Annotated in this window: 58 protein-coding genes and 1 pseudogene (1 of these 59 only partly in view); 19 read left to right on the plus strand and 40 right to left on the minus strand. The window is 64.0% G+C overall.

The window, feature by feature from the left end:
* Window positions 1-377: 377 nt before the first annotated feature.
* On the minus strand, window positions 378-1025 hold the full coding sequence (locus tag VA599_RS20840; RefSeq protein WP_104947628.1) for an HAD family hydrolase: 648 nt from the start codon (window positions 1023-1025) through the stop codon (window positions 378-380).
* A gap of 44 nt (window positions 1026-1069) precedes the next feature.
* A complete protein-coding gene (ilvA, locus tag VA599_RS20845; protein ID WP_104947629.1) occupies window positions 1070-2599 on the minus strand; it encodes a threonine ammonia-lyase, biosynthetic in 1530 nt (509 codons plus the stop codon).
* 203 nt (window positions 2600-2802) lie between these two features.
* On the opposite strand from ilvA, the gene VA599_RS20850 reads away from it, so the two are divergent.
* The 4 genes from VA599_RS20850 to lipA all read left to right on the plus strand — a co-directional run bounded on the left by VA599_RS20850 (window position 2803) and on the right by lipA (window position 5889).
* Window positions 2803-3948: a D-alanyl-D-alanine carboxypeptidase family protein gene (locus tag VA599_RS20850; protein ID WP_021477526.1), complete on the plus strand. Its 1146-nt coding sequence runs from the start codon at window positions 2803-2805 to the stop codon at window positions 3946-3948.
* Between the two features lie 86 nt (window positions 3949-4034).
* Window positions 4035-4304 (plus strand): YbeD family protein, encoded by a 270-nt coding sequence (locus VA599_RS20855; RefSeq protein WP_021477525.1) that lies wholly within the window; start codon window positions 4035-4037, stop codon window positions 4302-4304.
* Between the two features lie 17 nt (window positions 4305-4321).
* A complete protein-coding gene (gene lipB, locus VA599_RS20860; protein WP_104947630.1) occupies window positions 4322-4945 on the plus strand; it encodes a lipoyl(octanoyl) transferase LipB in 624 nt (207 codons plus the stop codon).
* Window positions 4942-5889, plus strand: a complete 948-nt coding sequence (gene lipA / locus VA599_RS20865) for a lipoyl synthase (RefSeq protein WP_346790420.1) — start codon at window positions 4942-4944, stop codon at window positions 5887-5889. The genes lipB and lipA overlap by 4 nt, the downstream gene beginning before the upstream one ends.
* 71 nt (window positions 5890-5960) lie before the next feature.
* On the opposite strand, the gene VA599_RS20870 is transcribed toward lipA, so the two are convergent.
* Entirely contained in the window at window positions 5961-6668 is a 708-nt protein-coding gene (locus VA599_RS20870; RefSeq protein WP_346790421.1) for a hypothetical protein, read from the minus strand.
* Between the two features lie 700 nt (window positions 6669-7368).
* Here VA599_RS20870 and VA599_RS20875 point away from each other — a divergent pair.
* From VA599_RS20875 to VA599_RS20895, 5 genes are all read left to right on the plus strand, one after another.
* The gene (locus VA599_RS20875; protein WP_021477520.1) at window positions 7369-7746 is read left to right on the plus strand and encodes a hypothetical protein; all 378 of its coding nucleotides are present in this window, start codon (window positions 7369-7371) and stop codon (window positions 7744-7746) included.
* Between the two features lie 235 nt (window positions 7747-7981).
* On the plus strand, window positions 7982-8323 hold the full coding sequence (locus tag VA599_RS20880; protein WP_346790423.1) for a hypothetical protein: 342 nt from the start codon (window positions 7982-7984) through the stop codon (window positions 8321-8323).
* Between the two features lie 302 nt (window positions 8324-8625).
* Window positions 8626-11370 (plus strand): magnesium-translocating P-type ATPase, encoded by a 2745-nt coding sequence (gene mgtA / locus VA599_RS20885; RefSeq protein WP_346790425.1) that lies wholly within the window; start codon window positions 8626-8628, stop codon window positions 11368-11370.
* A 323-nt stretch (window positions 11371-11693) separates the two neighbouring features.
* The gene (locus tag VA599_RS20890) at window positions 11694-13607 is read left to right on the plus strand and encodes a thiamine pyrophosphate-binding protein (RefSeq protein ID WP_346790427.1); all 1914 of its coding nucleotides are present in this window, start codon (window positions 11694-11696) and stop codon (window positions 13605-13607) included.
* A 31-nt stretch (window positions 13608-13638) separates the two neighbouring features.
* Window positions 13639-15258: a flavin monoamine oxidase family protein gene (locus VA599_RS20895; protein WP_346790429.1), complete on the plus strand. Its 1620-nt coding sequence runs from the start codon at window positions 13639-13641 to the stop codon at window positions 15256-15258.
* Window positions 15259-15305: 47 nt separating this feature from the next.
* Here VA599_RS20895 and VA599_RS20900 read toward each other — a convergent pair whose 3' ends face one another.
* From VA599_RS20900 to htpX, 7 genes and pseudogenes are all read right to left on the minus strand, one after another.
* Window positions 15306-15461 (minus strand): LbetaH domain-containing protein, encoded by a 156-nt coding sequence (locus tag VA599_RS20900; protein ID WP_346790430.1) that lies wholly within the window; start codon window positions 15459-15461, stop codon window positions 15306-15308.
* Window positions 15462-15561: 100 nt separating this feature from the next.
* Window positions 15562-15915: pseudogene (locus tag VA599_RS24215) on the minus strand (LbetaH domain-containing protein); the annotation flags it as partial.
* Between the two features lie 156 nt (window positions 15916-16071).
* On the minus strand, window positions 16072-17148 hold the full coding sequence (locus VA599_RS20910) for a porin (RefSeq protein WP_346790433.1): 1077 nt from the start codon (window positions 17146-17148) through the stop codon (window positions 16072-16074).
* Window positions 17149-17597: 449 nt separating this feature from the next.
* The gene (locus tag VA599_RS20915) at window positions 17598-19052 is read right to left on the minus strand and encodes an ATP-binding protein (RefSeq protein WP_346790434.1); all 1455 of its coding nucleotides are present in this window, start codon (window positions 19050-19052) and stop codon (window positions 17598-17600) included.
* Window positions 19049-19762, minus strand: coding sequence for a response regulator (locus VA599_RS20920; protein ID WP_021477512.1), 714 nt, complete (start codon window positions 19760-19762; stop codon window positions 19049-19051). Before VA599_RS20920 ends, VA599_RS20915 begins: the two co-directional genes overlap by 4 nt.
* 114 nt (window positions 19763-19876) lie before the next feature.
* Complete coding sequence (locus VA599_RS20925) at window positions 19877-20872, minus strand: TerC family protein (RefSeq protein ID WP_429838944.1); 996 nt, start codon at window positions 20870-20872, stop codon at window positions 19877-19879.
* Window positions 20873-20929: 57 nt separating this feature from the next.
* A complete protein-coding gene (gene htpX, locus VA599_RS20930; RefSeq protein ID WP_346790437.1) occupies window positions 20930-21811 on the minus strand; it encodes a protease HtpX in 882 nt (293 codons plus the stop codon).
* Between the two features lie 131 nt (window positions 21812-21942).
* Between htpX and nhaR the strand changes: the two genes are divergently transcribed.
* The 7 genes from nhaR to VA599_RS20965 all read left to right on the plus strand — a co-directional run bounded on the left by nhaR (window position 21943) and on the right by VA599_RS20965 (window position 29031).
* The gene (gene nhaR, locus VA599_RS20935) at window positions 21943-22824 is read left to right on the plus strand and encodes a transcriptional activator NhaR (RefSeq protein WP_346790439.1); all 882 of its coding nucleotides are present in this window, start codon (window positions 21943-21945) and stop codon (window positions 22822-22824) included.
* 138 nt (window positions 22825-22962) lie between these two features.
* Window positions 22963-23520, plus strand: a complete 558-nt coding sequence (locus VA599_RS20940) for a GspH/FimT family pseudopilin (RefSeq protein ID WP_346790440.1) — start codon at window positions 22963-22965, stop codon at window positions 23518-23520.
* On the plus strand, window positions 23511-24047 hold the full coding sequence (pilV, locus tag VA599_RS20945; RefSeq protein WP_158677693.1) for a type IV pilus modification protein PilV: 537 nt from the start codon (window positions 23511-23513) through the stop codon (window positions 24045-24047). Before VA599_RS20940 ends, pilV begins: the two co-directional genes overlap by 10 nt.
* Complete coding sequence (locus VA599_RS20950; RefSeq protein ID WP_104947641.1) at window positions 24044-24733, plus strand: PilW family protein; 690 nt, start codon at window positions 24044-24046, stop codon at window positions 24731-24733. The genes pilV and VA599_RS20950 overlap by 4 nt, the downstream gene beginning before the upstream one ends.
* Window positions 24730-25290, plus strand: a complete 561-nt coding sequence (locus VA599_RS20955) for a pilus assembly PilX family protein (protein ID WP_346790442.1) — start codon at window positions 24730-24732, stop codon at window positions 25288-25290. Before VA599_RS20950 ends, VA599_RS20955 begins: the two co-directional genes overlap by 4 nt.
* A gap of 2 nt (window positions 25291-25292) precedes the next feature.
* Window positions 25293-28577: a pilus assembly protein gene (locus VA599_RS20960; protein WP_346790443.1), complete on the plus strand. Its 3285-nt coding sequence runs from the start codon at window positions 25293-25295 to the stop codon at window positions 28575-28577.
* A gap of 19 nt (window positions 28578-28596) precedes the next feature.
* Window positions 28597-29031 (plus strand): type IV pilin protein, encoded by a 435-nt coding sequence (locus VA599_RS20965; RefSeq protein WP_104947644.1) that lies wholly within the window; start codon window positions 28597-28599, stop codon window positions 29029-29031.
* 61 nt (window positions 29032-29092) lie between these two features.
* On the opposite strand, the gene VA599_RS20970 is transcribed toward VA599_RS20965, so the two are convergent.
* The 25 genes from VA599_RS20970 to VA599_RS21090 all read right to left on the minus strand — a co-directional run bounded on the left by VA599_RS20970 (window position 29093) and on the right by VA599_RS21090 (window position 49790).
* Window positions 29093-29353, minus strand: a complete 261-nt coding sequence (locus tag VA599_RS20970; RefSeq protein WP_021477502.1) for an acyl-CoA-binding protein — start codon at window positions 29351-29353, stop codon at window positions 29093-29095.
* A gap of 101 nt (window positions 29354-29454) precedes the next feature.
* A complete protein-coding gene (locus tag VA599_RS20975; protein WP_346790444.1) occupies window positions 29455-30030 on the minus strand; it encodes a hypothetical protein in 576 nt (191 codons plus the stop codon).
* Window positions 30031-30090: 60 nt separating this feature from the next.
* Window positions 30091-30810 carry a DsbC family protein gene (locus VA599_RS20980; RefSeq protein ID WP_231151699.1) on the minus strand — a complete coding sequence of 240 codons (720 nt, stop codon included), beginning with the start codon at window positions 30808-30810 and terminating at the stop codon, window positions 30091-30093.
* 32 nt (window positions 30811-30842) lie between these two features.
* The gene (locus VA599_RS20985) at window positions 30843-31994 is read right to left on the minus strand and encodes a UbiH/UbiF family hydroxylase (protein WP_346790445.1); all 1152 of its coding nucleotides are present in this window, start codon (window positions 31992-31994) and stop codon (window positions 30843-30845) included.
* Window positions 31995-31997: 3 nt separating this feature from the next.
* A complete protein-coding gene (locus VA599_RS20990; protein ID WP_346790446.1) occupies window positions 31998-33155 on the minus strand; it encodes an FAD-dependent oxidoreductase in 1158 nt (385 codons plus the stop codon).
* Window positions 33156-33172: 17 nt separating this feature from the next.
* Window positions 33173-34468, minus strand: coding sequence for an aminopeptidase P N-terminal domain-containing protein (locus VA599_RS20995; protein ID WP_346790447.1), 1296 nt, complete (start codon window positions 34466-34468; stop codon window positions 33173-33175).
* Window positions 34469-34601: 133 nt separating this feature from the next.
* Complete coding sequence (locus tag VA599_RS21000) at window positions 34602-35327, minus strand: YebC/PmpR family DNA-binding transcriptional regulator (protein ID WP_021477496.1); 726 nt, start codon at window positions 35325-35327, stop codon at window positions 34602-34604.
* A 103-nt stretch (window positions 35328-35430) separates the two neighbouring features.
* The gene (gene fliR, locus VA599_RS21005; RefSeq protein ID WP_021477495.1) at window positions 35431-36207 is read right to left on the minus strand and encodes a flagellar biosynthetic protein FliR; all 777 of its coding nucleotides are present in this window, start codon (window positions 36205-36207) and stop codon (window positions 35431-35433) included.
* Window positions 36207-36476: a flagellar biosynthesis protein FliQ gene (fliQ, locus tag VA599_RS21010; protein ID WP_021477494.1), complete on the minus strand. Its 270-nt coding sequence runs from the start codon at window positions 36474-36476 to the stop codon at window positions 36207-36209. Before fliQ ends, fliR begins: the two co-directional genes overlap by 1 nt.
* Window positions 36473-36967, minus strand: a complete 495-nt coding sequence (locus tag VA599_RS21015) for a GNAT family N-acetyltransferase (protein ID WP_031296486.1) — start codon at window positions 36965-36967, stop codon at window positions 36473-36475. Before VA599_RS21015 ends, fliQ begins: the two co-directional genes overlap by 4 nt.
* 5 nt (window positions 36968-36972) lie before the next feature.
* Window positions 36973-37725 (minus strand): flagellar type III secretion system pore protein FliP, encoded by a 753-nt coding sequence (fliP, locus tag VA599_RS21020; RefSeq protein ID WP_104948155.1) that lies wholly within the window; start codon window positions 37723-37725, stop codon window positions 36973-36975.
* Complete coding sequence (gene fliO / locus VA599_RS21025; RefSeq protein WP_152526935.1) at window positions 37725-38192, minus strand: flagellar biosynthetic protein FliO; 468 nt, start codon at window positions 38190-38192, stop codon at window positions 37725-37727. The genes fliP and fliO overlap by 1 nt, the downstream gene beginning before the upstream one ends.
* A 5-nt stretch (window positions 38193-38197) precedes the next feature.
* Entirely contained in the window at window positions 38198-38641 is a 444-nt protein-coding gene (gene fliN / locus VA599_RS21030; protein WP_021477490.1) for a flagellar motor switch protein FliN, read from the minus strand.
* Window positions 38638-39642 (minus strand): flagellar motor switch protein FliM, encoded by a 1005-nt coding sequence (gene fliM / locus VA599_RS21035; RefSeq protein WP_021477489.1) that lies wholly within the window; start codon window positions 39640-39642, stop codon window positions 38638-38640. The genes fliN and fliM overlap by 4 nt, the downstream gene beginning before the upstream one ends.
* Before the next feature lie 7 nt (window positions 39643-39649).
* Window positions 39650-40168 (minus strand): flagellar basal body-associated FliL family protein, encoded by a 519-nt coding sequence (locus VA599_RS21040; RefSeq protein WP_021477488.1) that lies wholly within the window; start codon window positions 40166-40168, stop codon window positions 39650-39652.
* Window positions 40169-40275: 107 nt separating this feature from the next.
* Entirely contained in the window at window positions 40276-41238 is a 963-nt protein-coding gene (locus VA599_RS21045; protein ID WP_346790448.1) for a flagellar hook-length control protein FliK, read from the minus strand.
* 54 nt (window positions 41239-41292) lie between these two features.
* Entirely contained in the window at window positions 41293-41745 is a 453-nt protein-coding gene (gene fliJ, locus VA599_RS21050; RefSeq protein ID WP_021477486.1) for a flagellar export protein FliJ, read from the minus strand.
* Window positions 41746-41754: 9 nt separating this feature from the next.
* On the minus strand, window positions 41755-43152 hold the full coding sequence (fliI, locus tag VA599_RS21055) for a flagellar protein export ATPase FliI (protein WP_346790449.1): 1398 nt from the start codon (window positions 43150-43152) through the stop codon (window positions 41755-41757).
* A complete protein-coding gene (locus VA599_RS21060; protein ID WP_031296482.1) occupies window positions 43133-44008 on the minus strand; it encodes a FliH/SctL family protein in 876 nt (291 codons plus the stop codon). The genes fliI and VA599_RS21060 overlap by 20 nt, the downstream gene beginning before the upstream one ends.
* Window positions 43989-44987 (minus strand): flagellar motor switch protein FliG, encoded by a 999-nt coding sequence (gene fliG / locus VA599_RS21065; RefSeq protein ID WP_021477483.1) that lies wholly within the window; start codon window positions 44985-44987, stop codon window positions 43989-43991. The genes VA599_RS21060 and fliG overlap by 20 nt, the downstream gene beginning before the upstream one ends.
* Window positions 44980-46722, minus strand: a complete 1743-nt coding sequence (fliF, locus tag VA599_RS21070) for a flagellar basal-body MS-ring/collar protein FliF (RefSeq protein WP_346790450.1) — start codon at window positions 46720-46722, stop codon at window positions 44980-44982. Before fliF ends, fliG begins: the two co-directional genes overlap by 8 nt.
* A 51-nt stretch (window positions 46723-46773) precedes the next feature.
* The gene (gene fliE / locus VA599_RS21075) at window positions 46774-47097 is read right to left on the minus strand and encodes a flagellar hook-basal body complex protein FliE (RefSeq protein ID WP_021477700.1); all 324 of its coding nucleotides are present in this window, start codon (window positions 47095-47097) and stop codon (window positions 46774-46776) included.
* A gap of 2 nt (window positions 47098-47099) precedes the next feature.
* Complete coding sequence (locus VA599_RS21080) at window positions 47100-48476, minus strand: sigma-54-dependent transcriptional regulator (protein ID WP_346790452.1); 1377 nt, start codon at window positions 48474-48476, stop codon at window positions 47100-47102.
* 24 nt (window positions 48477-48500) lie between these two features.
* Window positions 48501-49196, minus strand: a complete 696-nt coding sequence (locus VA599_RS21085) for a chemotaxis protein CheB (protein WP_031296543.1) — start codon at window positions 49194-49196, stop codon at window positions 48501-48503.
* Between the two features lie 111 nt (window positions 49197-49307).
* Window positions 49308-49790 (minus strand): low molecular weight protein-tyrosine-phosphatase, encoded by a 483-nt coding sequence (locus VA599_RS21090; RefSeq protein WP_346790454.1) that lies wholly within the window; start codon window positions 49788-49790, stop codon window positions 49308-49310.
* 107 nt (window positions 49791-49897) lie between these two features.
* Here VA599_RS21090 and VA599_RS21095 point away from each other — a divergent pair, with 107 nt between their 5' ends.
* Window positions 49898-50092: a hypothetical protein gene (locus VA599_RS21095; protein ID WP_346790456.1), complete on the plus strand. Its 195-nt coding sequence runs from the start codon at window positions 49898-49900 to the stop codon at window positions 50090-50092.
* 45 nt (window positions 50093-50137) lie between these two features.
* Here VA599_RS21095 and VA599_RS21100 read toward each other — a convergent pair whose 3' ends face one another.
* The gene (locus tag VA599_RS21100) at window positions 50138-50353 is read right to left on the minus strand and encodes a hypothetical protein (RefSeq protein WP_346790458.1); all 216 of its coding nucleotides are present in this window, start codon (window positions 50351-50353) and stop codon (window positions 50138-50140) included.
* On the opposite strand from VA599_RS21100, the gene VA599_RS21105 reads away from it, so the two are divergent.
* The gene (locus VA599_RS21105) at window positions 50352-50693 is read left to right on the plus strand and encodes a hypothetical protein (protein WP_021477696.1); all 342 of its coding nucleotides are present in this window, start codon (window positions 50352-50354) and stop codon (window positions 50691-50693) included. The two genes, VA599_RS21100 and VA599_RS21105, sit on opposite strands and share 2 nt — an antisense overlap.
* Window positions 50694-50786: 93 nt before the next feature.
* Here VA599_RS21105 and VA599_RS21110 read toward each other — a convergent pair whose 3' ends face one another.
* Window positions 50787-51698, minus strand: coding sequence for a LysR family transcriptional regulator (locus tag VA599_RS21110; RefSeq protein ID WP_346790460.1), 912 nt, complete (start codon window positions 51696-51698; stop codon window positions 50787-50789).
* A 93-nt stretch (window positions 51699-51791) separates the two neighbouring features.
* Here VA599_RS21110 and VA599_RS21115 point away from each other — a divergent pair, with 93 nt between their 5' ends.
* A complete protein-coding gene (locus VA599_RS21115; protein ID WP_346790462.1) occupies window positions 51792-52763 on the plus strand; it encodes a bile acid:sodium symporter family protein in 972 nt (323 codons plus the stop codon).
* Between the two features lie 44 nt (window positions 52764-52807).
* On the opposite strand, the gene VA599_RS21120 is transcribed toward VA599_RS21115, so the two are convergent.
* The 3 genes in view from VA599_RS21120 to VA599_RS21130 are tightly spaced (each overlapping or abutting the next) and all read right to left on the minus strand, a layout consistent with a single transcriptional unit that may run on beyond the window.
* A complete protein-coding gene (locus tag VA599_RS21120; RefSeq protein ID WP_166441163.1) occupies window positions 52808-53551 on the minus strand; it encodes an aspartate/glutamate racemase family protein in 744 nt (247 codons plus the stop codon).
* Window positions 53551-54693, minus strand: a complete 1143-nt coding sequence (locus VA599_RS21125) for an S-methyl thiohydantoin desulfurase family protein (RefSeq protein ID WP_346790464.1) — start codon at window positions 54691-54693, stop codon at window positions 53551-53553. The genes VA599_RS21120 and VA599_RS21125 overlap by 1 nt, the downstream gene beginning before the upstream one ends.
* Window positions 54683-55800, minus strand: partial view of a sigma 54-interacting transcriptional regulator gene (locus tag VA599_RS21130; RefSeq protein ID WP_346790466.1) — the end only. The gene runs 1210 nt beyond the window's last position; only the last 1118 of its 2328 coding nucleotides appear in the window; its start codon lies beyond the right edge, outside the window — the gene reads right to left on this strand; the stop codon is at window positions 54683-54685. Before VA599_RS21130 ends, VA599_RS21125 begins: the two co-directional genes overlap by 11 nt.

Consider the following 55800-nt stretch of genomic DNA (forward strand, 5'->3'; position numbering starts at 1 on the left):
TGCAGTGCAAGTGTTCGGCTTTCGCCAAGCACTTACACCTATCGGTTATTCGTTCTGTTAAAGAGCAGTGCTGGCCGATTCGTCGTCACGCCGGAACCGTTTCGTTTCCGCTGTTTCGTTCGCTGCGTCAGCTGAGGAGGCGAACTATACGCCCAGACCCCACACCCGTCAACACCTTTTGCGAGAAAAAGCAGGAAAATTCATCCCCAAACCGCCAAATCGCAGACAAGCCCATGATCCGATAGAAGATATGAACAAAGGGTATTTGAACCTGCCCGTAAAAAAGCGCATGCCGGCCCGTTTGCCACCGCGCCGGCGCACCGCAAAACAAACAGGCCGGCGTTGCCGCCGGCCTGTCTCAATGCTCTTCTCGTCCGTTATAGATAGCCAAGCAGTTGCAATGGATGATCGATGTTGATATCCGCGCCCCACTGCGCCGGCCTGTCCTGCTCGGAGAAATAGCCCCAGTTGACCAGCACCGTCTTCATTCCAACGTTGCGGCCAGCCTGGATGTCGCGCTCGGCATCGCCAACATACATGCAATGTTCAGGCGCGATGCCGATCTGGCCGGTCGCATGCAGCATCGGCTTCGGATCGGGCTTGGCCACACCTACGGTATCGCCGCTGACAATCACCGCCGGCGGGATGGCGAAAGGCAGCCACGGAACCAAGCGGTCAGTGAAGCGCATCGACTTGTTGGTGATGATGCCCCAAGCCAAGCCGCGCTGGTCCAGCTCGGCGATCAGCTCATTCACGCCATCGAACAGAGTAGTCTCGCCGGCGAGATTGGCGTCATACAGATCCATGAAACGCACCCGCAGCGCCTCCATCCGGTCGGCATCGAGATCGGCACCGAAGCCGAGCTGAACCAGACCGCGCGCACCATGGCTGGCGACGGGACGGACAAGCTCATAAGACAGGGGGGCGAGCCCCTCCTCCGCCAGCAGGCAGTTCAACGCCGCACCCAGGTCGCGTGCGGTGTCGGCCAGCGTGCCGTCCAAATCGAACAATACTGCCTTGATCATGATTCCTGCTTCACCGGATTGAGAGTGAGACCGACATTGCACCATCAACGGATAGTCTTGCCAAGGAACAATCGATACGCCGGATTTTCGGTTTCCTCTATATAAGGATATCCGAGCGTGTCGAGGAATTGCTGGAAGGCTTGCGCATCGCCGGACGGCACCTGGATGCCGACCAATACTCGGCCATAATCCGCGCCATGGTTGCGGTAATGGAACAGACTGATATTCCAGTCGGTGCGCATCGCCTCCAGGAACCGCATCAGCGCGCCGGGGCGGTCCGGGAATTCGAAGCGCAGCACCCGCTCGTCCTTCAACTGCGGCGCATGCCCGCCGACCAAGTGGCGGATATGCAGCTTGGCCAGCTCGTTGTCGGTCAGGTCGATGCCACCCAGCTCCGCCTCGCGCAGGTCGCCGATCAACCTTTCCACATCGTCCCGGCCGGCGATCTGCACGCCGACGAAGACATGCGCGACGCTGGGATCAGCGAAGCGGTAGTTGAACTCGGTGATATTGCGCCCGCCTATCACCGAACAGAAGCGCTTGAAGCTGCCCGGCTTTTCCGGAATGGTGACGGCGATGATGGCTTCGCGCCGCTCGCCCAGCTCCGAGCGCTCCGACACATGGCGCAGGCGGTCGAAATTCATATTGGCGCCGCAGGAGATCGCCACCAGCGACTGCCCCTCGCAGCCTTCGCGCTCGATATAGGCCTTGACGCCGGCCACCGCCAGCGCGCCGGCCGGCTCGACGATGGAGCGGGTGTCCTCGAAAATGTCCTTGATCGCCGCGCAGATGGCGTCGGAATCGACCAGGATGATTTCATCCAGCAGCTCGCGGCAGATGCGGAAGGTTTCCTCGCCCACCAGCTTGACCGCCACGCCATCGGCGAACAAGCCCACGTCTTTCAACTCTACCCGCTCGCCCTTCTCTATGGACTGGCGCATCGCGTCGGAGTCCACCGGCTGCACGCCGATGATCTTGATCTCAGGCTTCAGCCGCTTGATGAAGCTGGCCACGCCGGCCGCCAGGCCGCCGCCGCCGATGGCGACGAACACCGCGTTCAGGTCATCCGGATGCTGGCGCAGGATTTCCATGCCCACCGTGCCTTGGCCGGCGATCACGTCCGGATCGTCGAATGGCGGGATATAGGTGCGGCCGCTCTCATCGGCCAGCTTGACCGCATGCTGGAAAGCCTCGTTGAACGAATCGCCCGACAACACCACCTGGCCGCCGCGCTGCTTCACCGCGTCTATCTTGATCTGCGGCGTGGTCACCGGCATCACGATCACCGCCTCGCAACCCAGCTTGCTGGCCGATAGCGCCACGCCTTGGGCATGGTTGCCGGCGCTGGCGGTGATCACGCCGCGCGCGCGCTGCTCGGGCGTCAACTTGGCCATCTTGTTGTAAGCGCCGCGCAGCTTGAACGAGAACACCGGCTGCAGGTCCTCGCGCTTGAGCAGAATGTTGTTGCGGTAACGACGCGACAGATTGGGGGCCAGCTCCAGCGGCGTCTCCACCGCCACGTCGTACACCCGCGAAGTGAGGATGCGTTCCAGATAGTCTTGCTTGTTGCTCATGGCGATGCCTTGTCCCTGATAGTTTCTTGTATTTGAACTGTCAGAGTATCAGGAACTCCAAACCAGCGGGAGACCTGTCCGGTAGAATTTGCTGCATTGCAATATGCAACATGTCGGACAGGCTTTTTCCGGCTGCGCAGGTAGCCCGAGTGTGTATAATCAACGGCTACTGTTTGTTACCCCTAGCAAGCCCCCTCCAGAAAATGAAAAAATTCACCACTGCCCTGGTGGCCGCCGCGCTGGCGCTGCCCTCGTTTGGCTTTGCCAATACCGCATTCGTGCCGCCGACGCCGGAAATCGCCGGCAAGGCCTATTACCTGCTCGACTACAACAGCCAGCAGGTGCTCGCCGCCCGCGATCCGGACGCCCGCGTCGAGCCGGCCTCGCTGACCAAGCTGATGACCGCCTACCTGACTTTCAAGGCGCTGAAGGAAAAGCGCCTGTCGCTGGAACAGACGCTGACCGTGTCTCAGCGCGGCTGGAAGACCGAAGGCTCGCGGATGTTCCTGGACCCGAAAGTCCCGGCCAAAGTGGACGACCTGATCAAGGGAATGATCGTCCAGTCCGGCAACGACGCCTGCGTGACGCTGGCCGAAGCCATCGCCGGCAGCGAAGACGTGTTCGGCCAGCTGATGACCCAGCAGGCGCAAAAGCTGGGCATGAAGAACACCCAGTTCAAGAACGCCACCGGCCTGCCTCATGACGGCCATTACACCACGGTGCACGATCTGGGCATCCTGGCCGCCGCGCTGATCCGCGACTATCCCGAGTTCTACCCGATCTACTCGATGAAGTCGTTCACCTACAACAACATCAAGCAGCCGAACCGCAACCTGCTGCTGTACCGCGACCCCAACGTTGACGGCATGAAGACCGGCTACACCGACAGCGCCGGCTACAATATGGTTACCTCCAGCCACCGCGACGGCCGCCGCGTGATCTCCGTCGTCGTCGGCACCGCCAGCCCCGAAGCACGCGCGGTGGAAAGCTCCAAACTGCTGAACTACGGCTTGCAATTCTTCGACACGCCCAAACTTTATGCTGCGAATACCCGCGTCTCGGACGTTTCCGTGTACAAGGGCAGCGAAAAGGCGGTGTCCGTAGGCTTCAGCGGCGACGTGTTCGCCACCGTGGCCAAAGGACAGGCCGCCAAGCTGAAGGCCGACATGACCACCATGCAACCGCTGATCGCGCCGATCAAGGCCGGCCAGGTGGTGGGCAAGCTGACCGTCACCCTTGACGGGAAGCCGCTGCTGGAGCGCCCGGTGGTAGCATTGAAAGCCGTGGAAGAAGGCGGCTTCTTCAGCCGGCTGTGGGACAGCCTGAAGCTGATGCTCGGCTGGAAGTAAGCCGCGGTATAATAGTATTCAGTAGTACGCAGCGCCGCGGCTCGTCCGCGGCCTGCCATTTTGTAATCGCATCAGAGTAGCCAGACATGTCCGACGAAAAACAGGAACTGATGGAATTCCCCTGTCGCTTTCCGCTCAAGATCATGGGCGAGCGGCATGATGAATTCGTCACCACCATCACCGAAGTGGTTCGCATCAACGCCCCCGATCTCGCCGAGATCGACGTGGTGCTGCGCGAAAGCTCCGGCGGCCGCTTCTATGCGCTGACCGTCACCGTCACCGCCACCTCGCGCCAGCAGCTCGACAGCATCTATCTGTCGCTGACCGGCCACCCGATGGTAAAAATGGTCCTCTAAAAACACCGGGAGTTCAGGTGCCTCGCATCATCAAACATCTGGGCCGGGTCGATTACGAGCCGACCTGGCGCGCCATGCAGGCCTTCACCGACAGCCGCGCCGCCGAGACCCGCGACGAGCTGTGGGTGGTGGAGCATCCGCCGGTATTCACCCAGGGCCTCGCCGGCAAGCCGGAACATCTGCTGCAGCAGAACGACGTCCCGGTGGTGAAGACCGACCGCGGCGGCCAGATCACCTATCACGGCCCCGGCCAGCTGGTGGTCTACCTGCTGGTGGACTTCAAGCGCATGCGCGTCGGCGTGCGCGACCTGGTGCGCCACATCGAACAGGCCATCATCGACATGCTGGCCGAACAGGGCATCGTCGCCAATGGAGACGTGGACGCGCCCGGCGTCTATGTGGACGGCGCCAAGATCGCCTCGCTGGGCCTGCGCATCAAGAACGGCGCCACCTACCACGGCCTGAGCCTGAATGTGGACATGGACCTGACCCCGTTTAGCTGGATCAACCCTTGCGGCTACGCCAACCTCAAGGTGACCCAAATGAAGAATCTGGGCGTGAACCTCACGGTCGCCGAAGCCGCCGACAAGCTGCTGCCGCACCTGGAACGCCACCTGAGCATAAGCAAGGAGACCGCATGAAGCCGGACAACCAGGCCGGGGTGAAGCACAAGGGCGCGGCCAAGACCGCCCGCATCCCGATCAAGATCGTGCCGCTGGACGAAAAGCTGAAAAAGCCGGAATGGATCCGCGCCAAGCTGCCCAACGGCCAGCGCTTCCACGAGATCAAACAGATCCTGCGCGAACAGAAGCTGCACACCGTCTGCGAAGAAGCCACCTGCCCGAACATCGGCGAGTGCTTCAGCAAGGGCACCGCCACCTTCATGATCATGGGCGACATCTGCACCCGCCGCTGTCCGTTCTGCGACGTCGGCCACGGCCGCCCCAATCCTCTGGACCCGAACGAGCCCAAGCACCTGGCCGAGAGCGTGGCCGCGATGCGGCTGAAATACGTGGTGGTCACCTCGGTGGACCGCGACGACCTGCGCGACGGCGGCGCACAACATTTCGCCGACTGCATCGGCGCGGTGCGCGAAATGTCGCCGAACACGCAGATCGAAACACTGGTGCCGGATTTCCGCGGCCGCCTGGACATCGCCGTCGACATCCTGACCCAGACGCCGCCGGACGTGATGAACCACAACCTGGAAACCGTGCCGCGCCTGTACAAGCAAGCCCGCCCGGGCGCCGACTACGCGCACTCGCTGCAGCTCCTCAAGGACTATAAGGCGAAGAATCCGAACGTGCGCACCAAATCCGGCCTGATGGTGGGCCTGGGCGAGACCGACGAGGAAATCCTGGAAGTGATGCGCGACATGCGCGCCCACAACGTGGACATGCTGACCATCGGCCAATATCTGCAGCCGTCCGACGGCCACCTGCCGGTGCTGCGCTACGTGCATCCGGACGTGTTCAAGATGTTCGAGGAACAAGCCTACGAAATGGGCTTCGTCCACGCCGCGGTTGGCGCGATGGTTCGCTCCAGTTACCACGCGGATGAACAGGCGCACGAAGCGGGCGTGTAATACACCCGGCGACCTCAAGCAAGAACGGCATCCGCGCCCAGCCCGGATGCCGTTTTCACATCTCCCCCTTCTCATTCCGTGGGCTTTTCTATCACCAGCACGCTGGGGGCCCAAGCATAGCGGGTAGCATCGTCATATTGCCACTGATAAGTTTTGGGCTGTACCAGTCTAACGGACAAACCATGGCACTTCACCAACTCCCCTGCCTTATCCCGCAATTTATCGCACTTAGACTCAAACCAACCCACCGAAGACCCATATGACGCCCACTCTTTTTCATCCACACCCATCCAAAACCCCAAGCAACCAAACTCCAGCGCCCCTCCGCTCTCCATGCTCAGCAGTAAGGCATCACGCAAACGGCGCACGTCCTTGGCCAGTCGCCCCCCCGGCCCTGTCTGATAATTCTTCACCTCTACAAGCACCCTTGGCACCCCACTCTGATCAGCTTCGGGCGCAACCCATAGTACGATATCCGCCCGCCCCCTTTCTCTGAGAGTGGCCGGAGGACTGCCTCTGAAACACACATCAGCGCATTCCAACGTTTCTCGCACATTGGCCTCCAGCGTAACGTAGCAACCTTCGTCCAGCTCTGCCAGCTCCCGCGCGATGGCGCAAGTCAGCAAGTACTCCGGCGCTCCGTGGAGCCCCTCATCCCCCGTCCAGCGCAAGTACTCCCGATACGCCTTTCGGATACCAGAGCAGATCGCCCCCTCCACTTCGCTCTTCGAAACTCTCAACGCCGTCATGTCACGCCTCTCCAAAATGATGGTCAGCATAAAAACTGCCTCCACCCATGCAAGATAGATCAATGGATCATGCAAAATGAAAGTCCGGCGCATCTTGCGGTTGAAATCCCCCCACCCAGAAGTTTCTATTTATGAAGCGATGGCAAATCCGCCACGCCGATTCCATCAAATAACAATCAGGTTTGATTTAATAACGGTTTTCGCTTATAGTTGGCTTGTTATTAATTTTGCAAAGGCAAACCGTGGACAACGACGGTTCTAGTCGATCTTCGATCGCAGTATAAGCCTTGCAGGATTTCAGCAGACCGAACACTCTTCCTCTGCCGCATCCTGCAAGCAGGATGTGGCGTCCAGATCCGGCGGCAAGCCGGCTCCCAAGCCGCAATACGACACACCGCGCCTCATGATGGATACTGTCCGGCCTTGATTGGCCGCATCCTCAACCGAGCCAGCGTCGCCGCGGCCAGCCCCCATCGACAGATCACGCGTCAGACGGATTGTTTGCGCATGCTTTCGTTTCGCAAAGGAGATTCCATGCCGGAAGAGCCAGAACCGCGAGCGAATGCGTCGCACGCCTGCCGGACAGGCTGACCTTCCCTCGGGTGGGAATAAGCAGACCAGCAGCTGCGCGATATTCGCTCGTTCAATATCGGAGTACATCCGCGACTACGGTTTATGCAACCGGAACGGGATGTTTATTACCTGTTGAAATAATAATGGGGGACTCAATATGCACGCCCTGAAATTGACCCAGCTGCTGAAATTCTTCACCCGCAATAATCAAACTGCCGCATCCGCCGATTTCCGTCTGAATATCGTTTGCGATAAAGACGTGATCACCACGCTGCGCAAACGCCTGTTTTGGGAAATGCACGATCTGGGCCTGCGCGCCTCTCAGGTCACCATCGCGCCGGAAGGCTCCGATAGCCACTGCAAGCTGTCGGTAGTGCTGAACTGCCCGCTGCAGCAACGCCAGATTCTGGACGACATGGCGCTGCGCCTGAGCCAATTGCCGGAAATCCACCGCGTACACTGGGGCCGCCGCGCGCAAGCCGCCCGTCCGCAGACGCGCGGTCTGTTCGGCCACGGCCGCGCCAGAATCGCCTGACAATCGTCTCATCCGCCACGCCACTTTATAAATAAAGCGAGGAACATACCGACATGCCCGAAGAGCCCGAGCCGCAAACAGCAAGCCTTCGCCGCCGGTAATCCCCTGTCGTAAGCATCGGGGAGTGCCGCCGCGGCATGACCCGATCCGTTTCGCGTCCCAAAGCAGGACGCGGACATCCGTCGCCGCGCGCGATGGCCGGCTCGCCCGGCCGCCGCGCGGCCAGGAGCTTACGATGATGCAAAATCCCTTCCTGAATCCGCGCCAGCAACAGCGCTACCAATTGTCGATCGCCTGCCCGGCCATGTCGCTGGGCGCGGCCCGCCGCGAACTGCGCGGCCAGGCGCTGAAACATGGCCTGCGCATCCTGCAATGGCGGGAACAGCCGCAGCCCCCCGCCCGCGGCGCCATCCTGGCCGCCGCGCCTTGGCTGATCAGCGCGGACTTCCGTTCCGACTCCACCGCCTGCATGCATTTCCTGCAGGGCATCGCCCAGCGGCTGACCACGCTGCCGCTGACCCAGGTGAAGCTGGAATGCCTGTCGCTGCCGCCCACCGCCAACCGCGCGCTGGCCTGACGCCGTCTTCCGAAATCATGCGCCGCGCCTTCGCGCCCGGCGTCCAAGCAGCACAGGAGACGGCATGACATAGCGCCCCCCATAACCTTTTGAGATGCCACCCGCTGGGGCGTTCGCATAGAGCCCCCCAACGGGCGGCAATGTTCTCTCGCTTTTCGAGCTGACACATTGTCGGCGCTGATGCACGAGAGCCTGCTCACTATCCTTTCCGACATCGGCCGTTTCAAGGCGCGCGGAAGGCGAAATCGCGGGCACGCTCGAATGGCAGGGCTGGTCGTGCCCGCAGCGCCAGGAGATTTACCATGACCAAGAACCTCACCCCCCGCAAACGGAACCGGGGCTTCATCGCCGCTCCGGGCAAAACCGGCGACCAAATCGCCTTCCGCCTGGCCCACGAAGCCTTGCTGCCGCAGGAAGAAACCTTCAAGCGGCTACGCAGCCAGCCGGAAGGCCTGACCTCCGCCGAAGCCGCTCAGCGGCTGGAGCAATACGGCCGCAACGAAGTGGCCCACGACAAGCCGCCGCATGCGCTGATCCAGCTGCTGCTGGCATTCAAGAACCCGTTCGTGATGGTGCTGATCGCGCTGGCCGCGATCAGCTACGTGATGGACATCGCGATGGCGGCGCCAGACGATCAGGACTGGACCAAGGTCATCATCCTGGCCAGCATGATCGGCGTCAGCGGCCTGCTGCGCTTCTGGCAAGAATACCGCTCGGCCAAGGCGGCGGAAAAACTGAAATCGCTGGTGCGCAACACCGCCACCGTCCAGCGCCGCCCGACTTCGCCGACCGTGCCGCTGCGCATGGAAGTGCCGATGACCGAATTGGTGGTCGGCGACATCGTCCACCTGCAAGCCGGCGACATGGTGCCCGCCGATGTGCGGCTGCTGGAATCCCGCGACCTGTTCATCAGCCAGGCGGTGCTGACCGGCGAGGCGCTGCCGGTGGAGAAGTACGACACCTTAGGCTCCGTGGCCGCCAAATCCGCCGATGGCCAGACCGACGGCGACGCCGGCTTGCTTGACCTCTCCAACGCCTGCTTCATGGGCACCAACGTGGTGTCCGGCACCGCCCGCGCGGTGGTGGTGGCCACCGGCACCGATACCTATTTCGGCTCGCTGGCGCGCAACGTGGTCAGCCACAAGCGCATCGAGACCAGCTTCGACAAGGGCGTCAACAGCGTGTCCTGGCTGTTGATCCGCTTCATGCTGGTAATGGTGCCCATCGTCTTCATGATCAACGGCGTCACCAAGGGCGACTGGATGTCCGCCCTCACCTTCGCGCTGGCGGTGGCCGTGGGCCTGACGCCGGAAATGCTGCCGATGATCGTGTCCGCCAACCTGGCCAAGGGCGCGGTGGCGATGGCGCGGCGCAAGGTAGTGGTGAAGCGGCTGAACTCGGTGCAGAACTTCGGCGCGATGGATGTGCTATGCACCGACAAGACCGGCACCCTGACCCAGGACAAGATCATCCTGGAGCACCATTACGACGTCTACGGCGACAAGGACGAAACCACGCTGCAGCTGGCCTGGCTCAACAGCTTCCACCAGAGCGGCATGAAGAACCTGATGGACATCGCCATCGTCGAACGCGCCGACGAGCTGGGCGAACGCGTCAAGCTGCGCCATTACAGCAAGGTGGACGAGCTGCCGTTCGATTTCGAGCGCCGCCGGCTGTCGGTGATCCTGCAGGAGCAGAATGGCCAGCAGCTGATGGTGTCCAAGGGCGCGGTGGAAGAGATGCTGGCTGTCTGCAGCCACATCCAGGACGGCGACGACGTGCGCGTGCTTAACACCGAAGAACGCGCCCGCCTGCTGCGCCTGAGCCAGGAATTCAACGCCGAAGGCTACCGCGTGCTGGTGGTGGCCACCCGCCACATCCCATCCGACGAGCGCAAGAACGCTTACCAGACCGCCGACGAAAAGGGCCTGGTGGCGCGCGGCTTCCTGACCTTCCTTGATCCGCCTAAGGATTCGGCCGCGCCGGCGATCAAGGCGCTGAACGAGTACGGCGTCACCGTCAAAGTTTTGACCGGCGACAATCCCATCGTCACCGCCAAGGTCTGCCGCGACGTCGGCCTCAATCCGGGCAAGCCGCTGCTGGGCCCCGAGATCGAGGCGATGGATGATGTGGCGCTGTGCGCAGCGGTCAAGCGCACCACCATCTTCGCCAAGCTGACGCCGCTGCAGAAATCGCGGGTGGTGAAGGCGCTGCAAGCCAATGGCCACACCGTGGGCTTCCTCGGTGACGGCATCAACGACGCGCCGGCGCTGCGCGACGCCGACGTCGGCATCTCGGTGGACAGCGGCGCCGACATCGCCAAGGAAACCGCCGACATCATCCTGCTGGAAAAGAGCCTGATGGTGCTGGAGGAAGGCGTGATCAAGGGCCGCGAAACCTTCGGCAACATCCTCAAGTACCTGAACATGACCGCCAGCTCCAACTTCGGCAACGTGTTCTCGGTTCTGGTGGCCTCGGCCTGGCTGCCGTGGGAGCCGATGCTGGCGATGCAGCTGTTGCTGCAGAACCTGATCTACGACCTGTCGCAGATGTTCCTGCCCTGGGACAAGATGGACCCGGACTTCCTGAAAAAGCCGCGCAAGTGGGAAGCCGGCAACATCAAACGCTTCATGCTATGGCTGGGGCCGACATCCTCGGTGTTCGACATCACCACCTACATCCTGCTGTGGACAGTGTTCGGCGCAGGCGCGGCCTACCACATGCACGGCGGCGACGGCGGCCAGTTGATCATGAACACCGGCTGGTTCATGGAAGGCCTGATCTCGCAGACGCTGGTGGTGCACATGTTGCGCACCCGCAAGATTCCGTTCCTGCAAAGCACGGCGTCGCTGCCGGTACTGCTGTCCACCAGCGCGGCCATCGCCATCGCCTGCTATCTGCCGTTCTCGCCGATCGCGTCCTCGCTAGGCTTCATCCAGCTGGACACCAGCTACTTCTGGTGGCTGCTGCTGACCATGGCCGGCTATCTGGCGCTGACGCAGACGGTGAAAACCATCTACATCAAGCGCTACGGACAGTGGTTCTAAGCGCCTGAAACCGCGGCGACGCGGAAGCATGCCCGAAGGCCGGTCATTGACCGGCCTTTTCCATATCGCCAACTCGCCTATAGTTCAGCAACATCCAAGCCGCCAGGATTTTTGTGCAAAACCTGCACTTTTAGACAGCTAGTATTCGTACCTAATCGCTCCCGCCTCTTCTTCCCGCCTCATAAAAATCACGGCCCCTCCCTCATGCCGGCCGCCTCCCGCAAGCTGTGGAAATTAATCTGGCAAGGCTTCGTCCATATCCATCCGCTCCGGGCTGAATTACCACAAACAGTATCCATTCCAATAACCAGATGGAGAAAATCATGAGCATGGACGATGCAGGCGGCCAGAAGCGCTGGGCGCGCGATTACGTGTTCGACATCCTGAGCCAGCTGGGCATACACCGCATTTTCGGCGTGCCCGGCACCAACGAGATTCCCATCATCGACGGCACCTCCTACCCGGAAAACGAGGTGGAGTACATTGAGTGCCTGCATGAAAACATCGCCATCGGTGCGGCGATGGGTTCGGCGCGGATGACGGGCAAGCCCGGTGTGCTGGTGGTGCACGTGACGCCCGGCATCGCCCACGCCATCGGCAATCTGTTCAACGCCTGGCGCTCGCAGGCGCCGCTGGTGATCCTGTGCTGCCAGCAACAGAACGAGCTGGTCACCCAGGAGCCTCTGCTGGCCTCCAATCTGGTGGACTTGGCCCGTCAATACACCAAGTGGGCGCATGAGGTCCGCACCGAGCAGGAATTTCCAATGGTGCTGCAGCGTGCGTTCAAGGAGGCGATGGCGCCGCCCAACGGCCCGGTATTCGTCGCCATTCCCTGGGAATTCACCATGCGCCGCATCGGCGACGACGATCGCATCAAGGGCGTGACGAAGATCTCGCCGCACTTCACCGCCGATCGCCAAGCAATAACGCAGGCGGCGCAGCTGCTGCGCGAGGCCAAGAACCCCATCATCGTCACCGGAGACGCCGCCGGCTACGCCGAAGCCTGGCCGGAACTGCAGCGGATGGCGGAGCTGCTGGGCGCGCCGGTGCTGCAGCAAACCTTCAGCAGCCTGGCCAACTTCCCCAACAACGATTACCACTGGCAGGGCGAGCTGCCCGGCAGCCAATCCGGCGTGCAGCAAGTGTTCGCCGGCCATGACGTCGCCTTCCTGTGCGGCTTCAGCAACCAGGCGCAGATCACGGTCTACAAGTACAGCGACGGCCCGCTGATTCCGCCCTCCGTCACCCAGGTCTACCTCAGCAACCACACCTGGGACATCGGCAAGAACTACTACGGCGAGGCCGCGCTGTTCGGCGACCTGAAAGCCACGCTGCCGCTGATCAACCAGTTGATCGGCGACCAGCCCTCGGCCGCGGCCGTTGCCCGCAACGCCAAGCTGAAAGAGCTGGCCGCCCAGCGCAAGGTCGCCTGGGACGCCTATCTGCGCGAAGCGATGCATCAGAACGAGATCTGGGCGGTGGTGATCGCAGACGCGCTGCGCAAGGAAATCGGCGAGCGCCAGTTGGAGAAGCAGTTCGTTTACGTGCACGAGGCGGTGTCCGATCCGGCGCCGTTCCAGTACCTGCTGCCATTCACCGACCAGGCGGCGGCGCCGATCAGCTATTACTGCGTCGGCGGCGGCTCGCTGGGCTGGTCGATGCCGGCCACGTTGGGCATCAAGCTGGAGCCGGACGGCTGCCAGGGCATCGACACCCGCTTCGTCGTCGCCGCCACCGGCGACGGCTCCTCGCTGTTCTACCCGCAAACCTGGTGGACCGCGCAACACCGCCAGTTGGGCGTGCTCTACATCATCACCAACAACCACGAATACCACACGCTGCAGATGGGCCTGCAGCAAGTGGAGTCGATATACGGCGATGCGCCGGGCTACGAATGGACCGCCAAGACGCAAGACCCGGAATACCTGCGCATCCATCGTCCCAAGCCGGATTTCGTCACCCTGGCCAAGGCCTTCGGCGGCATGGAGGGCGAAATCGTCCGCCATCCGGAGGACGTGCGCGCGGCAGTCAGGCGCGGCATTGACCACGCGCTGGGCGGCCACGCCTACGTGCTGGACATGCACACCGTCGGCCTGGAACAAACCCCGCCCACGCCGGAAGAAGCCAATGCCCGCTACGAAAAACAGCCCCGGCTGGACTGCTTCCACTTCGGCGCGGACGCGCTGAGGCGCAGCGACGACACAGGCCTGCCGGGCAATGTGCCGGTGATCTTCTGAACGCAATCCACCCAGAGAAGGAAACAGCACCATGGCTGAAGAAAATTTCGACATCGCCATCGTCGGCGGCGGCGTATCCGGCGTCTATTGCGCCTGGCGGCTGAAACAAACCAACCCCGGGCAGAAGATCGCCGTATTCGAAGCCAGCGACCACATCGGCGGGCGGCTGCTGTCGGTGCGCCCGCCCGACATTCCCGACATGGTGGCGGAGCTGGGCGGCATGCGCATCCTGCCCGCGGTGCAGCCGCTGGTGACGAAATTGATCACCGAATTGAATCAGGAGCTGCCGGCCGACGAACAGATTTCGCTATATAAATTTCCAGTGGACGAGCCCCAGAACATCGCCTTCCTGCGCGGCGTCTACCTGCGCCTGGCCGACTTCACCAACGATCCGGACATCGTCCCCTACCAACTGAATTTCATCGACCACGGCCAAAGCGCCGGCGAGGTGATCGTCAACGCGATCGAACAGATCGTGCCCGGCATCACCAACTCGAACCTGAACGAGGAACAGCGCCGCGAAATGGCGCAAAGCGCCGAATTCGGCGGCGTGCCGCTGTACAAGCAAGGCTTCTGGAACGTGCTGCTGCGGGTCATCACCGGCGAGGCTTACCACTACGCCGAAGATGTCGGCGGCTACGACTCCACGCTGTGCAACTGGAACGCGGCGGACGCGATTCCATGGTATCTGTCCGACTTCGGGGTCAGTCCGGAATACATGGGCTTCAGCAACGGCTTCCAGCAGGTGCCGCTGTCGCTGGCCCAGCTGTTTGAAAAATCCGGCGGCGATGTCAGGCTGGCATCCCACATCTCCCACATCACGCTACAGGGAGACGGCTTCGCCTTCCAGGTCAACGGCAGCGCGGCGACGGCCAAAAAGCTGATCCTGGCGATGCCCCGCCGCTCGCTGGAACTGCTGACCGCCACCAGCCCGGCGCTGCAGGACGCCAAAACCCAGGCGCTGATCTCCACCGTCACGCCGCGGCCGCTGTTCAAACTGTTCACCACCTATGACAGCCCCTGGTGGCGCAACACCGGCTACTCCTCCACCAACGCCAAGGGCGAACCGGTCTACGTCGCGGTGCAGGCCGGCCGCTCGGTCACCGACCTGCCGGTGCGGCAAACCTACTATTGGCCGAAGAGCGATGGCACCGCCGCCACCGAAGGCCATGCGATGCTGCTGGCCAGCTACGACGACGGCGACAATACCGGTTTCTGGGACGGGCTGCGCGCCAAGCGCCGCCAGCCCAGAGCGCTCGGCAGGGATGTGGCGCAGTTGGCCGATCCCTTCATCGGCGTGGACGACAATGTGCAGCGCGACGAGCTGGAATGGCACCAGTACAAGGCGCCGCGGATGATGACCGAGGAAGTGACCCGCCAGCTGACCGTGATGCACAGCCTGAACTACACCCCCAAGGTGCGCAACGCCGCCTACCGCGACTGGGGCGACGATCCGTTCGGCGGCGGCTGGAACAGCTGGAACATCGGAGTGAAGAGCTGGGAAGTGAAGCATGCCGTGGTGCAGCCGACCGACCTGCCGCTGTACATCTGCGGCGAGGCCTATTCCGACGCTCAGGGCTGGGTGGAGGGCGCGCTGCAGACCGCCGGCTATCTGTTGGCGAAACTCGGCGTCGCGCCCTTCCCGCAGTGATCTACGCTTAGACAACGGACCGTCCGGCCAAGCCGGCGGTCCGTTTTTCAAATCCGGTCCTGATCCACCAATCCCAGACGCGGCACCACGGCGCCCTCTCCCAGCACCGTCCCTGGCGACAATACCGCGTTGGCCGCCACCCGCACGCCATCGCCCAGCAAGGCGCCCAGCTTTTCCAGGCAGCAACACCTTGCCGGCCACATGCAGGCGTATCGTCTTGTCGCCTCGCTCGTTCCAGTGATTGGCCAGGATGCTCCCGGCTTCCAGGTTGACGTCGGCGCCCAGCACCGAATCGCCGACAAAATTGAAATGGGCGAGCCGGCTGCCCGGCCCGATGATGGAAGTCTTGATCTCACAGCCCGGCCCGACCGTCGCGCCGGGACACAAAACTACACCGCCGCGCAAATAGGCGTGGGCGGCCACCCGGCAGCCCGGGCCTATCCAGACCGGCCCCTTCAGGATCGCCCCCGCCTCCAGTGTCGCGCCGCGATGAACCATCGCCTCGCCATCCAACACCCATTCATCGGGATTGACGGCCGCGCGCAGCGCAGCCAACGCATCAGGCAAGTCTCCCAGCCATCGCCAGGGCTCGTCGGCGGCATCAAGCCAGGGCAAAGCCTGAACCACGGAATGAAACAAACGGTGAAATTCCGGCATCGGGCGCTCCTCAGGGCAAAGAAACTATTTGACGCGCGCAAGCGCAGGCCGGCAAGCACCCAAAACAAAACTGCCGTCCCCTAGCGGGAACGGCAGTTTGCATTGTCGCGCAGATGTCAGCCCATCGGCGCGTCCTGTTCCAATCCGTTGCCGGTATTAGAAGGAGTGAACCATGTTCAGGCCCACACCGCGCAGCTTGTTGCCGGCGGTGGCGGTATCGCTGCCATTGGTGAAGATGGCTTGATCAGCCTTCACTTCGCCATATTGCAGGCCAACGGTGGTGCGCTTGGACATTTGATAGTCCACGCCGACCAGGAACTGCTTGTAGCCGCTGTTCGGTTCGGAATTGCCATCAACCTTGACGTTGGTGCCTTGCGCGTAAGTCAGCTTCGGCGTGAATGCGCCCAGGGTGTAGGCGGCAGTCAGCGCGTATTCCTGCGACTTGTACTTGCTGCCATCCAGGGCCGGAGCATTGTCGCCCAGGAAGTAGCTCAGCGGAGTCACGGAGCTGTCGCCACGGTCGTTGCGGTAGCCGAAGGCAACCAGCAGGTTGTTGGCGTTGTAGCCAGCTTCCAGACGATGGCTGTCATTGGACTGGGTACGCACGCCGGCGATGGTCACCGGAGTCTGGTGGATGTACTGGTACTTGCCGAAGAAGCCGCTGTTCTCGTAGGACAGGCCCAGGTTGTACAGCTCGCGCGAGCTATCGCTCGGCGCGGTGGCGAAGGAAGCGGTCTTATCTTCCTTGGTGCCGTACAGGAACGCGCCCTGGAAGCCATTGTAGTTGGCGGTGTCAAAACGGATGGCGTTCTTCACGCGGACATCGTCACGGGTAAAAGCGTTCAGTTGCAGCGCATCGCTGGAGCTTTCCCACGGGTTCACGACGCTCATATTGGAGTCGCTGAAGGTGGAGATGTTGCCCAGGCGAACCTTGCCGTAGCCGGTATCCAGGCCGACGAAGGATTCGCGGCTGGCGAACGTGCCGTACTTCTGACGGTTGGAACCGTCGATGTCGAAGCCGCTCTCAACCTGCCAGATGGCCTTCAGGCCATTGCCCAGGTCTTCGCTGCCTTTGAAGCCGATACGGGAGCCCATGTCATCGACGTTGGTCTTGTTGATACCAGCGGCATCAACATTTTCCACGCCGGCCTTCAGTTGGCCGTAGATGGTGACATCAGCGAATGCGGCAGCCGGCAGAGTGGCAACCGCCAGGGCGATCAGAGTTTTTTTCATGGTGAACAATCCTTGTGGCTTGTCTTAGAAAGCGATTGAATACTAATTCCACAGATGGATATATGCAAGTGAACACTTCGGTACTATGTTGTAAAAACACATCACAAGCGGCAAAAATACAACACTAGTTACAAGCCCAGAAATCTTGTCCAAACTTAACAAATTTATGTATTTTTATTGCTTAACGAACATTAACAAAGCCATTAACGCCGAAACAATGTTCAATATCGAAAAAAAAGGCCCACATGTGTGGGCCTTACATAAGGATAGACTTGACCTGAGCCTGCTCGAACCTAAGGAATGCAGACATCAACCAGACTCAATTTAGAGTGTACTCGCTTTCGTTTTTCCAATCAATTTCTTTCCCGGCGCACTTTGTCAAACATTGTTAAGCCATTCCACATGCTTTGCGAGCGCGGCCATGCCGCGATGTCCCGCAGGCCCTCGGCTCAGCCATCTGCGGACGCTTCGCGCTGCGCGGGGAAGTGCAGCTCGGCGCACAAGCCGCCCAGCGGGTGATTGAACAGGAAAATGTCGCCGTGATGCTCGCGCGCGATGGCCCGGGCAATCGCCAGCCCCAGTCCGCTGCCGCCGGTATGCTTGGCTCGGGAGTGCTCCAGCCTCACATAGGGCTCGAATACCCGCTCGAGATCGTCCTCGGCGATGCCTGGGCCATGATCCCGCACCATGATTTCCACGCGGCCGGCACGCTCGCGCAACGACACCTCCACAACGCCGCCGCCATAACGGCGGGCATTCTCCAACAGGTTGGCGATGCAGCGGCGCAAGGCCTGCGGCCGGGCGTACAAGGGCTTCACCGTTTCCGTCCTGCACGCCACTTCGGCGCCCAACGCCTCCACGTCCTCGACCACGCCCTCCAGCAAGGCGCCGACATTGAGCAGCACCGCGCTTTCATTGCCCTGCCCCATCCGCAGATAGGCCAGCGTGTCGCCTATCAGCTGATCCATCTCGACCAGGTCGCGCTCTATCGCCTGGCGCGCGCTTCCCTCCTCCAGCTGCTCCAGCCTCAGCCGGACGCGGGTGATCGGCAGGCGAAGATCGTGCGACACGCCTGCCAGCATCTGGCTGCGCGTCTGCAGATAACGCTGCAGCTCCTGTTGCATGCGGTTGAAGGCCCGGGAAGCGTTGACCACCTCCTGGGTGCCGGTTTCAGGCAAGGGCGGCTGGTTGAGGTTGGCCGCCAGCCCGGTCGCGGCCTGGGAAAACAGCGCTAGCGGCCGCGTCAGGCGGCGCACTGCCCAGGCGGAGGCCATGGCCACCACCAGCGCCACCAGCAGCAGCCAGGCGGTCACCCGCCACGGCGTTTCCGCCGCGCTGGATATCTGGCCGATGCGGAAGGTCACCACGGTGCCGTCCTTCAGCTGCGCCTGCACCGTGGCCATCTGGATCTTGAACTCCGGCCCGCCTTCGCCCAGTTTGTTGGGAAAGGCCTGCACCCAGAACTGCTTGCCCGGCGTGAACACGTGCTGGCCCGGCTCAACGAAGGGGCGCAGCAAATCTTCCGCGGCATCGGGAGAGTCGTCGCGGAAGGACAGCACCTGCAGGCGGAACGGAGAGCCAAGATCGTCCTGGATCAATTCGCGCAGCTTGCCGGCTTCCGGCAGATTGGTCTTGCCCCCGACCCGCCAGGGCTGGTCGAGCAACACCTGGGCGTTGGGCGAAGTCAGCGCGCCGGCCAGCTTGGGCCGGCTGGCGGCGGCGGTTTCGTCCAGCAAATTGATCATGTCCGCCAGGTGCTGCGCCACGTACTCGGCGCGCAAGGTGCGGCTGAGCCGCTCGCGGTCGGTCAGCACCAGCGCGATGCCGATCACGTTGGCCAACAGCACGCTGGTCAGCAGCGTCAGCAACAGCTGGCCATACAGGGTGCGAGGCAAGCGCCTCATCTCACCGGCACCACCTCGCAAGCCAGCATGTAGCCGCCGCTGCGGATGGTCTTGATCAGCAGCGGTTCGCGGGCGTCATCGCCCAGGCGGCGGCGCAAGCGGCCTATCATCACGTCGACGGTGCGGTCGAAGGGACCGGCTTCCTTGCCGTTCATCGCCTCCATCAGCTGGTCGCGCGACATCACGCGCTGCGAATTCTCGGCCAGCGCCTGCATCAGCTTGAATTCGCCGCCGGACAGCGGCGTCACCACGCCGCCGCCGTCGACCAGATGCTGGGCGCCCAGCTCCAGCCGCCAGTCGCCGAACTGCAGCGCGCGCAGCGCGCTGTTGTTGCGGCGCTCTTCCACCCGGCGCAGGATGCTGCGCACGCGGGCCAGCAATTCGCGCGGGTTGAACGGCTTGGGCAGGTAATCGTCGGCGCCCATTTCCAGACCGATGATGCGGTCCAGTTCGTCGCCCCGCGCCGTCAGCATCAGGATCGGCATATTGGAGCGGGAGCGCAGGTCGCGGCACAGTTTCAGGCCATCCTCGCCCGGCAACATCAGATCCAGGATCAGGATGTCGAACGACTGCTCGGCCAAGGCGCGGTTCATCGCCTCGCCATCGCCCACCGCCGAGACAACCATGTCCTGGCGGCTCAGGTAATCGCTAAGCAGATCGCGCAGATCCGGATCGTCATCGACAATAAGCACGCGGGAAGCTTGAGACATCGGCAGTTCCTAAGGTATCGGGAGTTAATCACGAAGGTGTCGCCTGCAAGCGCGACAACAGCGCGGGCGCCGTGTTTGGGCGCCCGCGCTCTCAGGGTTGGAGTGACGAAGGTTTCAATTGGTTCCGCTGTGCGGTTCCTGCCGGGTTCGATGCCAGGAATAGCCGATGCCGCCGGCCAGCAGGGACACCGTCGCCAGCAGCGACCAGGCGGTGGGCAGCTTGAACGCCACCAGGCCCGCGTCGTGCAGGTAGACCAGCCCCACCTTGACGCCGATCAGCACCAGCACCAGCGCCAGCGCGTACTTCAGATAATGGAAACGGTGCACCATGGCCGCCAGCGCGAAATACAGCGCGCGCAGGCCCAGAATCGCGAAGATGTTGGAGGTGTAGACCAGGAACGGATCCTGCGTCACCGCGAAAATGGCCGGGATGCTGTCCACCGCGAACACCAGGTCGGCCGACTCCACCAGAATCAGCGTCAGCAGCAGCGGCGTCGCCCACCAGCCCTTGCCCAGGCCGTGGCGCTCGCCGCGCACCAGGAAGGCGTTGCCGTGCAGCTCCGGCGTCAGCCGCATCCGGCGGCGCAGCCACTGGTAAAACTTCTGCTCAGCGAGCGGCGTGGCTTCCTCGTCGCCGGAGAACAGCATTTTCAGGCCAGCCCACAGCAGGAAAACGCCGAACAGCAGCAGCACCCACTGGAACTCGGCCACCAGCGCGGCGCCGGCACCTATCATCAGCGCCCGCAGCAGGATCGCGCCCAGGATGCCCCAGAACAGCACCCGGTGCTGAAGCGCTCGCGGCACCGCCATGCTGCCGAATATCAGCGAGATCACAAACACATTATCCAGCGACAGCGACTTCTCCAGCAGATAGCCGGTGAAATACTGCACGCCGGCGTCGGCGCCGCGATACCACCACACCCAGCCGCCGAAGGCCAGGCCGATGCCGATATAGAACGCCGACAGCTTCAGGCTGTCGCGCACGCCGATCTCGCGGCCGTCCTTCTGCAGGATGCCGAGGTCGAACGCCAGCAGCGCCAGCACGCCGGCCAGGAAAGCCAGCCAGATCCACAGCGGGTAGCCCAGCGCGGGGGCGGTCAGAAAATCGATCACTTCAACACTCCATTCAATCCGTCAATGCGGGCGGACAGACGCCGCCCGCGAGGGTCAACCGCGGCCTTCCAGCGCGGCGATGCGTTCTTCCATGCTCGGATGGGTGGCGAACAGGCCCAGCAGGCCGCGGCCGCCGGCGATGCCTGAGGCGGCCATGCTCTTGGGCAGGCCGTCGGCTTCGATTCCGCCCAGGCGGCGCAGCGCGTTGGCCATCGGCCGCGGCGAACCCAGCAGCTCGGCGGCGCCGGCGTCGGCGCGGAATTCGCGCTGGCGCGAGAAATACATCACCACCATGGAAGCCAGGATGCCGAACACGATCTCGCACACGATCACTGTGACGAAGTAGCCGATGCCGGTGCCGGCGGAGCTGTTCTCCTCGTCACGCTTCAGCCAGCTATCCACCAGATAGCCGACCACCCGCGCCAGGAAGAAGACAAAGGTGTTTACCACGCCCTGGATCAGCGTCAGCGTCACCATGTCGCCGTTGCGGATGTGGGCGATCTCGTGCGCCAGCACCGCCTCCACCCCTTCTTCATTCATATTGGCCAGCAGGCCGGTGGACACCGCCACCAGCGAATTGGAACGGCTGGGGCCGGTGGCGAAAGCATTGGGCTCGCCCTCGTACACCGCCACCTCAGGCATGGGCAAGCCGGCGCGATCGGCCAGCTTGCGCACGGTGTTCAACAGCCAGGCCTCGGTCTGGCCTGTCGGCTGCGTGATCACCCGCGCGCCAGTGCTCCACTTGGCCATGGTCTTGGACAGCGCCAGCGAAATGAAAGCGCCGCCGAAACCCAGCACTGCCGAGAACATCAGCAGCATGCCCAGATTCAACCCACCGGATGTGACGAAGCGGTCCAGCCCCAGAAGGCGCACGCTCACGCTCAACACCAGCATCACGGCGATGTTGGTCACAATCAGCAAAATCACCCGTTTCATTGTTTAGTCTCCCGAAAAGCATTCAATCGTCGGCCAGAGCGAAGCTCTGGCCACACTGCAGTGTATGCGAGAAAATACATCGAAAAAATAAAGTAAAATCTGAATATAAGTATGGTTTTTTCGAATAGAAAATGGACAAGCTCAACTACAAGCATCTGCATTACTTCTGGGCCGTCGCCCGCACCGGCAGCGTCACCCGCGCCGCCGAGCAGCTGGGCATCAGCATGCAAACCGTCAGCGGCCAGATTTCGCGGCTGGAGCAGCAGCTGGGACGATCCTTGTTCCGCCAGCAAGGGCGCGGGCTGGAGTTGACCGAAGCCGGACGCGTGGCCCAAGGCTACGCCGACCGCATCTTCCTGCTGGGAGAGGAAATGGAAGAGGCGCTGGCCGACCCGCTGCTAGACCAGACGCTCAGGCTGGCGGCCGGCATTTCCGATGTCGTGCCCAAAGGCATCGCCAGCCGCCTGCTGCGCCCGGCATTGCAAACCGGCGACCGACTCCGGCTCAGCTGCGGCGAAGGGGACTTCGACGAATTGATAGGCGAACTAGGCCGGCATCGGCTGGATCTGGTGCTGGCAGACCGGCCGGTGGCCAGCAGCGAGCAGCAACAGTTTCAATCCTGGCCGCTGCTGCGCTGCCCGGTGCAGCTGCTGGCCGCGCCGGCGCTGCACGCCAGCCGCCAGGAGAACTTTCCCGCCAGCCTGGAGCAGGCGCCGCTGTTACTGCCCAGCCGGGACAATGTGCTGCGCCGGCAACTGGAACACTGGTTCGAAGCGAATGGCTTGCGCCCGAATGTCGTCGGCGAATTCGACGATCATGCGTTGATGGAGACATTCGCCCGCCAGGGACTGGGGCTGCTGCCCGCGCCAGTCTCTCCTGATGGAACAGCCGACCACCCCGGCCTGCTGCCCTTGGGCGCGCTGGACGGCGTATGGGAGCACTACTACGTCACCGCCAGCCGCCGCAAGCTGCAACACCCCGCCCTGCAAGCCATTCTGCAAGCCTGGAGCTGAGTATCTGTGCCATGCAGGCGACAGGCGGGCGCGACAGGCAGACCGACGGCATCGATGGTGATTCCACCTACGATAGTCTTAGTCGATAATGATTCGACGCATTCGTCGGCTCAACCGCCGGCCAACAGATCGAGCATCATGGACAAGCAACAAGCTTTCACCCTGCCTGAGTTATTGATCGTCATGGCTTTGCTGGCCATCGTTCTCGCATTCGCGGTGCCGGCCTATCAAAGCACCGTGTCAGCCAATGCCGTCATGTCCGAGAGCAACAATCTGTACGGCGACATCCTGTCCGCCCGCAACGAGGCGCTCAAACGCGGCCAGACCGTGCTGGTCTGCCCTTCCGCCGACGGCGCCAACTGCAACGCCAGCGCGCCCGGCAACACCAGTTGGGCCGGCGGGTGGATCGTGCTGCAGGCGGTCAACGGGAACTGCACCGACACCAGCGGCACCGTGCTGCGCAGGCAGCAGGCCTTCTCCAGCGGCGACAGCGCCAGCTCCAACAACAGCGCCTATCCTTATCTATGCTTCAACCGCATGGGTTATGCGCCGTCCAGCAACGATGGCATGATCACGTTCAATACCTCCGGCAACCAGGCCAGCAGCCGGCGCTGCGTGGCGCTGGCCGCGGTGGGCCATCCTCAGGTGCTGACCAGCGGCCAGACCGACAGCACGGGACAATACACATGTCCATGAAACCACCCGGCCAAAACGGTTTCAGCATGCTGGAAGTGCTGGTGGCGCTGATCGTGATCTCGCTTGGCCTGCTCGGCATCGCCGGCATGCAGGCCGCCGCGATCAACAGCACCAGCATCGCCCGCAGCCGCAGCCTGGGCGCCATCGCCGCCGAAAGCATGGCCGCCGCGATGCACGCCAACTCCGCCTACTGGGGCACGCTGAACGCCAGCGGCAGCTGGAGCGTCAGCGCCTCCGGCACCATCAGCGGCACGCCCGCCCTGAGTCAAGCCGTCAACTGTTCCGCCTCAGGCACCACCTGCAGCTCCACCAACGTGGCCGGCTATGACGCCGCCCAATGGGGAAGCGGCACAATCAGCGCCCTACCGGGCGGCAGCGGTCAGATCGCCTGCAACCCGGCCACCAGCGCCACGCCGGTCGCCTGCACCATCACCGTGTACTGGCTGGAAAAGAACCGCTCGGTCAACGCCGTTTCCATGGCCGCCGGCACCGCCAGCCAGAGCTACCAGATGGTGGTGGTGCCATGAGCGCGCGCCGGCAGAACGGCGGCGGCCTGATCGAGGTGATGGTGGCCATCGCCATCGGCCTGTTTCTGCTCAGCGTGCTGACGCTGATCTTCACCTCCGCCCGGCTGACCAAGGCCAGCCAATCCGGCCTGGCTCAGCTGCAAGACAATCAGCGCACGGCGATGACCCTGATCAGCAGCATCGTGCAGTCCGCCGGCTACTATCCAAACCCGCAGATTCAGACCGCGGCGCAAGCGCTGCCAGCCGCCAGCGGCTTCGCCGCCGGACAATCGATCACCGGCACGTCGGGGACATCAGGCGCGTCGGACACGCTGAGCGTGCGCTTCGCCACCCTGTCCGGCGACACCGTGCTCAACTGCAACGGCTCCAGCAACACCAGCGGAAGCGGCCAGATCTACATCAACCAGTTTTCCGTCAACGGCTCGAACCAGCTCGCCTGCGCCGTCAACGGCGGGACCGCCCAGGTGCTGGTGGACGGCGTCAGCAACATGACAGTGCTATACGGCGTAGACCCCGCCAACAGCGGCTCTACCGCCCATTACTATCCGGCTTCCGCCATTCCCTCCGGCGCCACTGTGCGCTCGGTATGGGTGACGCTGACCATGGTCAATCCCCTGGCCAATCAGCCTGGCCAGCCGGCCACGGTGAAGATGTCCTGGCTCACCGGCCTGATGAACCAGCTATGACGCGCCCATCCTCCTTCTCCCGCGCTTCCGGTCCACGCGGCTTCACGATGGTGGCGGCGCTGATGATGCTGATCGTGATCACCATCATCGGCATCGCGCTGATGCGCAGCAGCGGTCTGCTGGGCAAACTGGCCGGCAACACCCGCGAAAAGGGCCGGGCCTTCGAAGCGGCGGAGGCGACGCTGCAATACGCGGAATGGTGGCTGAACCAGGGCGACAACGCCGGCGCCGCCGCCAACTGCAGCGGCGTACAGAACACGCTGAAAGTCTGCAGCAATGCGCTCGTCGTCCCCCCCGCCAGCGTGACCGCCACGACTTCCTGGAACAACGCCGGCTACACCTATACTCCGCCCTTCATGACCGCCTCCGCCAATGGCGGCGGCCAAACCTATTACCAAGCGCCTCAGCTCTACATCCAGTTTCTGGGACTGAACGCCGCCGGCACTGGCGCCGTCTACCAGCTCACGGCGATAGGCTATGGCGGCAACGCCGCGTCGGTGGCCGTGCTGCAAAGCACCTACACGCTGTACTCCGGCACCACCAATCTGGGGAAATGACCATGCGACCCGATGCCCCGCGTCTTGCTCTCAGCCTGGCCGCCCTGCTGGCCTCAAGCCTGTGGCCGCACGCCGCCGGCGCGGTCACCGTCAGCGACAATTTCACCGGCGGCGGCGCCCAGCTCAACTGGCTGGTGTTCGGCGGCGCCTGCATGACCGCCGGCACCGGCTCCGGCACCATCCCGGCCTGCGGCAGCAAGGACCCCGGCGGCAACACCCAGATCGGCGGCTACAGCGGCACGCTGCCGGATACCAGCGGCAACGGCGCGCTGCGGCTGACCAACAGCTCCGGCAGCCAGTCGGGCGCCATCGTCTACAACAGCCTGTTTCCATCCGGCAGCGGCCTGCAAGCCACCTTCACCAGCTACACCTACGACGGCGATTCCGGCGGCAGCGCGCGCGACGGCGCCGACGGCATGAGCTTCTTCCTGCTCACCGGCATCCCCAGCGCAGTCGGCTCCTTCGGCGGCAGCCTGGGCTACAGCTGCTCCAACGTGAACTCGCCTTACAACGGCATCATCGGCGGCTATCTGGGCCTGGGCATGGACGAGTACGGCAACTTCCCCAACGGCGGCTCCAGCAACGACAACACCTCCAGCGGCCCAGGCGCCAAACCGCAGAACATCTCGCTGCGCGGCGCGGGATCGGTCGCGGCCAGCGCGCTGGCCAGCCAGTTCGGCGGCAGCTTCAGCGCCTCCATGGTGCAAAACATCTGCAAGACCGGCAAATACGGCACGCAAAGCGTGATGAACTATCCGTTCATCAGCATTCCCGGCACCAGCGGCGGCGTCTACCAGTTGCCGTCCAGCCAGCCGATGGCCAATGAATCCGCCACCAAGCGCGGCCAGGCGGTGCCGATCAGCTACAAGCTGAAGATCACGCCGGCCAACCTGCTCAGCCTCTGGTACAGCTACAACAACGGCGCCTACGTGCCGGTGATCACCAATTACGACATCAACAACACCTCGGTCAGCGGCCCGCTGCCCAGCCAGATCACCTTCGGCTTCGCCGCGTCCACCGGCGCCAGCCGCAACGTGCACGAGATCAGCTGCTTCCAGGCCCAGCCCTTCACCCAGTCCGCCAGTTCCAGCGGCCTGAACAGCCAGCAGACCACGCTGATCCGCACCGGCACCCAGCAATACGTGGCCAGCTACCACGCGGACAACTGGTGGGGATCGCTGGCCTCCTACGCCTTGCAGGGCAATACCAGCACCGGCCAGGTCTCCGTGGCCAGCACCGCCACCTGGGATGGCTCCTGCGTGCTGACCGGCGGCAGCTGCGCCACCACCGGCGCCAGCAATATGAGCGCGCAAACCAGCCGCGCCATTCTCAGCTGGAACGGCAGCCAGGGCATCCCCTTCCAGTGGGCGAGCCTGACATCCGCGCAACAAACCACGCTGAGCCCGGACGGCAACGGCTCCGCCCGGGTCTCCTACCTGCGCGGCGCGCGCGGCAACGAAGTCACCACGCTGGGCAGCGGCCTGTTCCGCGACCGCGACAGTGTGCTGGGCGATCTGATCAACAGCAGCCCGATCTGGGTGGGCTCGCCGCAGAACAGTTATGCGGGCGTCTGGAGCGACAAGCTCTACCCATCCGCCTCGCCGGCGGAAAACGCGACCGGCGCGCAAAGCTATCCCAGCTACAAATCCGCCAACCTCACCCGGACCAACATCGTCTACAACGGCGGCAACGACGGCATGCTGCACGGCTTCCGCAGCGGCGCCAACGACAGCAGCGGCAATTACGTGGCCACCAACAACGACGGCCAGGAGGTGCTGGCCTACGTGCCGGCCGCCGCCCAGGCCAACACCATCCAGTACAGCAACCCCACCTACGCCCACCAGTACTTCGTCGACGCCACCCCGGCCGCAGACGACCTGTTCTACGGCAGCGGCTGGCACACCTGGCTGATAGGCGGCCTGGGCGCCGGCGGCCAGGCGATGTACATGCTGGACGTCAGCAATCCGGCCAATTTCGCCGAAAGCAACGCCGCCAGCCTGGTGGTGTCGGAAATCAACAGCGGCACGCTCAGCTGCGTCAACAAATCCACCTGCGGCAACGATCTGGGCTACACCTTCGGCACGCCGGTGATCACCCGCTTCCACAATGGCCAATGGGGCGCGGTGTTCGGCAACGGCTACAACAGCGCCAACGGCCACGCCGTCATCTTCATCATGCTGGTGGGCAGCAGCGGCGCGCCCAGCTTCTACGAGCTGGACACCGGCAGCGGCAGCGCGAACGACCCTTCGGGCGCCGGCGGCAAGAACGGCATCTACTACACCACAGTCGCCGATCTGGACGGCGACAACATCGCCGATTACATCTACGCCGGCGACCTGTTCGGCAATGTATGGCGCTTCGACGTCACCGGCAGCACGCCGTCCAGCTGGGCGGTCTCGCAATTCGGCAAAGGCGCCGCCTCGCCGCTATTCACCGCCCAGTACACTTACTGCACCAGCGCGCAGATCAGCGCCGGCAGCTGCACCCCCAGCCTGCAGCCGATCACCAGCAAGCTGTTGGTCACGTCCATTCCCACCGGCGGCGCCAACCCGCGGGTGCTGGTGTCGTTCGGCACCGGCCAGAAAATTCCGTTCACCACCAGTTCCGCCGACATCTACGCCGGCGGCACCCAGAGCCTGTACGGCGTCTGGGACTGGGACATGTCGGGATGGAATACGCTGGTAGGCCAATCCGCCTACTACAGCCAGGCCGCGCCCACCGGCGGCCTGACCGTGCGCCCGAGCAACCTCACCGCCCAGACCGTCGCCGCATCCTACAGCTCGACGCTGGGCTCGGTGCAAGGCTACCGCGCGCTGTCCAACAACACCGTCTGCTGGCAAGGCGGCGGCGCTTGCAGTCCAAGCACCAGCAACACCAGCTACGGCTGGCTGCTCAACCTGCCCGGCAGCGGCGAGCAGGTGATCTACAACCCGGTCAGCCAGCTGGGCACCTTCACCGTCAACACCACCATCCCGCCCAACAACAACGCGTCGTCGTGCACGGTATCGTCCGCCACCGGCTTCACCATGTCGCTAAACCCGAAAACCGGCGGCGCCACCGCGCGCTCCTATTACGCCAACGATTCCGGCAATTTCAACGGCATCAGCGGCAGCGTGATAGACGGCATCGCGGTCAATATGGCCGGCTCGCCCAGCGTGGTCAGCTTCCAGAGCAACTATTTCGCGATCGGCAGCAGCATCAGCGGCGGCCCGGTCGCCACCCCGCCGCAACTCAATCCGGCCGCCTTCGACCTGCACGCGAGGCTGAATTGGATAGAACTGCGCTGAGACTCCAAGAGACGGAACCATGAAAAAAAAGCCTGAAGGATTTTCCCTGCTGGAACTGGTGATTGCGTTGGCGGTGCTGGCCCTGCTGGTTTCCATCGCCCTGCCCTCGTACCGCAACTTCATGATGCAATCCAACCGCACCGCGGCCAAAACCGCGCTGCAGGATCTGGCCAGCCGCCAGGAAAGCTATTTTTCCACCAACAACAACTACGCCAGCCAACTGGCGACCCTGGGCTACGCCAGCGGCACGGTCTATGTGCCCGGCAACGGCAACAATCTGTATGCGCTCTCCATCTCAAACACAACGGCCAGCTCCTTCGCCCTGAACGCCGCGCCGCAAGGCAGCCAGGCCCAGGACAGCTGCCAGACCTACCAGCTGGACAATCTGGGCAACCAGAGCAATATCGCCAACAATGCCAGTGGAACCACGCTGAACGTCAGCGGCTGCTGGTGACCGGCAAAACAAAACGGCGCCCGATGGGCGCCGTTCGGCTTGGTGAAGAACAGGCTCCGGCTTAGTCGGCCAGCAGCTTGTTCACCACGTCTACGTATTCCTGCATGGCCGCGGCGCCATCCTTGCCCTTCAGCTTTTCCCAGGCGTCGAACTTGGCGCGGTTGATGAAGTCCATCATGCCCGGACGCTCGCCGGCGGCGTCGCCTTCGGTCGCCTGCTTGAACAGCGCGTACAGTTGCAGCAGGGTCTGGTTATCCGGACGCTCGGACAAGGTCTTGACGTCGGCCTGGGCCTGAGTGAAGAGAGTCTGCAGATCAGACATGGCGTTTCCTTTGTCGATTGCCGGGACGGTTGGCTCCGTCCCTGGCGGTGTTAGCCCTCCGGCATGCGCCGGAACGGGGGACAATGTAGCATGAAGCGGACTCAATGCGACAGGGGCGGCGGCGCATCCGCCTGCGGCTCTATCCGTATCCGCTTGTAGCTTTTCACCGCCCGCCCGTCCTTGCGCGCGGGTTGGTAATCCGCGCCGCGGAAAACCGGGGCGATGGCATCGGCCAGCTTGGCGTCCACCTCGCCCTCGAAGCGCACCGCGTCCACCCTGCCTCCGGCGCCGATGAACACCAGCACCTCGACCTGCTGAGACGGGCCCTTCAAAACCACGTCCGGCAGCGCGATGCGACCGCGCTCCTGCGCCAGCTGGTCCAGCTCCCGCGCCGGATAATAGATGTCGGCGCCCAGACGCAGCCTGTCGTCGCCGATGTCCTCCGGCGCCATGTCGTCCGCGTCCGGCTTGGGCGCTTCGGCCAACGGCGGCGCGATCGGCGGCGGCTCGGCGGCGGCGGGCGCGGGCTCTCCCCGCAGCCTCACCCGCATCGCCTCATGCCAGGAAGCCCATTGCCCGGGCCTTAACGGCAGCCACAGCACGGCCGCGTGGACGAGCAGCGATAGCCACAGCGCCAGCAGCAGCCGTTCCGTCGTGTTCCAACGCCGCATCTTCATGCCCGTTTCGCGCCGTTCCGCCATGAAAAACGGGACCGAAACCGGTCCCGTCTTGCTGGCTTACTTGGCGTTCAGCAGCTGTTCGATGTCGTCGCCGCCGATGGCGCCCGGCACCATGCGGCCATTGGCGAACACCAGCGCCGGCGTGCCGGTGATACCCATCTTCTCGCCCAGCGCCTGGATCTTCTCCAGCGGCGTGTCGCAGTTGTCCGGGCCGGTCAGCGGCTTGCCGTCGCGCATGAAGGCGGTCCAGGCGGCGGCCTTGTCGGCCGAGCACCAGATCTGCTTGGACTTGCGCATCGCGTCCGGGTGCAACTGGGTCAACGGGTACAGGAAGGTGTAGATGGTGACGTTGTCGATGTCCTTCAGGCTCTCGCGCTCCAGCTTCTTGCAGAACGGGCAGTCAGGATCGGTGAACACCGCCATCTTGCGCTCGCCCTTGCCGCGCACATCCTTGAACGCGTACTGGAACGGCAGCGCGTTGAAGTCCACCTTGGACAGCTCGGCCATCTTCTTCTCGGTCAGGCTTTCCTTGCTCTTGGTGTCGATCAGGTCGCCGACGAACAGATAGCTGGCGTCGCTGTTGACGTACACCACCTGGCGGCCGTCCACCACCAGCTCGTAGATGCCCTTGACCGGGGTGGCGCTGACGCTCTTCACCTGCTTGCCGGGGAAGTGGCCGAGGAAGGCCTTCTTCACGTCTTCGACATTGCCGCCGGCGGCCTGGGAGCAGGCGGCCAGCGACATCAGCATCGCACTGGACAGGGCCAGCGTTTTCATTCTCTTGTTCATCGATCAGGGGTCCTTTGGGATCAGTATCCAATCGCCTGTCTGGCGAACTGCCGTTTCAGCGGAGTCAGGCAGTTGGTCAAAGACAGGCCGGTATTGCGCAACCATGGCAGACCAGGCAGTTTCGCATGGAATAGCCGGTACAAGCCATCGCAGCCGAATTGCATGGCGGCCACCGCCTCGCGGCGCTGGCGCTGATAGCGGCGCAGCAGCATCCAGTCGCCGCAATCGGGCGCGGCGTCCAGCAGTCCCGCCAGTTTCGCGGCGTCCTGGAAGCCCAGGTTGACGCCCTGCCCGGCCAGCGGATGGACGGTGTGGGCGGCATCGCCTATCAGCGCCACCCGCTCGGCCGCCACCGCCTCCGGCTGGATCAGCCGCAAAGGGAAGGCCGCCGCCGCGGTCAGGGTGGCAAACGCGCCCAGCTGCCGTCCGCCGGCCTCGGCCACACGGACGGCCAAATCCTCCGGCGACAGTTCCAGCAGCGACTGCGGATCAGGAGTGGACCAGACCATCGATATTCGGTTCCCGGCCATCGGCAGCCAGGCGAGAATGCTGTCGCCGAAGAACCATTGCCGCGCGATGCCCTGATGGGGAAGCTCGCAGGCGAAATTGGCCACCACGCCGCTTTGGCCGTAGGGTTTGACGCTGGCCTGCAAGCCCAGTTGCCCCCGTACCCAGGAGTTGGCGCCGTCGGCCCCCACCAGCAGCTCGGCCGCCAGCTCGCGGCCATCCTCCAGTGTCAGCCGGGCTTCGCCCGGCGTCGTGGCCAGCGCCGCGGCGCGCGCGCCGGTGATCAACTCCGCGCCGCTATCGCGCAGCTGGGTCCACAGCGAGGCCAGCAGCCAGCGGTTTTCCACGATCCAGGCCAGCGCGTCGGCATCGGCATCGCGGGCGGAGAACGAAATCCGCCCGCCGGCGTCGCCCCGCACGTCCATCGACGCGATGGTGCCGATCCGCGCCATGTCCGGCCAAGCGCCCATGCCCTCCAGGAAACGCCGGTTGGCCGGACTGACCGCGTAAATGCGCGCGTCCCAGCCTTGCTCCAGCCCATCGGCAGCCGGCTCGCCGGCCTCCAGCAACGCCACCCGTTTGCCGGCGCGCGCCAGCGCAAGCGCCAGGCTGGCACCGACCAGGCCGCCGCCGACGATGACCGCTCGATATTTGTCGTAACGCATCGCTTATCCCCGCACGCCGAATACAAGATGACCGGCGAATTTGCGCCGCAAGGCCGGCAGCGTGTCCAGCGCCGTCATGCCGACGCCGCGCAGGCGGTTCATCAGCGGATGGTGGCCGTCGAACAGCTTGATCAGGCCATGGGTGAAGCCGACCACCGCGCGGCTATCCAGCTTGCGCGAGGCGGCATAGCGTTTCAGCGCGCGCGCGTCGCCGGCATCGGCCGCGCCCTCCAGCGCGTCGGCCAGGCCGACCGCGTCGCGCAGGCCCAGATTCAGGCCCTGGGCCGCCACCGGGTGCATGGTCTGGGCGGCGTTGCCGATCAGCGCCACCCGGCCGCTCGCCACCTGGCTGGCCTGGCGCAGCGCCAGCGGGAAGGTGGAGCGCGGGCCGACCGACAGTATCCGGCCCTGGCGCTCGCCGAAGGCCTGCTGCAGCTCGCCGCGCAGCACCGCCTCGTCGGCGGCGGCCAGCCGCTCGGCGTCGGCCTGGCTGCGGGTCCATACCAGCATGTAGCGCTCGCCGTGCGGCAGCAGCGCGAACGGGCCGTCATGGGCGAAGCGCTCGTAAGCCACGCCCTGCGGCGGCAGCTCGGTCTCCACCTCGGCCAGCACCGCGCACTGATGGTAATCGTGGGTCAGCCGGCGGATACCCGGCAGCGTTTCCGCCAGCGCGCCGCCCTCGGCCAGCACCAGCAGGCTGCCGGTCAGCAGCAGGCGGCCGTCCGGCGTCTCCACCTCGGCGCACGCGTACTGGCTCAGACTCTTAACCGCCGTCACCCGGCATTGCCACCTCACCTGCACGCCGGCCTGCTCCAGCGCGCCGCCGAGCCCGGCGACCAGGGCCGGGTAGTCGACCACCGCGCCCAGATGCGGCAGGTCCAGGTCTTCCCGGTCCAGCCGGGTGCGGCCGCAACTGCCCTGTTGCGACACGTGGACGGTGTCTATCGCCGTCGCCGGCAGATCGGCCGGCCAGGCGCCGGCCTCCTCCAGCAGGCGGCGGCTGTGCCAGGACAGCGCCAGCGCGCGGGCGTCGCGCACCTCGGCGTCTTTCGCCCTCGCCTCCAGCAGCATCACGCTGCGCCCCTGCCGCGCCAGCCTCAGGGCGGCCAGCGCGCCCACCGGGCCGCCGCCGACGATCAGGACGTCGGCGTGTTCGCTCATTCTTTCATTCATCGGTCTCACTCCCCGCGCATCAGCGCCTCGATCCCGGCCACCGTCTTGGGCGCCGCCGCGGTGTATACCTCGTTGCCGTCCGCCGTCACCAGCACATTGTCCTCGATGCGCACGCCTATGCCGTGGAACGCCTCCGGCACGCCGGGCGCCGGCCGGATGTACAGGCCCGGCTCTATCGTCGTGCACATACCCGGCTGATAGCCGCGCCATTGCCCGTCTTGCTTGCGCTGGCCGACGTCGTGCACGTCCAGGCCGATCAGGTGGCCGATGCCGTGCATGTAGAACTGGCGGTAGGCGCCGGACTCGATCACGCTGTCCGCGGTGCCGGCCAGCAGGCCCAGATCCACCATTCCCTGCGCCAGGACCCCCAGCGCGGCGTCCGACGGCGCGTGCCACACCGCGCCCGGCTTCACCGCGGCGATGCCGGCCAGCTGCGCCGCCAACACGACTTCGTAGACATCGCGCTGCGGGCCGCTGAAGCGGCCGTTGGCCGGAAAGGTGCGAGTGATGTCGCCGGCGTAGCCGCGGTATTCGCAACCGGCGTCGATCAGCAGCAGCTCGCCGTCGTTGATCCTCGCGTTGTTGGCCACGTAGTGCAGCGTGCAGGCGTTGGCGCCGGCGGCGACTATGCTTTCGTACGCCGTCTGGCGGGCGCCGTGGCCGACGAAGACGTGCAACAGCTCCGCCTCCAGCTGGTATTCATGCATGCCGGGGCGCGCGGCGCGCATCGCCCGCATGTGGCCGGCGGCGGAAATCTCGCCGGCGCAGCGCAGCAGCGCGATCTCCACCTCGTCCTTGACCATGCGCATCTCGTCCAGCAGCGCGCGCAGGTCGCCGTAATGCGCGGGCGGACGGGCGCCGGCCCGCGCGCGGCCGCGCACCGCGTCCAGCCATATGTTGACGCGGCGGTCGAACGCCTCGTCGTGGCCCAGCGGCCACCACAACTGGCCGCAGTCCGCCAGCAGATCGGGAATCCGCTCGGCCATCTCCGCCAGCGGATAAGCTTCGTCGAAGCCGAAGACTTCCCGCGCGCCGTCAGGCCCATGGCGGAAGCCGTCCCAGATTTCCATTTCGGGATTGCGGTCGCGGCAGAACAGCACGGACTTGCCGCTGCGGCCATCCAGCAGCAACACGGCCTCCGGCTCTTCGAAACCGGTCAGGTGCAGAAAATAGCTGTCGGCGCGGTAGGGATAATGGTTGTCGGCATTGCGCACCGCTATCGTCGCGGTGGGCAACAAGGCGACGCCGTCGCCTATCTGGGCCAACAAGCGCTTGCGGCGCTCGGCGTGCGGCTGGTGCATGGGCAATGAAATCCTTGCGGAAACGGGACCTGCGGAACAAGCCGCCAGTTTACACCGCCCGCGCCCGCGGCCCAAGCCGAGCGGACATGAAAAAACCCGGCCAGGCCGGGTTTTCGCAGCGGACGGGAACGGCTTATTCGCCGATCACCACCGAGGTGTAGACATCCTGCACGTCGTCCAGGTCTTCCAGCGCGTCCAGCAGCTTCTGCATGCGTGCGGCTTCGTCGCCGGTCAGCTCGGTTTCGTTCTCGGCGCGCATGGTCACTTCGCCCATCTCGGACTTGAAGCCCTTGGCTTCCAGCGCGTCCTTGACGTCGGAGAATTCGTACGGGCCGGTGATGACTTCGATCGAACCGTCGTCATTGCTGACCACATCCTCGGCGCCGGCTTCCAGCGCCGCCTCCATCAAGGCGTCCTCATCCACGCCCGGCGCGAACACCAGGTAGCCGCAATGCTTGAACTGGAAGGACACGCAGCCGTCGGTGCCCATATTGCCGCCGTACTTGGAGAAGGCGTGGCGCACATCGGCCACGGTGCGGGTCTTGTTGTCGGTCAGGCAGTCCACCATCACCGCCGCGCCGCCGATGCCGTAGCCTTCGTAGCGGCACTCGACGTAATCGACGCCGTCCAGCTGGCCGGTGCCGCGCTTGATCGCGTTCTCGATGTTGTCCTTGGGCATGGACTCGGCCTTGGCCTTGTCCACCGCCAGGCGCAGGCGCGGGTTCATGTTGACGTCGCCGCCGCCCATCTTGGCCGCGACGGTGATTTCCTTGATCAGGCGGGTGAAGATCTTGCCACGTTTGGCATCCTGGCGACCCTTGCGGTGCTGGATGTTAGCCCATTTGCTGTGACCTGCCATATTTGCCTCTGTGCGTTGTCTGGCCCCGGCTACCCGCCGGAGCGTCAATCAAAATTCGCGGTATTCTAGCAGAAAGCCGTCCGGCTTTACGAGACGCGCCCGGCTACTTGGCCTGCAGCATCCGCAACATCATGTCAAAGCCGATCTGGTACATGCGCTCTATCACCGGAATCATCATCGGCAGCGTCATGTACAGCGTGCCGAAGCCTATCATGATGGTCAGCGGGAAGCCGAAAGAGAAGATGTTGAACTGCGGCGCCGCCCGCGTCATCACGCCGATGGCCAGGTTGGTGATCAGCAGCGCGCCGATGATGGGCATCGCCAGCCACACCCCCCACTCGACCAGATGCCCCCCCCACAAAACCAGCGCCTTGATGCCCTGCGCCGGCATGGCCATGCCAATCGGCAGCACCTGGAAACTGTGCACCAGCGCGCTCAGCACCACGTGGTGGCCGTCGAAGGCGAGGAAAAGGAAGAAGGTGAGCAAGGACAGCATCTGCGACAGCACCGGCACCTGGGCGGCATGGACCGGGTCATAGAACATCGCGAAGCCCAGGCCGGTCTGCGCGCCGATGATGAAGCCGGTCAACTCCACCGCGCTGATCACGATGCGCATCACGAAGCCCATGGACAGGCCGATCAGCAGTTGTTGCACCAGAATGGCGATGCCTTCGGCCGATACCAGCGGCACAGCGGGCAGCGGCGGCAACAGCGGCGCCAGGATCACGGTCAGGATCAGCGCGAAGCCGACCTTGAAGCTGCGCGGCAGGCCGCGATAGGCGAAGATGGGCTCCGTCAGGAACAAGCCGACGATGCGCGCGAACGGCCAGGCGAAGACGCCGACCCAGGCATTGATCTGGATATCGCTGATCGCCAGCATCAGCCGATCACGCTAGGTATGCTCTGGAACAGCCTGGTGGTGTACTCGATCAGGGTGTTCAGCATCCACGGACCCGCTAGCACCAGCACCAGGAACATCGCCAGCAGCTTGGGGATGAAGGTCAGCGTCATTTCGTTGATCTGCGTGGCGGCCTGCAGAATGCTGATCAGCAGACCCACCAGCAGCGATGTCAGCAGCACCGGCGCCGACACGATGATCAGGATGTACAGCGCGTTCTGCACGATGCTGATGATCAGTTCCGGACTCATGCCCCCTCCTCCCGCCAGCCGCCCTTGGCCAGCAGCCAGTTATCGATTTCCACGCCGTCGCGGACGATGCGATTGGCGCGAAGCAGCCTGTAGCCGGCCCGTTCGAACACCGAGCGCGACGCATGGCTGGCCCAGGCATGGAGCGCGGTCACGCCGGCCTCTGCGGCGCGGCGCTCCAGTTCGGCGGCCATGCGCCCGCCCAACCCCTGCCTGCCGGCCCAGGGCGCGACATACAGCATGTCGAATTCGCCGTCGCGCTTCAGCCAAGCAAAGCCGGCCAGCCGGCCGTCATCGGCCACCGCCTTGCAAGACCAGGCGCCTTCCAGCCTGGCGCGCCAAACCGTCTCGACCTCATCGTTCCACATCCGTTCCGGCGCCCACGCCAGGCATTGCTCTCTGGTATAGACGCCGCCGGCCAGCGCATGCACGCTGGCCCGGAACAGGGCATGGCAGGCGGGCAGATCCGCCGGCGACAAACACTCCAGCCGCATCGCCGTCATCCCGTGTAGAAACTCTGCACCAGCGAGCCCATCAGCAGCGTCCAGCCGTCCACCAGCACGAACAGCATCATCTTGAACGGCAAGGAGATGGTGACCGGCGACACCATCATCATGCCCATCGCCATCAGGATGCTGGCGACGACGAGGTCGATGATCATGAAGGGAATGAAGATCATGAAGCCGATCTGGAACGCGGTTTTCAGTTCGCTGATGGCAAAGGCCGGAATCAGCGTCTTCATCGACACGTCTTCCTTGCTCTGCGGCTTGGGCGACTGGGAAATCTCGATGAAGAAAGCCAGATCCTTTTCCCGCGTCTGGCGCAGCATGAAGGCCTTCATCGGCTTGCTTCCCTCGTCCAGCGCCTGGCTGAAGCTGATCTTGTCGTCGGAGAACGGCACCCAGGCCTTGGCGTAAACCTGATCGAGGGTCGGCCCCATCACGAACAGCGTCAAAAACAGCGCCAGGCCGACGATCACCTGATTGGGCGGCGACTGGGTGGTGCCCAGCGCCTGCCGCAGCAGGGACAGCACGATCACGATGCGGGTGAAGGCCGTCATCATCAGCAGCATCGCCGGGATGAAGGTCAGCGCCGTCATGAACAGCAGCATCTGCAGGCTGAGCGAGTAGTTCTGTCCGCCGCCCACCGCCGGCGTGCTGGTCATCAGCGGCAGCCCGGCCGCCGCGTCCGCCAGCAACGGCGACAGCAACGCCCCGCCGGACAGCAGGGCGATCACGATCTTTTTCTTCATCATTTGTCCTGCCGCCGCCGCTGCGCCTCGCGGCTCTTGTCCAAAGCGGCCTTCAGCCAGCGCGCGAACGGCTCGGCCGGCTCAGTCCGCTCCGGCTCCGCGCCCTCAGGCCGCGGCATCTTGTTGAGCAGATTGACCTGCTGCTGCGTCACACCCAGCACCAGCCACTCGCCCTCCAGTTCGACGATCACCACCCGCTCCTTCTGGCCGACCATGGCGCCGCCGACGACGCGGACGCGGCCCGCCCCGCCCATCGCGCCGCCTGACAGGCGCTTGAACAGCCAAGCCACGCCGACGATGGCGCCCAGCACCACCGCCAGACCCAGGATCACCTGCACCAGGCTGGCGAACGGCGACGGCGCGGCTGCCGGCGCGGGAACGGCGGCCGTCGCCGCCCACAACGGCGAAGACGCCGCAAAGCAAAGTGCGCCTCGCAGCGCCAGGCGCACTTTCACGAGTTTGCCCATATCCATTATTTCTGCAGTCGCCGTATGCGTTCCGCCGGAGTGATGATATCGGTCAGGCGAATGCCGAACTTGTCGTTGACCACCACCACTTCGCCCTGGGCGATCAGGCAGCCGTTGACCAGCACGTCCATCGGTTCGCCGGCCATGCCGTCCAGCTCCACCACCGAGCCCTGCGCCAGTTGCAGCAGGTTGCGGATCGCGATCTTGGTTCGCCCCAACTCAACCGTCAGCTGGACTGGGATGTCCAGAATCATGTCCAGATTGGGCGGACCGCCAGCCACGGCTCCAGCGCCGATTTCCTGGAACAGGCCCTGGGCCGGCACCGCCTCGGCCTCCGCCGGCGGCGCGCTCTCGACAGTCTCCTGCTCCGCCATCGCGGCGGCCCAGTCGTCCATCGACACTTCCTCTTCGGCGCCGGCCGCGCCGCCCTGCAATTCTTCTTCGCTCATTGCTCATGCTCTCCGGGGGACTCCAGGAACTCGTTGGTCCCCGCCAGTATCTTTTCCACCTTCAGCGCGTATCGGCCCTGCACGGTGCCGTAGCTTGCCTCGAACACCGGGATGCCGGACACGTCGGCCTCCACCCGCTCCGGTATTTCTATCATCACCACATCGCCGTTCTTCAGATTCAGTATCTGCCCCAGCGTCACCTTGGCATGCGCCAGGCTGGCCACCAGCTCCACCTCGGCCGCCTGCACCTGGTGGGTCATCAGATTGACCCAGCGGTTGTCCACCTCGGTGCGGTCGGCCTGCATCGTGCTGGACAGCAAGTCGCGGATCGGCTCCACCATAGAGTACGGCAGGCAGATGTGGAAGTCGCCGCCGCCCGCGCCCAATTCGATATGGAATGTCATCGCCACCACCACTTCGGTGGGCGTGGCGATGTTGGCGAACTGGGTGTTCATTTCAGAGCGCAGGTAGACGAATTCGATCGGATAAACCGGCTCCCAGGCTTTCTGGCATTCGGCGAACACCACCTCCAGCAGGCGATGGATGATGCGCTGCTCGGTCGGGGTGAAATCCCGGCCCTCCACCCGCACGTGATAGCGGCCATCGCTGCCGAACAGATTGTCGACGATCAGGAACACCAGGTCGGGATCGAAGATCAACAAGCCGGTTCCACGCATCGGCTTGACGTGGACGAGGTTCAGGTTGGTCGGCACCACCAGATTGCGGATGAATTCGCTGTACTTCTGCACCCGCACCGGACCAACCGAGATTTCCGCGTTGCGCCTCAGAAAGTTGAACAGGCCGATGCGCAAATTGCGCGCGAAGCGTTCGTTGATGATTTCCAGCGTCGGCATCCGGCCGCGTACGATGCGCTCCTGCCGGCCGATGTCATAGCCTCGGACACCCTGGCCATCCTGCCCGCCTTCCTCGTCTTCGTCCTCGCCGGAGACGCCCCGCAGTAGGGCGTCTACCTCTTCCTGGGACAGAATATCGTCGCCCATGGCGCGCCTACTGCTTCTGGATGATGAAGGAAGTGAAGAGGACGCTGTCGACCACGGGCTCCTCGCCCGCGTCCATCGCCTCGTTGATGATCTGTTTGACCTGCGCCTTCAGCTTGACCTTGCCTTCGGCGGTGCTGACCTCGGCCGCGGTCTTGGACGACAGCAGCAGGATCACGGCGCTGCGGACCTTGGGCGCGTAATCGGTGAACTTCTTCTTGGCCTCCTCGTCGCCAAGCTCGGCCTGCATGTCGATCTGCAGCAAACTGCCGTCATTGCCGGCCAAGTTGACCACGAAGGTATCCATTTTTTCGAAGATCGGCGGCCCGTCGTGTTTTTTCTTCGGCTTTTCATGAACCTGCTCGGCCTGAGCCCCCGCCGGCTTGTTCATATTGGTGAACATATAGGCAGCCAAGCCCCCCACGGCGCCCAGCACCAGAATCAGCAGAATGATGACGATCAGCATCAGCTTGTTGCCGCCACCTCCCGCCTTTTTTTCCGCCTTGTCCGCCTTTTTATCATCCGACATAAGTTATGACCTGTTCTTTATGGAGTTCCTAGTGAAATCTTAAACGATTTCCCGGCCATATTTTCCTGTTTTCTCGGCCTGCTGAACAGTGTCAATCTCAAATCGGGTCAAGCAAAGATGCTGAGTATGCCGCGCGCGGTCTTGATCACGCTCAACGCATCCCCGCCTTCGGTCTCTCCGACGATGGGCTGGGAATGCCCTTTCTTCTGTTGGTAAGCTTGTTGCTGCTGGCCTGAATTGCCGCTGGAAACCTGGGAATCGGTCAGCTGGATGCCGTTGGAAGAGAGCATGGAGCTCAGGCGGTGCATATTGCTTTCCAGCGCTTCGCGGGTCGCCGGCACCGCCGCCGTGAACAATACCTGGGCCTGGTCGGTGCCATTCATTTTCAACGTCACCTCGATCGGCCCCAACTGCGGCGGATTCAACTGGATCTGGGCTTTGTCCATTTTCAGACTGACCATGCTCATCACTTGCTCGCCCAGCGCCTTGCCCCAGTTCGGGTCGGTCAGCGTTTGCGGCAAGGTCAGCTGCGGCATGTTGGCGTTGGCCGCTTGGACATGGGTGGATTGCTGAGGCTGCGCTTGCTGCTGCAATTGCTGCAGCGGCAAGAATTGCGCGGCCGAGGCATCCGGGTCCGGCAATTTTTGCAGACCCTCTTTCCAGTTGAAGTCTTGCTTGGCCGTCGACAACAACAGCGCGGGATCGACCTTGGCCGTCGGTTGCTGGGCAAGCAGGTCCTGGCTCGGAGCCTTGACTTCGGCCTGCTGCGGCTGAACCTGCAGCGCCGTCAGCATCGGCATCGCCAATGCGGCCTGCAGGCTGGCGTCGCCATCATCGCTCTTGGCCGCGGGCTTGTCGTCGGCGGGCTTATCCTCAAGGGAAGCGCCGCCATCCGTGGCACCCGGCAACGTCGCGCCCATCATGCCCATCTGGATGCCCAGCAAACTGGCGAACAAATCCCCTGCCGCGCCGCCGCCACCGGCATTGGCAGCCGAGCCTGCTGCGCCCGCGGCGCCGGTGGCGGCAGCCGGGCCGGCCTTGGTCGCCGGTGTATTCACAATGATGGTCATGACGATGTCTCGACTGAGTAGAACGAGACAAATTAAAGCAAGGAGCGTGCCAAGTCAGGAGTCCTGGCCGTGGGAGCGATCCCAGAATTGGCGGGTGGCGAATTCATCCGTCTGCTTCTGCTGAAGCCTGGCCTCTTTCTGCGCCTCCCGCTCCCGCTCCCGCTGCAACAGCTTCTCGTAGGCCTTGAACTTCTTGTATTCCATCTGCCAGGCCTGGCGCTCCATCACGAAGCGCTGCGCGCAGCGGTCGACATCCTGCTGCTGCTGGATCATCGCCTCGTCCAGCCGGGACAGAAAGCGGCGGAAGTCCTGGTATTGGATGATGGAGATGCCCTGCCCGCCGCCGTTCACCAGCCGCTGCCTGTATTCCTCGCGAAAAGCGTGCAGCTGATCCAGACGCGAGCGGGATTCCGCCAAGCGGTTCTGCGCCATGCCCACCCTCTCCGCCGCCGCCTGCTGGCGCTCGTCGGCGAGATGAATCAGCAGCTCGTACTTGCTGGCCGCCATGGGTCAGGCTCAGGCCATCACGCCGGCCAGCTGCTGGCAGCAGGAGGCGTAATCGTGCGACTCGTGCATAGGCTGCATCAGGAAGCTGACCATGGGCAGCTGGCGGCGCATGGCGTCGTCCAGCACCGGGTCGGAGCCTGAAACGTAGGCGCCGACGCTGATCAGGTCGCGATTGCGCTGATAACGGGAATACAGCTGCTTGAAATGGCGGGCCAGCTCCATCTGCTGCTGCGGCACCACATCCACCATCACCCGGCTGATCGACTGCTCGATGTCTATCGCCGGGTAGTGGCCCGCCTCGGCCAGATCGCGGGACAGCACGAAGTGGCCATCCAGGATGGCGCGGGCCGAGTCGGCGATCGGATCCTGCTGATCATCGCCTTCGGACAAAACGGTGTAGAAGCCGGTGATGGAGCCGCCCCCCTCCTCGCCATTGCCGGCGCGCTCGATCAACTGCGGCAGCCGCGCGAACACCGACGGCGGGTAGCCCTTAGTCACCGGCGGCTCGCCGATCGCCAGCGCGATCTCGCGCTGCGCCATCGCGTAACGAGTGACCGAATCCATCAGCAGCAGCACATCCAACCCCTGGGAGCGGAAATATTCGGCCAGCGCGGTGGCGTAAGCGGCGCCGTGCAACCGCATCAGCGGCGGCATGTCGGCGGGCGCGGCCACCACCACGGAACGGGCCCGCCCTTCCTCGCCAAGGATGTTTTCGATGAAGTCCTTCACTTCCCGGCCCCGCTCGCCGATCAGCCCCACCACCACCACGTCGGCCTTGGTGAAACGCGCCATCATGCCCAGCAACACCGACTTGCCGACGCCGGAACCGGCGAACAGGCCCAGGCGCTGACCGCGCCCAACCGTCAGCAAACCGTTGATCGCGCGCACGCCGACATCCAGCACATCGTGCACCGGCGTGCGGTGCAAGGGGTTCATCGGCTGGCTGTACAAGGGAAACCAGGCCTCGGGATGGATGGGGCCCAGTCCGTCCAGCGGCCGCCCCAGCGAATCCAGCACTCTGCCGAGCAGGCTGGCGCCCACCGGCACCTGGCGGCCCACCGCGCCATTGGCGGCCGGCGCCGCGCCGCCATCATGGCCATAGCGGGGAAGATTGAAAGACGGCAAGGGAAATACCGGCGTGCCGGGCAGCAAGCCATGAACATTGGAGAGCGGCATCAGGAACACTTTGTCGCCGGAGAAACCCACCACCTCGGCCTCCACTGAATGGTCGTCCGCCAATACCACGCGGCAGGCGCCGCCCACCGGCAGCTTGATGCCCACCGCCTCCATCACCATCCCGGTGACGCGGACCAGCCGGCCGCAAGGCTGCCACAGTTTGGCCGTCTCAGCTGCCGCGCCGCAAGACGCCAGCCAGTCGCGCTGGCGCTCAATCAGACTGCCGCTCATCTCCATCCTCCAGCCCCAGCGCCCGGCTCAGCGCCGCCAGCCGGGTCTCCAGCGCCATATCCAGCCGCACCGAACTGGCGTCGATCACGCAGCCGCCTCGGCGCACCTGCGGATCCTCAACCCACTGCCACGCCGTCTCAGGCGTTTCCTGCCGCAAAAAATCGCGCGCGGCGGCCAAATCTGCCGGATTGACGCGCAGGCGGGCGCTGGCCAACGTCGACGGCAGCTCCCCCAGCGCCGCCTGCAACAGCGGCAGCAAAACCTGCTCATCCTGATCTATTTTCTGCTGCACCAGCTTCTGGGCCAAGCCCCAGGCAAGCCGCAACACCTCCCGGGAAAGCGCCTGCTCCATCTCGGCCAGCTCGCTGGAAAAACTCGCCCCCATATCGCTCAACGCCTGCCAGGCCTGCTCCAGCCTGGGCAGATGCTCGGCGCGCGCATCTGCCTCGCCCTGCTCCCGCCCGGCCTGCAAGCCCTGCTCGAATCCTTCCGTCCGTCCCGCCTCCAGGCCGGCGTCATGGCCCGTCTGCCAGGCCTCCTGATGAATGGCCTCCAGTTCGGCGGCGGTGGGGTAGCCCAATGCCGGCGCTTCCGGCTCGGCTTCCTCGGTTTCAGCCTCGGCCTGCTCTGCCAGCGCTTCGGCTTCCGCCAGCGGAATCGGCTCAGACGGTTCGGATTCGGAGGCGGCGATGCGCTCGGCCAGGCTGGCGCCCGGGCGGCGCATCTGCGCCATCGCCACTAATTGGGCCGGGGACAGCGCCTGGGTGAAGCCATCCAGCGATGCCGGGCTCCAACTGCTCCAGCTCTCCAAATCCTCGCCGGAAATGATGGGTCCGTTACTCGATGAGGCCTTCATCGCCACCCTTGCTGCCTAGCACGATCTGGCCGTCGTCGGCGAGCTTGCGCACCACCTTGAGGATTTCCTTCTGCTCGGCCTCCACTTCGGACAGCTTGACCGGTCCCTTGGACTCCAGATCGTCGCGCAGCATCTCCGCCGCGCGCTGGGACATGTTGCGGAAGATCTTTTCCTTGAGATCGGTGCTGGTGCCTTTCAGCGCGATCACCAGAGAGTCGGACTGAACTTCGCGCAGAATCGTCTGGATCGAGCGGTCGTCGATGTCCAGCAGGTTCTCGAACACGAACATCTTGTCCTGGATGCGCTGTGCCAGCTCGGGGTCGTACTCGCGGATGAAGCTGAGCGCCGACGCCTCGACGTTGCCGCCCATGAAGTTGAGGATTTCCGCGGTGAGGCCGACGCCGCCGGACGCGCTTTTCTTGATGCGGTCGGAACCCGACAGCAGTTGGGTCAGCACGTCGTTGAGTTCGCGCAGCGCCTGCGGCTGCACGCCCTCCAGCGTCGCGGTCCGGATCAGCACCTCGTTGCGCATCCGCTCCGGGAAGAAGGCCAAGATGGAGCTGGACAGATCCGGCTCCAGATGCACCAGGATGGTGGCGATGATCTGCGGGTGCTCGTGGCGGATCAGATCGGCGGCGGACGACGGGTCCATCCACTTCAGGCTCTCGATGCCGCTGTGATCGTTGCCCTGCATGATCTTGTCCAGCAGGTTGGCGGCCTTGTCCGGCCCCAGCGCCTCGATCAGCACGTTGCGCAGATATTCGTCGGACGCACCGATGCTGGCGCGCGCGTCGCACTCCTTGCGGAATTCGGCCACCACCTCGTCGATCTGCTCGTAGCTGAGGTTGTTGATCGCCGCCATCGCCAGGGAAATCTTCTGCACTTCCTTGGGGCCGAGATACTTGAACACCTCGACCGCCTCGTTCTGGCCGAGACTGAACAGCAGCACGGCGCTTTTGCGTATTCCGTTATCACTCATCGGCGCTTATCCATTCCTTGATGACCTGGGCGGCCATGCGCGGATCAGACTTCACCAGCTCGCGCACGGCTTCCAGATTGCTGCTGTATTGGCGCTTCTGCGCTTCGCGCGGGTCTTCGCCGGCGCCGGCCATCGCGGCGCCCGCGACGCCGGGCTCGCCTTCTTCTCCGGCCACGCTCAGCAAACGCCCCCCGGGGCCTGCCGCGCCGGCGGCGCCCGCCTCGCCCTCCGCGCCGCCCGCAGGCGCCGGCGGCCTGACCAGATCGCGCATGACGGGACGCACCACGCCGAACAGCAAGTACAGAACCGCAATCGCCAGCAGGCCGTACTTGATCAGGCTGGTGCCGTTGCCGCTGACGTAATCGATCACCCGCTCCTGCATGGTGACGGGCTGGGCATTGTCGGCGAAGGCGGCGTTGACCACGTTCAGCGTGTCGCCGCGCCCGGTGTTGTAGCCCATCGCCTCCTTGACCAGATTATTGATCTGCTGCACTTCCTGCGGCGTCAGCGGCGTCGGCTTCATCTCGCCGCTCTTGTCTGGCATCCGGCGATAATTGACCACCACGGCCGCCGACAGGCGCTTGACCACGCCGGTGGGCACCTTGGTGTGCTGTATGGTCTTGTCGACCTCGTAATTGGTGGTGATGTCGCGCTGCAGCGTGCCGCTGGCGCTGACGCCCAGGCCGGACAGATTGGCGGTGCCCGGCGCGGCGCCCGGCGGTAGCGTGATCGGCGCCGACGCCGCGGACGGCGGCTGGTTGGACAATGCGCCCGGCACGCCGGTGGGGTTCGCCGAACCGTTGACCAGCTTCTCGCTGATCTGCTGGCTGCGGGTGGCCGAAGGGTTGGGATTGGAATTGGGCCGGTAAGTCTCCGAGGTCTGCTCGGTTTCGGAGAAGTCGACGTTGGCCGTCACTTGGGCGCGGGCGTTGCCGTGGCCGAAGATGGGCTCCAGGATGTCTTCGATCCGCTTGACGTAGCCTTCCTCGATCTGGCGCACGAAACCCAGCTGGCGCTGATCCAGGCCGGAATTGTCGTCGGGCCCGGTTTGCTTCGACAGCAGATTGCCGTCCTGATCGACGATAGTGACGTTCTTCAGCGGCAGGTTCGGCACCGAACTGGACACCAGGTGCAGAATGCCCGCCACCTGGCCGCCGTCAAGCATCCGCCCCGGATACAGCTGCAGCATCACCGAGGCGGTGGGCGATTGCTGCTCGCGGACGAACACGCTCTGCTTGGGGGTAGCGATGTGGACGCGGGCGCTCTGCACCGAGGAAACGGCCTCGATGGTGCGGGCGAGCTCGCCCTCAATGGAACGCTGGTAATTGACCTGCTCGGCAAACTGGCTGATGCCGAACTTCTGATTGTCCATCAGCTCGAAGCCGACGCCGCTGGCCTTGGGCAAGCCCTGGGCCGCCAGCTTCAACCGGACATCGTAAACCTTGTCCGCCGGCACGGAAACCACGCCCCCCTCGCCCAGTTGGTAGGGGATGTTCATCTGCTGCAGCGCGGCCGTGACCTGGCCGCCGTCGCGATCGGCCAGATTGGAGAACAGTATCTTGTAGGAAGGCGTGCGGTTGAGGACCACCGCGCCGACGACGACGGCGAAAATCGCGGCCAGCGCCGTAAGGAACAGGATTTTTCGGTTATTCGGCAGCGCCTTGAAACGGTCACCCGCTTCATTCAGTCGCGCGCGCCAAACTGGAGTAGCGTTTTCTTCTGCCAGATCAGCCATACGGTGGTTTATGGTTTAGGTCCACCGCCGCCGGGCCGTGGCAAGGCAGCGCTAGACTTGAGTATTCATGATTTCCTGATAGGCGCTGACCAGCTTGTTTCGCGCCTGAACCATCGTCTGGAACGACAGGCTGGCTTTCTGCAGCGACACCATCACGTCCTGCAGATTGACCTCCTTGTTGTCGCCCAGCTGAAACTGCTTTTGCATCTCCTCCGATGTCTGCTGCGCCGAATTGACCTGCTCTATCGTTGATTTGAGCACGTCGGAAAAGTCGACCTGCGGCGTCTGCTGAGTCGCCTGCGGCTGTTTGCCTGAAGCCAGCGCCGCCGCGCTTTTCAGCTCGCCCAGCAACTGGTCGATATTATTGACTGACATGGCTACTCCGTGCCATTTCCCTCCGGAACATCTCCACCGGCATCCGCAGCGTCTTCATCACGGTAACGCTGCAATTTATAGCGCAAAGTGCGCTCGCTGATGCCCAGCTTCTCCGCAGCCAGCTTCTTCACGCCGCCGACTGCCGTCAATGTTTCCAGAATATGGCGTTTTTCAAGGGTTTTCATGTCGGTTTCACCCGACACCGAACTGTCCGATTCGGACTCTGCCCGGGTAAACTGCCCCACGCCTGCAATATCGCCCAGCATCAGATCGGCGGCAAGAATTTCCGCCCCGGCGGCAAGAATGACCGCCCGCTGCACGACATTATCCAGTTCGCGGATGTTACCCTCCCAACTATAGGCCGTCAAATGACGTTCCGCATCCCTGGAAAATACCAAAGACGCCCGCCCGGCGGCCTCCGCATGTTTTTTAAGCAGGAATCGTGCCAATGGCAGGATATCATCCTGGCGCTCAGCCAGCGCGGGTATCCGCAAAGGAAAAACATTCAGACGGAAATACAGGTCTTCCCTGAAATTTCCCGCCTCCACCGCCGCCTGCAAATCGCGGTTGGATGTGGCCAGCACGCGGATGTCCAGCTTGATGGCCCGGGTGCTGCCTATCCGCTCCACTTCGCGCTCCTGCAGCACCCGCAGCAGCTTGGCCTGCAGCGGCAGCGGCATCTCGGTGACTTCATCCAGCAGAATGGTGCCCGTCTGAGCCTGCTCGAACTTGCCGGGCAGCGCCTGCGCCGCGCCGGTGAAGGCGCCGCGCTCATGGCCGAATAGCGTGGACTCCAGCAGGTTGTCCGGGATCGCCGCGCAGTTGACGGCGACGAAAGGCCCGGCGCCGCGCCGGGAATGGCGATGGATGTAGCGCGCCAGTACTTCCTTGCCGCTGCCGCTGGGACCGGAAATCATCACACTTGCGTCGCTCTGCGCCACCCTGCCCGCCAGCGCGAACAACTGACGCATCGCGGCGGATTCCGCCACCACTTCGCCGCCGTCGTCGCCCGGCATCGCCAACAGATGCTTCGCCACCTCGGCGAGCAGGCTCTGCGGCTCGAAGGGCTTAAGCAGATAATGGGCGGCGCCGGCGCGCAACAGCTCGATCGCGCGCTCGATCACGCCATAAGCCGTCATCAGGATGAAAGGCACGCCGGGATAGCGCTTCTTCGCCTCCTCGAACAAATCATAGCCGTCCATCGGCGCCATCTGCGCGTCGGAAATGATCAGCCCCACCGGCTCCTTGGCCAGTTTCAGCAAGGCGGCGCCGCCGTCGGCGGCCTCCAGCGTCGGATAGCCGGCCAGCGACAGCGTGTCGACGATGGCTTCGCGCAAGTCGGCGTCGTCCTCGACCACCAGAATCGGAAGATACTTCATGGAGTCCAATGCTTCTTATTATGATTACACCGATGGCTGGCGCTGGTGCGCCAGCGTGACCAGCCGCTGGGCGATGCTGCCGAGCGCCAGCACCTCGTGGGTGGCGCCGATGGCGATCGCCTCCTTGGGCATGCCGAACACCACGCAGCTCGTCTCGTCCTGAGCGATGTTCCAGGCGCCGGCCTGCCGCATTTCCAGCATGCCATTGGCGCCGTCGCGACCCATGCCGGTCAGGATGACCCCTATGCTGTTCTTGCCGACCAGATTGGCGGCGGAGCGGAACAGCACATCCACCGACGGTCGATGGCGGTTCACCGCCGGACCATTGTTCAGCGAGGTGCTGTAGCCTATCGTCGGCGCGCTCTTGATCAACAAATGGGAATGGCCGGGCGCGATGTAGACGGTGCCGGGCTGCAGCCTTTCATTATCCTCCGCCTCCTTCACCCGCAAGCGGCACAGCGAATCCAGCCGCTGCGCGAACGAATGGGTGAACATTTCCGGCATGTGCTGGGCGATCAGAATCGGCGGCATATTGGCGGGCAGCGTGGTCAGCAGCGCGCGCAAGGCCTCAGTGCCGCCGGTGGAGGAGCCGATGACGATGACGGTTTGGCTGGCCAGCGGCGTCTTGGTCGGCTGGCGCGGCAGGATCACGTCCGCGCTGTGGCTGGGGACGATTTCCAAAGGAGTCTTGTTCGCTCGCTCTCGCGAAGTCAAGGCCATGTTTTTACCTTGCAGACAGAGTTCGCCCGCGCGGCCGTCGGCTTCGGCCCGCCCAAGCGTGACTGGGTTGTTTCAAATAGCTTAGCAGGAGCGCCGCCTCCGGTCAGGCGTTCAACGCAACTCGGCTTCTATCCTGGCCAGCCAAGCGTCGCAGGCGGCCTCCAGCAGGTCCAGCACCTGCTCGAAGCCCCGATCGCCGCCGTAATATGGATCCGGCACCTCCCGATCTTTCCCCAACGGCTCCAGCATCAGATGCAGGCGATCGCTCAGCTCCTCGGGACAACGCCGGCGCAGGTCGTCCAGATTATGGCGGTCCGCGGCCAGGATCAGGTCGAAAGCGGAGAAGTCTTCATCAGCCACCTGGCGGGCGCGCTGCGTGGAAAGATCATATCCCCGCCCGGCGGCGGCGCGCATGCTGCGCGCGTCCGGGGGCTCGCCAACGTGATAGCCATGGGTGCCGGCGGAGTCCAGCCGGATCCGGCCCGACCATCCTGTCGCGGCCAGCCGTTTCCGCATCACGCCCTCCGCGGTCGGAGATCGGCAGATATTGCCGTGGCAGACAAAAAGGATGGAGAAAAAATCCTTTCCGCTCATAGAGTTCCCCTTGATGAAATCCAAACTCGCCGCTCAGCGCACGAATTTCCCGCGGATCATGTTTTTAAGCCTGCGCGCGATGCGTGCCATATTGACACGAAAATCAGATGACAGCCAGCCGATCTGCCATTCTTGGCTACTGCATTCTTCCCTCCCAAACTCAGGAAAATACATCCGCCGGACAGAATGAAAACCCAACCCGCTCGCAAAACAATCTTGCTCTGAATTATTCAGGAATCAAGCTGAAATTATTACGTGAAAATTCTGCGCCTAATTATCAAAATGGCAATGCCGACATTTAGAAACCGTCATTCCAAATCATGTCGATGTGCCAAAAAAGCAATGCATCACAAAACAAATCTGTACTTTAAGGCATTAAATCCATGTTTCCCGCCAAAATATCTATTTCCCAGAGAGTTTTGTATTGCGCCATCGCCAAATTGAAAATACCATGCGTTCGGCATGCGAGTGGCGCCAGGCATTGCTAAAACCGGACTGCCGCCATTCACATCGCGCTCTGCCGCAGCTTTCCCTGACAACCTCATTTCAAGGAGTAGCAACATGGCAAATACCCTTCTCCCCAACCAAGTTCTGGGCATCAACGAATCTCTACTGTCCACCAACGGCGCCTTCCAGCTAATCCTGCAAAGCGACGGCAACCTGGTGCTGTACCGGATGGCCAACCACCATCCGCTGTGGGCCTCCAACACCAATGGCAAGGACGCCATGCGCGCCATCATGCAGACCGATGGCAACTTCGTGCTGTACGACTTCCACGGCAAAGCGCTGTGGGCGTCCGGCACCAACGGCAAGCCCGGATGTTTCGTCACCATGCAGGACGACGGCAACCTGGTGATCTACGAGCCCAAGATTCCGGTCTGGGCTTCCAACACCGCCCAGTAAGCCGCAACCGCCCGGACGCGCCGACATGGCCGTGTCCGGGCGGCTCATCCCTTCCTTTTGTCCCCGCCTCGTCCGTCTCCAGCACTCTCGCAATCAAACGCCTTGCGCCAGCGCCTGCAACTGTCCGCGCATCTCCAGCACCAGCCGCCATACCCGCTCCGCCGCCGGAGATAAGGTACGGTTGCGCCTGCGGATCAGCACGATGCGGCGGCTGGCCCTCGGCACCATCGGACGCGCCGTCAAGTTGCAACCGTCCGGCAGCGGCATGGCCAACCCAGGCGACACGCTGACGCCGATGCCGGCGGCCACCATGCGGAATACCGAATTGGAATGGCCCAATTGCTGCGCCACCGGACAATCCAGGCCGTGTCCACGCAGCAGTTGATCGATCAGCGGCCGGCTGCCGGAGCTGCCGTCAAGCAGCACCAGCGCCTCGCCATCCAACTGCCTCCACTCCACCGACTCGCTCGCGGCCAGTCGGTGATCGGCGCGGCACACCAGCCAGAAGTCATCGATCAGAACCGTTTCCTGCTCCAGATCGTCGCAGGGCTCCGGCTCCACCACCAGGCCGAAATCGGCCTCGCCGCCGCGCACCGCCGCGACATTCAGGCGCTGGACCTGATCATGCAGGTGCAGGCCTAGTTGCGGATAGCGTTCGCGACAGGCGGAAACGATGGCCGGCATCAGACTGGCCGACAGCGTCGGGCTGCTGGCGACGTGGACGCTGCCCAGCGCCTGCTCGCTCTCCTTGCGCGCAGCGTCCAGCACCTCGTCCAACTCCTCCAGCGCCCGCCTCAGCTTGGGCAGCAGCCGCGCGCCGGCCGCGGTCAACGCCACTTCGCGGGTGGTGCGATCCAGCAGGCGCAATTCCAGCGCCTGCTCCAGCTCCCGCACCGTGCGGCTGACTGCCGGCTGGGTCAGGCCCAGCTCATCGCCGGCCCGGCTGAAACTGGCGTGCTCGGCCACCCGGCAGAAGGCTCTTAGCTGTCTCAGCGTAAAATTCATAAAAATATATTTTTAATTGATCAAATAAATGCATTTGTATTCTTAATTAATCCGCGCTTCAATAGCAAGATCAAACAACGAATGCCTGATGCCATGCCCAAGCTGTTGGATTCTTTCACCCTGGCCTTGCTGGCCACCGTCGCGCTGGCCAGCCTGCTGCCCTGCTCTGGCCAGACCGCGCAGATATTCAATCTGGCCACCAATCTGGCGATCGGCCTGCTGTTCTTCCTGCACGGCGCCAAGCTGTCGCGCGAGGCGGTGGTAGCCGGCGCCGGCCACTGGCGGCTGCACCTGACCGTGCTCGCCTGCACTTTCGCGCTGTTCCCGCTGCTGGGCCTGCTGCTGAAACCGGTACTGACGCCGCTGGTGACGCCGGAGCTGTACCTCGGCGTGCTTTATCTGTGCATGCTGCCGTCCACCGTGCAGTCATCGATCGCCTTCACCTCGATGGCCCAGGGCAATGTGCCGGCCGCCATCTGCAGCGCCACCGCGTCCAATCTGCTGGGCATCTTCATCACGCCGCTGCTGGTGGGCTGGCTGGTGGCCTGCCACGGCGGCGCGGCGCAGAACATGGGGTCTGCGCTGGACATCGTCTACCAGTTGCTGCTGCCCTTCATCGCCGGCCAGATCGCACGCCGATGGATAGGCGGCTGGGTGGACAAGCACAAGGCCTTGCTGAAATACGTGGACCAGGGGTCGATCCTGATGGTGGTGTACACCGCGTTCAGCGCGGCGGTGATCAGCGGACTATGGCAACAAACGCCGGCGGCGGCGCTGGCTGGCCTGCTGGCGGTCAACGCCATCCTGCTGGGCCTGCTGCTGGCGACCACCTCGCTGGCCGGCCGCAAGCTGGGCTTCAGCCGCGAGGACCAGATCACCATCTTGTTCTGCGGCTCGAAGAAGAGCCTGGCAAGCGGCGTGCCGATGGCCAAGGTGCTGTTCGCCGGCCACGCGATCGGCGCCATCGTGCTGCCACTGATGCTGTTCCACCAGATCCAGCTGATGGTGTGCGCGATGCTGGCCCAGCGCTTTCGCAAGCGGCACCTGGCCGAAGCCCGCGCCTGAAAGAAAAATCCCCGCTGCGGCGGGGATTTTTCATTGGCAAACCGTCAAGCCTGCCGCGACAGCGAGGTGATCACCGGCAACGACTCCTTGCCGTAGCACAGCCGGCTGGGGCGCACCTTCATCCTCACCAGCGACAGCAGCAGGCTGAAGCCGGCCTGGTTGGGATCGATCACCGGCACATAGCAGCCCAGCGTCGCCTCCAGCAGCTGCTCCACCCGGCGCGCCACGCCGACGAAGCCGGTGCAGCCAAGCAGAATGGACTGCGCGCCGTCGCGGCGGACAGCCTCCAGCGCGCACTCGTACACCTTGGGCACCACCACATCCATATTAGACAGTTGGTCCACCGGGCAGTCTATCGCCCGGATCGAGCTGAACGAATCCTGCAAGCCGTAAGCCTGGACATGGCCATGCTGCATCGCCAGCGTCGACTGCAACACTGTGACGATGGAGAAGCGCTGGCTGAGCAGCAGCGCGCTGAACGCCGCCGTCGGAAAGCCGCCGACGATGGGGATGTTCACCGCCTCGCGCGCGGCCTCGACGCCGCACATGTCGAAATCGCTGAGCCAGATGCCGTCGAAACCCTCGCGTTCCAGCTGCAGCGCCGTCTCCACCACTGCCAGGCCGTTGGCCAGCCAATCGATGCGGTCCTGGATATGGCTGGTGCCGCGCGGCAGGTTGCGAACCTCCACCTCGACGTCGGCCGGGATCACCGGGCGGATGGATTCCAGTATCGGCTGGTTGAAGGTGTCCACGCCCACCGGCACCAGCACGCAGATGCGCAAGCTCATCACGCGCCCTCCCGGCCGGCGTCCACCGGCGCGTACGGCCCCAGATAGCCAAGCTGCGCCAGTTCATCGGCGAAACTCTGCAGGATCAGGCCCTTGCGCAGCGGCGCTGCGGCCGGCAGCGCGATCACCGCCGCCTTGCGGCCGCGCACCGTCGGATCCAGACCGTGGTCATCGCCCGACAGGTCGCCGTTGCTGAACACATGCTGGCCATCGCCTTCGACAAAGTAGCTGATGGCGTCCGGCGCGGTCGCCAGCGGATGGGAGACCGCGCTGTCCCAAGCCAGCAACGATTCGTTCTGGTACAGCACCGTGCAACGGCGCTCACCGTCCTCCAGACTTACCTTGCCCAGATCGAAGCCGCCGGCGGTGGTCACCTCGGACGACACCAGCGTCGCTGGGCCGAACAGCAGCTTGCCCTTGATGTCGAGCTCGCGGCGCAGGAAATCCAGCATCGCTTCCGCGGTCCTCACCTCGCCGCCCTGCAGCGCGCCGCCCAGTTGCTCCGGCGACATGATCCACATCGCCAGGCCGCCGAATTGTCCGAACTGCGGATTGGTCAGGATGGGGCGCAGCATCTGCTCCACCACGGTGGAAACGTCTTCCTGCGGCTTGCCGTCCGGCGGCGGCATGCGCACGCCCAGCTCCACGCACAAACCGCTCTCGCCGGCCAGGAAAGCGGGCGTCGGCGGAATGCCGGCGGCGGCGTAGGTTAGCATAGGCAAGGACGGCACCGCGCGCCCGGCGCCGTCGGCGTCCACCACCGCCAAGCCCAGCTTGGCCGCCACCAGGCCGGCCACCACGAAACCCAGCGCGCCGCTTTCCGGCGCCGCCACGTAGGCCAGCTTGCGCCCCTGCGATTCCAGCCGTTGCCGCGCCGCGAGGGCGGCCTCCACCGGCCCGTTCGGCCACTGCACCTGGTTGATCGCGTCCGGCGCGCCCATGTAGGCCACCATCACGCAGTCGCCATCGGTCGCCTCGTCCACGCTCACTACCCGCACCTTGTCGGTCGGGTAGTAATCGCCGCTGCGGAAATTCGCCGCCAGATGGCGGGCGGAGATCATCGTCCCGCCGCCGCCGCTGCCGAAAAAGCACGCGCCCTGCAGCAAGGGTTCCAGATCACGTGATGAAAGTTCAAAAGCCATGGCTTGCACCTGTTGTTGCGTTGTGGTCGGCGCGGCTGCCCGGCAAGCCGCCGAGCAGGCGACGCGCCCTTTGCAGCACGGGGTGGGCCGGCTCCCCGCGGCCGTCGCAGGCTCGCAAGGTGGTTTCCAGCGTCTCCCGCGCCTGTTCTTCCCTGCCCGACGCGGCCAAAAGGTCCGCCAGCCGGGCCGCGGCCTCCACTCTGGGCGGCACCGCGCCCAAGGCTTCCGCGGTAGTCAATGCGCTGCGCAAGCCTTGCTCGGCGCCGGCGGCATCGCCCTGCTCCCTCAGCGCGCTGGCGCGCGCGATCAGCAACTCGCCCAGATAGGCCCGCTCCTTGTGCGCCATCGCCAGTTCCAGCGCCTGCTCGGCCAGCGCCCTGCTCTCGGAAGCCCGTCCCGACGCCAACAACAGCTCGCAACGCCGCCAGGCGTAGAAGGAGTGGAACAGCTTGCCTCCATGCCGCAGCATCTGCCCCTGATAGCCCTCTTGCATCGCGGCCTCCGCCTCCTCGTCACGGCCGCTGCGGGCCATATGGCAACCAAGGAAAAACTGAGCGACGCCCTGGTAGAAAGCAAAGCCGTGCTGCCGGGACAGCTGCTCCATCTGCGCCGCCAGATCGCCCAGCGACTCGTCTTCGAACAAGCAGGCCAGCCATACCGCGCCCTGCAGCGCGATAGCGTGACTGAAGGGCTGGTCCTCGCCGGCCCGCCTCGCCAGCAGAGCCTCCAGCGCGCACCGCGCCCGGGCGAACTGCCCCAGCTGGAAGGCCGCCAGCCCCTCGAAGGTCAACACCAGCCCGCTCAGATCGAAACCCTGGGTGCCCATGCGCCGCCCCGGGCCGCCGCCCAGCAAGCCGCCCCGCTCCAGGCAGGCCAGCACCTCGGCGTGGTCGCCCAGCCAGAACAGGGTGTTGGCCATCACGAAATGGGCGTCGGCCAGCGCGCTGGCGTCGCCGGCGGCCTGGCCGCGCTGCAGCATCTGCTGCGCGGTGCCGCGTGCCCGGTCCAGCTCCAGCGACATCAGCTGGCTGGTCCAGATGCCGAACAGGATGGACATGATCTCCGGCTCGCAATCCAGCTCCCTGCCCACCGCCAGCGCCGCCTCGT

The sequence above is a fragment of the Chromobacterium indicum genome (assembly GCF_039708975.1).
Classification (GTDB): domain Bacteria; phylum Pseudomonadota; class Gammaproteobacteria; order Burkholderiales; family Chromobacteriaceae; genus Chromobacterium; species Chromobacterium piscinae.

Coding starts and splice junctions, on each gene's coding strand:
- VA599_RS20840 (WP_104947628.1), bottom strand. CDS start 1,025: ATGATCAAGGCAGTATTGTTCGATTTGGACGGCACGCTGGCCGACACC.
- ilvA (WP_104947629.1), bottom strand. CDS start 2,599: ATGAGCAACAAGCAAGACTATCTGGAACGCATCCTCACTTCGCGGGTG.
- VA599_RS20850 (WP_021477526.1), top strand. CDS start 2,803: ATGAAAAAATTCACCACTGCCCTGGTGGCCGCCGCGCTGGCGCTGCCC.
- VA599_RS20855 (WP_021477525.1), top strand. CDS start 4,035: ATGTCCGACGAAAAACAGGAACTGATGGAATTCCCCTGTCGCTTTCCG.
- lipA (WP_346790420.1), top strand. CDS start 4,942: ATGAAGCCGGACAACCAGGCCGGGGTGAAGCACAAGGGCGCGGCCAAG.
- VA599_RS20870 (WP_346790421.1), bottom strand. CDS start 6,668: ATGCTGACCATCATTTTGGAGAGGCGTGACATGACGGCGTTGAGAGTT.
- VA599_RS20875 (WP_021477520.1), top strand. CDS start 7,369: ATGCACGCCCTGAAATTGACCCAGCTGCTGAAATTCTTCACCCGCAAT.
- VA599_RS20880 (WP_346790423.1), top strand. CDS start 7,982: ATGATGCAAAATCCCTTCCTGAATCCGCGCCAGCAACAGCGCTACCAA.
- mgtA (WP_346790425.1), top strand. CDS start 8,626: ATGACCAAGAACCTCACCCCCCGCAAACGGAACCGGGGCTTCATCGCC.
- VA599_RS20890 (WP_346790427.1), top strand. CDS start 11,694: ATGAGCATGGACGATGCAGGCGGCCAGAAGCGCTGGGCGCGCGATTAC.
- VA599_RS20895 (WP_346790429.1), top strand. CDS start 13,639: ATGGCTGAAGAAAATTTCGACATCGCCATCGTCGGCGGCGGCGTATCC.
- VA599_RS20900 (WP_346790430.1), bottom strand. CDS start 15,461: ATGTGGCCGGCAAGGTGTTGCTGCCTGGAAAAGCTGGGCGCCTTGCTG.
- VA599_RS20910 (WP_346790433.1), bottom strand. CDS start 17,148: ATGAAAAAAACTCTGATCGCCCTGGCGGTTGCCACTCTGCCGGCTGCC.
- VA599_RS20915 (WP_346790434.1), bottom strand. CDS start 19,052: ATGAGGCGCTTGCCTCGCACCCTGTATGGCCAGCTGTTGCTGACGCTG.
- VA599_RS20920 (WP_021477512.1), bottom strand. CDS start 19,762: ATGTCTCAAGCTTCCCGCGTGCTTATTGTCGATGACGATCCGGATCTG.
- htpX (WP_346790437.1), bottom strand. CDS start 21,811: ATGAAACGGGTGATTTTGCTGATTGTGACCAACATCGCCGTGATGCTG.
- nhaR (WP_346790439.1), top strand. CDS start 21,943: ATGGACAAGCTCAACTACAAGCATCTGCATTACTTCTGGGCCGTCGCC.
- VA599_RS20940 (WP_346790440.1), top strand. CDS start 22,963: ATGGACAAGCAACAAGCTTTCACCCTGCCTGAGTTATTGATCGTCATG.
- pilV (WP_158677693.1), top strand. CDS start 23,511: ATGTCCATGAAACCACCCGGCCAAAACGGTTTCAGCATGCTGGAAGTG.
- VA599_RS20950 (WP_104947641.1), top strand. CDS start 24,044: ATGAGCGCGCGCCGGCAGAACGGCGGCGGCCTGATCGAGGTGATGGTG.
- VA599_RS20955 (WP_346790442.1), top strand. CDS start 24,730: ATGACGCGCCCATCCTCCTTCTCCCGCGCTTCCGGTCCACGCGGCTTC.
- VA599_RS20960 (WP_346790443.1), top strand. CDS start 25,293: ATGCGACCCGATGCCCCGCGTCTTGCTCTCAGCCTGGCCGCCCTGCTG.
- VA599_RS20965 (WP_104947644.1), top strand. CDS start 28,597: ATGAAAAAAAAGCCTGAAGGATTTTCCCTGCTGGAACTGGTGATTGCG.
- VA599_RS20970 (WP_021477502.1), bottom strand. CDS start 29,353: ATGTCTGATCTGCAGACTCTCTTCACTCAGGCCCAGGCCGACGTCAAG.
- VA599_RS20975 (WP_346790444.1), bottom strand. CDS start 30,030: ATGAAGATGCGGCGTTGGAACACGACGGAACGGCTGCTGCTGGCGCTG.
- VA599_RS20980 (WP_231151699.1), bottom strand. CDS start 30,810: ATGAAAACGCTGGCCCTGTCCAGTGCGATGCTGATGTCGCTGGCCGCC.
- VA599_RS20985 (WP_346790445.1), bottom strand. CDS start 31,994: ATGCGTTACGACAAATATCGAGCGGTCATCGTCGGCGGCGGCCTGGTC.
- VA599_RS20990 (WP_346790446.1), bottom strand. CDS start 33,155: ATGAGCGAACACGCCGACGTCCTGATCGTCGGCGGCGGCCCGGTGGGC.
- VA599_RS20995 (WP_346790447.1), bottom strand. CDS start 34,468: ATGCACCAGCCGCACGCCGAGCGCCGCAAGCGCTTGTTGGCCCAGATA.
- VA599_RS21000 (WP_021477496.1), bottom strand. CDS start 35,327: ATGGCAGGTCACAGCAAATGGGCTAACATCCAGCACCGCAAGGGTCGC.
- fliR (WP_021477495.1), bottom strand. CDS start 36,207: ATGCTGGCGATCAGCGATATCCAGATCAATGCCTGGGTCGGCGTCTTC.
- fliQ (WP_021477494.1), bottom strand. CDS start 36,476: ATGAGTCCGGAACTGATCATCAGCATCGTGCAGAACGCGCTGTACATC.
- VA599_RS21015 (WP_031296486.1), bottom strand. CDS start 36,967: ATGCGGCTGGAGTGTTTGTCGCCGGCGGATCTGCCCGCCTGCCATGCC.
- fliP (WP_104948155.1), bottom strand. CDS start 37,725: ATGAAGAAAAAGATCGTGATCGCCCTGCTGTCCGGCGGGGCGTTGCTG.
- fliO (WP_152526935.1), bottom strand. CDS start 38,192: ATGGGCAAACTCGTGAAAGTGCGCCTGGCGCTGCGAGGCGCACTTTGC.
- fliN (WP_021477490.1), bottom strand. CDS start 38,641: ATGAGCGAAGAAGAATTGCAGGGCGGCGCGGCCGGCGCCGAAGAGGAA.
- fliM (WP_021477489.1), bottom strand. CDS start 39,642: ATGGGCGACGATATTCTGTCCCAGGAAGAGGTAGACGCCCTACTGCGG.
- VA599_RS21040 (WP_021477488.1), bottom strand. CDS start 40,168: ATGTCGGATGATAAAAAGGCGGACAAGGCGGAAAAAAAGGCGGGAGGT.
- VA599_RS21045 (WP_346790448.1), bottom strand. CDS start 41,238: ATGACCATCATTGTGAATACACCGGCGACCAAGGCCGGCCCGGCTGCC.
- fliJ (WP_021477486.1), bottom strand. CDS start 41,745: ATGGCGGCCAGCAAGTACGAGCTGCTGATTCATCTCGCCGACGAGCGC.
- fliI (WP_346790449.1), bottom strand. CDS start 43,152: ATGAGCGGCAGTCTGATTGAGCGCCAGCGCGACTGGCTGGCGTCTTGC.
- VA599_RS21060 (WP_031296482.1), bottom strand. CDS start 44,008: ATGAAGGCCTCATCGAGTAACGGACCCATCATTTCCGGCGAGGATTTG.
- fliG (WP_021477483.1), bottom strand. CDS start 44,987: ATGAGTGATAACGGAATACGCAAAAGCGCCGTGCTGCTGTTCAGTCTC.
- fliF (WP_346790450.1), bottom strand. CDS start 46,722: ATGGCTGATCTGGCAGAAGAAAACGCTACTCCAGTTTGGCGCGCGCGA.
- fliE (WP_021477700.1), bottom strand. CDS start 47,097: ATGTCAGTCAATAATATCGACCAGTTGCTGGGCGAGCTGAAAAGCGCG.
- VA599_RS21080 (WP_346790452.1), bottom strand. CDS start 48,476: ATGAAGTATCTTCCGATTCTGGTGGTCGAGGACGACGCCGACTTGCGC.
- VA599_RS21085 (WP_031296543.1), bottom strand. CDS start 49,196: ATGGCCTTGACTTCGCGAGAGCGAGCGAACAAGACTCCTTTGGAAATC.
- VA599_RS21090 (WP_346790454.1), bottom strand. CDS start 49,790: ATGAGCGGAAAGGATTTTTTCTCCATCCTTTTTGTCTGCCACGGCAAT.
- VA599_RS21095 (WP_346790456.1), top strand. CDS start 49,898: ATGACAGCCAGCCGATCTGCCATTCTTGGCTACTGCATTCTTCCCTCC.
- VA599_RS21105 (WP_021477696.1), top strand. CDS start 50,352: ATGGCAAATACCCTTCTCCCCAACCAAGTTCTGGGCATCAACGAATCT.
- VA599_RS21100 (WP_346790458.1), bottom strand. CDS start 50,353: ATGTTGCTACTCCTTGAAATGAGGTTGTCAGGGAAAGCTGCGGCAGAG.
- VA599_RS21110 (WP_346790460.1), bottom strand. CDS start 51,698: ATGAATTTTACGCTGAGACAGCTAAGAGCCTTCTGCCGGGTGGCCGAG.
- VA599_RS21115 (WP_346790462.1), top strand. CDS start 51,792: ATGCCCAAGCTGTTGGATTCTTTCACCCTGGCCTTGCTGGCCACCGTC.
- VA599_RS21120 (WP_166441163.1), bottom strand. CDS start 53,551: ATGAGCTTGCGCATCTGCGTGCTGGTGCCGGTGGGCGTGGACACCTTC.
- VA599_RS21125 (WP_346790464.1), bottom strand. CDS start 54,693: ATGGCTTTTGAACTTTCATCACGTGATCTGGAACCCTTGCTGCAGGGC.